The organism is Scytonema sp. NUACC21 (assembly GCF_054684315.1).
The window spans coordinates 57,672-115,342 of sequence record NZ_BAAFZH010000079.1; the positions used below are offsets into that span (position 1 = coordinate 57,672).

At 41.5% G+C, this 57,671-nt stretch carries 50 protein-coding genes and 6 pseudogenes (2 of these 56 cut by a window edge); 39 read left to right on the forward strand and 17 right to left on the reverse strand.

What is annotated here, in order from left to right; translation table 11 throughout:
- The 5 genes and pseudogenes from ACYRY3_RS17385 to ACYRY3_RS17405 all read left to right on the forward strand — a co-directional run.
- A protein-coding gene (locus tag ACYRY3_RS17385; RefSeq protein WP_460202873.1) for a bifunctional riboflavin kinase/FAD synthetase crosses the window boundary here: on the forward strand, positions 1-81 show its 3' portion. 936 nt of this gene lie to the left of the window's left edge; the window shows 81 of its 1,017 coding nt (coding positions 937-1,017); its start codon lies off the left edge, out of view; its stop codon occupies positions 79-81.
- A 115-nt stretch (positions 82-196) separates the two neighbouring features.
- Positions 197-1,105: an AAA family ATPase gene (locus tag ACYRY3_RS17390; protein ID WP_460202874.1), complete on the forward strand. Its 909-nt coding sequence runs from the start codon at positions 197-199 to the stop codon at positions 1,103-1,105.
- A 158-nt stretch (positions 1,106-1,263) separates the two neighbouring features.
- Positions 1,264-1,806 carry a cytochrome C gene (locus ACYRY3_RS17395; protein WP_460202875.1) on the forward strand — a complete coding sequence of 181 codons (543 nt, stop codon included), beginning with the start codon at positions 1,264-1,266 and terminating at the stop codon, positions 1,804-1,806.
- A 178-nt stretch (positions 1,807-1,984) separates the two neighbouring features.
- Positions 1,985-2,778, forward strand: a pseudogene (locus tag ACYRY3_RS17400) (IS5 family transposase).
- A 65-nt stretch (positions 2,779-2,843) separates the two neighbouring features.
- Entirely contained in the window at positions 2,844-3,152 is a 309-nt protein-coding gene (locus ACYRY3_RS17405) for a hypothetical protein (protein ID WP_460202876.1), read from the forward strand.
- Positions 3,153-3,375: 223 nt separating this feature from the next.
- On the opposite strand, the gene ACYRY3_RS17410 is transcribed toward ACYRY3_RS17405, so the two are convergent.
- The 5 genes from ACYRY3_RS17410 to hisG all read right to left on the reverse strand — a co-directional run bounded on the left by ACYRY3_RS17410 (position 3,376) and on the right by hisG (position 11,555).
- On the reverse strand, positions 3,376-5,625 hold the full coding sequence (locus tag ACYRY3_RS17410) for a PAS domain-containing hybrid sensor histidine kinase/response regulator (protein ID WP_460202877.1): 2,250 nt from the start codon (positions 5,623-5,625) through the stop codon (positions 3,376-3,378).
- Between the two features lie 101 nt (positions 5,626-5,726).
- A complete protein-coding gene (locus ACYRY3_RS17415) occupies positions 5,727-6,170 on the reverse strand; it encodes a response regulator (protein WP_460202878.1) in 444 nt (147 codons plus the stop codon).
- Positions 6,167-9,115 (reverse strand): PAS domain S-box protein, encoded by a 2,949-nt coding sequence (locus tag ACYRY3_RS17420; protein WP_460202879.1) that lies wholly within the window; start codon positions 9,113-9,115, stop codon positions 6,167-6,169. Before ACYRY3_RS17420 ends, ACYRY3_RS17415 begins: the two co-directional genes overlap by 4 nt.
- A gap of 430 nt (positions 9,116-9,545) precedes the next feature.
- A complete protein-coding gene (locus tag ACYRY3_RS17425) occupies positions 9,546-10,826 on the reverse strand; it encodes an FG-GAP repeat protein (protein ID WP_460202880.1) in 1,281 nt (426 codons plus the stop codon).
- Between the two features lie 78 nt (positions 10,827-10,904).
- Complete coding sequence (gene hisG, locus ACYRY3_RS17430) at positions 10,905-11,555, reverse strand: ATP phosphoribosyltransferase (protein WP_460202881.1); 651 nt, start codon at positions 11,553-11,555, stop codon at positions 10,905-10,907.
- 75 nt (positions 11,556-11,630) lie between these two features.
- On the opposite strand from hisG, the gene rppA reads away from it, so the two are divergent.
- Positions 11,631-12,332, forward strand: a complete 702-nt coding sequence (rppA, locus tag ACYRY3_RS17435; RefSeq protein WP_460202882.1) for a two-component system response regulator RppA — start codon at positions 11,631-11,633, stop codon at positions 12,330-12,332.
- A gap of 35 nt (positions 12,333-12,367) precedes the next feature.
- Positions 12,368-12,604, forward strand: coding sequence for a hypothetical protein (locus tag ACYRY3_RS17440; RefSeq protein WP_460202883.1), 237 nt, complete (start codon positions 12,368-12,370; stop codon positions 12,602-12,604).
- Between the two features lie 15 nt (positions 12,605-12,619).
- Here ACYRY3_RS17440 and ACYRY3_RS17445 read toward each other — a convergent pair whose 3' ends face one another.
- Both ACYRY3_RS17445 and ACYRY3_RS17450 read right to left on the reverse strand, forming a co-directional pair.
- Complete coding sequence (locus ACYRY3_RS17445; RefSeq protein ID WP_460202884.1) at positions 12,620-13,663, reverse strand: 1-acyl-sn-glycerol-3-phosphate acyltransferase; 1,044 nt, start codon at positions 13,661-13,663, stop codon at positions 12,620-12,622.
- A 179-nt stretch (positions 13,664-13,842) separates the two neighbouring features.
- Positions 13,843-13,983, reverse strand: a complete 141-nt coding sequence (locus tag ACYRY3_RS17450; protein WP_460202885.1) for a hypothetical protein — start codon at positions 13,981-13,983, stop codon at positions 13,843-13,845.
- A 2-nt stretch (positions 13,984-13,985) separates the two neighbouring features.
- Here ACYRY3_RS17450 and ACYRY3_RS17455 point away from each other — a divergent pair.
- The 3 genes and pseudogenes from ACYRY3_RS17455 to ACYRY3_RS17465 all read left to right on the forward strand — a co-directional run.
- Positions 13,986-14,810 (forward strand): annotated as a pseudogene (locus ACYRY3_RS17455) (sensor histidine kinase); the annotation flags it as partial.
- Between the two features lie 5 nt (positions 14,811-14,815).
- Positions 14,816-15,847: a diacylglycerol/lipid kinase family protein gene (locus ACYRY3_RS17460; protein ID WP_460202886.1), complete on the forward strand. Its 1,032-nt coding sequence runs from the start codon at positions 14,816-14,818 to the stop codon at positions 15,845-15,847.
- A gap of 366 nt (positions 15,848-16,213) precedes the next feature.
- On the forward strand, positions 16,214-16,486 hold the full coding sequence (locus tag ACYRY3_RS17465) for a GlsB/YeaQ/YmgE family stress response membrane protein (RefSeq protein WP_460202887.1): 273 nt from the start codon (positions 16,214-16,216) through the stop codon (positions 16,484-16,486).
- Positions 16,487-16,660: 174 nt separating this feature from the next.
- Here ACYRY3_RS17465 and ACYRY3_RS17470 read toward each other — a convergent pair whose 3' ends face one another.
- The gene (locus tag ACYRY3_RS17470; RefSeq protein WP_460202888.1) at positions 16,661-18,298 is read right to left on the reverse strand and encodes a peroxidase family protein; all 1,638 of its coding nucleotides are present in this window, start codon (positions 18,296-18,298) and stop codon (positions 16,661-16,663) included.
- Between the two features lie 612 nt (positions 18,299-18,910).
- Here ACYRY3_RS17470 and ACYRY3_RS17475 point away from each other — a divergent pair.
- Positions 18,911-19,744 (forward strand): CAP domain-containing protein, encoded by an 834-nt coding sequence (locus ACYRY3_RS17475; RefSeq protein ID WP_460202889.1) that lies wholly within the window; start codon positions 18,911-18,913, stop codon positions 19,742-19,744.
- 160 nt (positions 19,745-19,904) lie between these two features.
- Here the strand turns inward: ACYRY3_RS17475 and ACYRY3_RS17480 are convergent, their stop codons facing one another.
- Positions 19,905-20,078 (reverse strand): hypothetical protein, encoded by a 174-nt coding sequence (locus ACYRY3_RS17480; RefSeq protein WP_460202890.1) that lies wholly within the window; start codon positions 20,076-20,078, stop codon positions 19,905-19,907.
- A gap of 263 nt (positions 20,079-20,341) precedes the next feature.
- Between ACYRY3_RS17480 and ACYRY3_RS17485 the strand changes: the two are divergent.
- Together ACYRY3_RS17485 and ACYRY3_RS17490 are read left to right on the forward strand one after the other, a co-directional pair.
- Positions 20,342-20,566 (forward strand): annotated as a pseudogene (locus tag ACYRY3_RS17485) (serine hydrolase); the annotation flags it as partial.
- Between the two features lie 175 nt (positions 20,567-20,741).
- Entirely contained in the window at positions 20,742-21,383 is a 642-nt protein-coding gene (locus ACYRY3_RS17490) for a hypothetical protein (RefSeq protein ID WP_460202891.1), read from the forward strand.
- A gap of 247 nt (positions 21,384-21,630) precedes the next feature.
- Here ACYRY3_RS17490 and pyk read toward each other — a convergent pair whose 3' ends face one another.
- Positions 21,631-23,061, reverse strand: coding sequence for a pyruvate kinase (gene pyk, locus ACYRY3_RS17495; RefSeq protein WP_460202892.1), 1,431 nt, complete (start codon positions 23,059-23,061; stop codon positions 21,631-21,633).
- A gap of 91 nt (positions 23,062-23,152) precedes the next feature.
- Between pyk and ACYRY3_RS17500 the strand changes: the two genes are divergently transcribed.
- Both ACYRY3_RS17500 and ACYRY3_RS17505 read left to right on the forward strand, forming a co-directional pair.
- On the forward strand, positions 23,153-23,353 hold the full coding sequence (locus ACYRY3_RS17500) for a hypothetical protein (protein ID WP_460202893.1): 201 nt from the start codon (positions 23,153-23,155) through the stop codon (positions 23,351-23,353).
- A gap of 169 nt (positions 23,354-23,522) precedes the next feature.
- Positions 23,523-24,263 carry a DUF429 domain-containing protein gene (locus ACYRY3_RS17505; protein ID WP_460202894.1) on the forward strand — a complete coding sequence of 247 codons (741 nt, stop codon included), beginning with the start codon at positions 23,523-23,525 and terminating at the stop codon, positions 24,261-24,263.
- Positions 24,264-24,283: 20 nt separating this feature from the next.
- Here the strand turns inward: ACYRY3_RS17505 and glgP are convergent, their stop codons facing one another.
- Positions 24,284-26,488 (reverse strand): alpha-glucan family phosphorylase, encoded by a 2,205-nt coding sequence (glgP, locus tag ACYRY3_RS17510; protein WP_460202895.1) that lies wholly within the window; start codon positions 26,486-26,488, stop codon positions 24,284-24,286.
- Between the two features lie 371 nt (positions 26,489-26,859).
- Here glgP and ACYRY3_RS17515 point away from each other — a divergent pair, with 371 nt between their 5' ends.
- The 3 genes from ACYRY3_RS17515 to ACYRY3_RS17525 all read left to right on the forward strand — a co-directional run bounded on the left by ACYRY3_RS17515 (position 26,860) and on the right by ACYRY3_RS17525 (position 30,339).
- Positions 26,860-26,994: a hypothetical protein gene (locus ACYRY3_RS17515; protein WP_460202896.1), complete on the forward strand. Its 135-nt coding sequence runs from the start codon at positions 26,860-26,862 to the stop codon at positions 26,992-26,994.
- Positions 26,995-28,255: 1,261 nt separating this feature from the next.
- Positions 28,256-29,602, forward strand: a complete 1,347-nt coding sequence (mgtE, locus tag ACYRY3_RS17520) for a magnesium transporter (RefSeq protein ID WP_460202927.1) — start codon at positions 28,256-28,258, stop codon at positions 29,600-29,602.
- A 185-nt stretch (positions 29,603-29,787) separates the two neighbouring features.
- A complete protein-coding gene (locus ACYRY3_RS17525) occupies positions 29,788-30,339 on the forward strand; it encodes a restriction endonuclease subunit R (protein ID WP_460202897.1) in 552 nt (183 codons plus the stop codon).
- A gap of 160 nt (positions 30,340-30,499) precedes the next feature.
- Here the strand turns inward: ACYRY3_RS17525 and ACYRY3_RS17530 are convergent, their stop codons facing one another.
- A complete protein-coding gene (locus ACYRY3_RS17530; protein WP_460202898.1) occupies positions 30,500-31,252 on the reverse strand; it encodes a DUF4058 family protein in 753 nt (250 codons plus the stop codon).
- Positions 31,253-31,653: 401 nt separating this feature from the next.
- Between ACYRY3_RS17530 and ACYRY3_RS17535 the strand changes: the two are divergent.
- The 5 genes and pseudogenes from ACYRY3_RS17535 to ACYRY3_RS17555 all read left to right on the forward strand — a co-directional run.
- Positions 31,654-31,893, forward strand: a pseudogene (locus tag ACYRY3_RS17535) (carbohydrate porin); the annotation flags it as partial.
- Positions 31,894-32,316: 423 nt separating this feature from the next.
- Positions 32,317-35,148 carry a bifunctional serine/threonine-protein kinase/ABC transporter substrate-binding protein gene (locus tag ACYRY3_RS17540; protein WP_460202899.1) on the forward strand — a complete coding sequence of 944 codons (2,832 nt, stop codon included), beginning with the start codon at positions 32,317-32,319 and terminating at the stop codon, positions 35,146-35,148.
- 94 nt (positions 35,149-35,242) lie between these two features.
- Positions 35,243-36,850, forward strand: a complete 1,608-nt coding sequence (locus tag ACYRY3_RS17545) for an NB-ARC domain-containing protein (RefSeq protein ID WP_460202900.1) — start codon at positions 35,243-35,245, stop codon at positions 36,848-36,850.
- Between the two features lie 58 nt (positions 36,851-36,908).
- A pseudogene (locus tag ACYRY3_RS17550) lies at positions 36,909-36,980 on the forward strand (Uma2 family endonuclease); the annotation flags it as partial.
- Positions 36,981-36,985: 5 nt separating this feature from the next.
- The gene (locus ACYRY3_RS17555; protein WP_460202928.1) at positions 36,986-37,909 is read left to right on the forward strand and encodes an ATP-binding protein; all 924 of its coding nucleotides are present in this window, start codon (positions 36,986-36,988) and stop codon (positions 37,907-37,909) included.
- A 273-nt stretch (positions 37,910-38,182) separates the two neighbouring features.
- On the opposite strand, the pseudogene ACYRY3_RS17560 reads toward ACYRY3_RS17555, so the two are convergent.
- A pseudogene (locus ACYRY3_RS17560) lies at positions 38,183-38,602 on the reverse strand (carbohydrate ABC transporter permease); the annotation flags it as partial.
- A 236-nt stretch (positions 38,603-38,838) separates the two neighbouring features.
- Between ACYRY3_RS17560 and ACYRY3_RS17565 the strand changes: the two are divergent.
- From ACYRY3_RS17565 to ACYRY3_RS17600, 8 genes are all read left to right on the forward strand, one after another.
- Entirely contained in the window at positions 38,839-39,825 is a 987-nt protein-coding gene (locus tag ACYRY3_RS17565; protein WP_460202901.1) for a beta-ketoacyl-ACP synthase III, read from the forward strand.
- Positions 39,815-41,029 (forward strand): ATP-grasp domain-containing protein, encoded by a 1,215-nt coding sequence (locus ACYRY3_RS17570; protein ID WP_460202902.1) that lies wholly within the window; start codon positions 39,815-39,817, stop codon positions 41,027-41,029. Before ACYRY3_RS17565 ends, ACYRY3_RS17570 begins: the two co-directional genes overlap by 11 nt.
- The gene (locus ACYRY3_RS17575) at positions 41,010-42,032 is read left to right on the forward strand and encodes a Rieske 2Fe-2S domain-containing protein (protein ID WP_460202929.1); all 1,023 of its coding nucleotides are present in this window, start codon (positions 41,010-41,012) and stop codon (positions 42,030-42,032) included. Before ACYRY3_RS17570 ends, ACYRY3_RS17575 begins: the two co-directional genes overlap by 20 nt.
- 291 nt (positions 42,033-42,323) lie before the next feature.
- Positions 42,324-43,925 (forward strand): cyclic peptide export ABC transporter, encoded by a 1,602-nt coding sequence (locus ACYRY3_RS17580; RefSeq protein ID WP_460202903.1) that lies wholly within the window; start codon positions 42,324-42,326, stop codon positions 43,923-43,925.
- Positions 43,922-44,920 (forward strand): NAD-dependent epimerase/dehydratase family protein, encoded by a 999-nt coding sequence (locus tag ACYRY3_RS17585; RefSeq protein ID WP_460202904.1) that lies wholly within the window; start codon positions 43,922-43,924, stop codon positions 44,918-44,920. Before ACYRY3_RS17580 ends, ACYRY3_RS17585 begins: the two co-directional genes overlap by 4 nt.
- Positions 44,921-45,015: 95 nt before the next feature.
- Complete coding sequence (locus ACYRY3_RS17590; protein ID WP_460202905.1) at positions 45,016-45,900, forward strand: MBL fold metallo-hydrolase; 885 nt, start codon at positions 45,016-45,018, stop codon at positions 45,898-45,900.
- Between the two features lie 120 nt (positions 45,901-46,020).
- Positions 46,021-47,352, forward strand: coding sequence for a F390 synthetase-related protein (locus tag ACYRY3_RS17595; RefSeq protein ID WP_460202906.1), 1,332 nt, complete (start codon positions 46,021-46,023; stop codon positions 47,350-47,352).
- Positions 47,349-48,503, forward strand: coding sequence for a hypothetical protein (locus ACYRY3_RS17600; protein WP_460202907.1), 1,155 nt, complete (start codon positions 47,349-47,351; stop codon positions 48,501-48,503). The genes ACYRY3_RS17595 and ACYRY3_RS17600 overlap by 4 nt, the downstream gene beginning before the upstream one ends.
- 22 nt (positions 48,504-48,525) lie before the next feature.
- Here ACYRY3_RS17600 and ACYRY3_RS17605 read toward each other — a convergent pair whose 3' ends face one another.
- Positions 48,526-49,083, reverse strand: a complete 558-nt coding sequence (locus tag ACYRY3_RS17605; RefSeq protein WP_460202908.1) for a 5-formyltetrahydrofolate cyclo-ligase — start codon at positions 49,081-49,083, stop codon at positions 48,526-48,528.
- 95 nt (positions 49,084-49,178) lie between these two features.
- A complete protein-coding gene (locus tag ACYRY3_RS17610) occupies positions 49,179-49,814 on the reverse strand; it encodes a hypothetical protein (RefSeq protein ID WP_460202909.1) in 636 nt (211 codons plus the stop codon).
- Positions 49,815-49,944: 130 nt separating this feature from the next.
- Here ACYRY3_RS17610 and psbO point away from each other — a divergent pair, with 130 nt between their 5' ends.
- Positions 49,945-50,904, forward strand: a complete 960-nt coding sequence (gene psbO, locus ACYRY3_RS17615; protein WP_460202910.1) for a photosystem II manganese-stabilizing polypeptide — start codon at positions 49,945-49,947, stop codon at positions 50,902-50,904.
- A 623-nt stretch (positions 50,905-51,527) separates the two neighbouring features.
- On the opposite strand, the gene ACYRY3_RS17620 is transcribed toward psbO, so the two are convergent.
- Positions 51,528-51,692 carry a hypothetical protein gene (locus ACYRY3_RS17620; protein WP_460202911.1) on the reverse strand — a complete coding sequence of 55 codons (165 nt, stop codon included), beginning with the start codon at positions 51,690-51,692 and terminating at the stop codon, positions 51,528-51,530.
- 137 nt (positions 51,693-51,829) lie between these two features.
- Between ACYRY3_RS17620 and ACYRY3_RS17625 the strand changes: the two genes are divergently transcribed.
- The 5 genes from ACYRY3_RS17625 to ACYRY3_RS17645 all read left to right on the forward strand — a co-directional run bounded on the left by ACYRY3_RS17625 (position 51,830) and on the right by ACYRY3_RS17645 (position 54,672).
- A complete protein-coding gene (locus ACYRY3_RS17625) occupies positions 51,830-52,606 on the forward strand; it encodes an RNA polymerase sigma factor SigF (RefSeq protein ID WP_460202912.1) in 777 nt (258 codons plus the stop codon).
- A gap of 158 nt (positions 52,607-52,764) precedes the next feature.
- On the forward strand, positions 52,765-53,757 hold the full coding sequence (locus tag ACYRY3_RS17630; RefSeq protein WP_460202913.1) for a hypothetical protein: 993 nt from the start codon (positions 52,765-52,767) through the stop codon (positions 53,755-53,757).
- A 2-nt stretch (positions 53,758-53,759) separates the two neighbouring features.
- On the forward strand, positions 53,760-54,005 hold the full coding sequence (locus tag ACYRY3_RS17635; protein WP_460202914.1) for a hypothetical protein: 246 nt from the start codon (positions 53,760-53,762) through the stop codon (positions 54,003-54,005).
- Between the two features lie 153 nt (positions 54,006-54,158).
- Positions 54,159-54,320 carry a hypothetical protein gene (locus ACYRY3_RS17640; protein WP_460202915.1) on the forward strand — a complete coding sequence of 54 codons (162 nt, stop codon included), beginning with the start codon at positions 54,159-54,161 and terminating at the stop codon, positions 54,318-54,320.
- A 49-nt stretch (positions 54,321-54,369) separates the two neighbouring features.
- Positions 54,370-54,672, forward strand: coding sequence for a hypothetical protein (locus tag ACYRY3_RS17645; RefSeq protein ID WP_460202916.1), 303 nt, complete (start codon positions 54,370-54,372; stop codon positions 54,670-54,672).
- Positions 54,673-54,739: 67 nt separating this feature from the next.
- Here ACYRY3_RS17645 and ACYRY3_RS17650 read toward each other — a convergent pair whose 3' ends face one another.
- Positions 54,740-56,137, reverse strand: a complete 1,398-nt coding sequence (locus tag ACYRY3_RS17650) for a carotenoid oxygenase family protein (protein ID WP_460202917.1) — start codon at positions 56,135-56,137, stop codon at positions 54,740-54,742.
- Between the two features lie 35 nt (positions 56,138-56,172).
- Between ACYRY3_RS17650 and ACYRY3_RS17655 the strand changes: the two genes are divergently transcribed.
- The gene (locus ACYRY3_RS17655) at positions 56,173-56,811 is read left to right on the forward strand and encodes a histidine phosphatase family protein (protein ID WP_460202918.1); all 639 of its coding nucleotides are present in this window, start codon (positions 56,173-56,175) and stop codon (positions 56,809-56,811) included.
- A gap of 252 nt (positions 56,812-57,063) precedes the next feature.
- A protein-coding gene (locus ACYRY3_RS17660) for a succinylglutamate desuccinylase/aspartoacylase family protein (RefSeq protein WP_460202919.1) crosses the window boundary here: on the forward strand, positions 57,064-57,671 show its 5' portion. 538 nt of this gene lie beyond the right edge of the window; the window shows 608 of its 1,146 coding nt (coding positions 1-608); it begins with the start codon at positions 57,064-57,066; the stop codon falls past the right edge of the window.

Here is a 57,671-nt window from a genome sequence, read left to right on the forward strand (position 1 = left end):
GAAAAATTTCCTTCTTTAGAAGCCCTAAAGAAACAAATTCAACAAGACTGCATTGCTGCAAAAGCATTTTTAGCTGGTTAGTTCTCAGCAATGGGTGGGAATACTGTAATTGGTTATTGGTGAGTGGTTAATGGTTATTTGTTCCACTAACCACCAACGACTAACTACTAACCACTAACAATTCCCTATTCTCAGCATGCGACAAAAAGTTGAAACTCTAACACAAAACCTATCACTCGCCATTGTTGGTAAAACCGAGGCAATACGCTTGGTGCTAGTTGCTTTGCTAGCAGGTGGTCATGCTTTACTAGAAGACGTTCCTGGGGTGGGTAAAACCCTTCTTGCCAAATCTCTAGCACGCTCCATTGATGGTAAGTTCCAAAGGTTACAATGCACTCCCGATCTACTGCCAACAGATGTTACTGGCACCAATATATGGAACCCAAAAAGCGGTGAATTTGTTTTTCTCCCCGGTCCGGTATTTGCTAACATCCTACTTGCAGACGAAATCAATCGCGCTACACCTCGTACCCAATCAGCTTTGCTAGAAGTGATGGAAGAGCATCAAGTCACAGTGGATGGTATATCTCGTACCGTTCCTATGCCCTTTTTCGTCATTGCTACCCAAAACCCTATCGAATACCAAGGTACCTTTCCACTGCCAGAGGCGCAGATGGATCGATTTATGTTGTCGCTGAGCCTTGGCTATCCTACTGAAGCAGAAGAACTTCAAATGTTACAACGACATCAACAGGGAGCTAATTTTGCCGATTTGCAACCCTGCATTTCCTTAGAAGAAGTACAAGAGTTACAAAAAATCTGCTCCAAAGTCAAGGTAGACAATTCGTTGCAACAGTACATTCTTGAATTAGTGCGAGCAACACGTCATGATGAGGAAATCACCCTCGGTGTCAGCCCTCGGGGTACTGTTGCGTTACAACGAGCCACTCAAGCCCTAGCTTTTCTTTTAGGTAGAGATTATGCAATCCCCGATGATATCAAATTTTTAGCACCTTATGTTCTATGTCATCGACTTATACCCAATGGAGGTCGTAAGGCAAGAACTGTAATGGAAAGATTATTGCGGTCTGTACCCATTCCATAACAACAATGATAAAAGTTACAATATGAACTTTGTAGTAGTTAAGCGTAAGCAAAACTACTTAAATTGAAGCAACATTAACCAGAAACATCATTGGTGCTGTGCAGGTCTTATGTTTAGCAAGAAATGCCACATATGAAAGTGTGGGAGGGTGAGGTCCTATGTCAAAGATTGTTAAAGGTAAATTCCGCCATCGAAAATTAAAGGGAAAGCCACTCGGTTTACTCTTGGTTATCTTGACTTGGAGTTTGGCTATGGGTTGGCTTTTAGCTTTGGCAGCTAATGTCCAAGGCGCAACTCCCTCCTCAGAGGTAGGAACTGTTGACGTAGTACCTGCACAACACCAATTAGGACAAGAATTGTATTTGGAAAATTGCGCGACTTGTCACATTGCCATACCTCCTGCTGTCTTACCTACCCAAACTTGGAAAAATCTTTTGGAAGACTCGCAACATTATGGTGTACAACTCAAGCCATTGGTCGATCCACCGCGCATCCTAGTTTGGCGGTATCTTGCAGCTTTCTCTCGCTCTCAGTTGTTGGATGACGAACAAATACCCTATCGCGTCAGTAGTTCTCGATACTTCAAAGCGATGCATCCTAAAATCAAGCTACCAAATCCCGTGCAAATCGGCAGTTGTGTAACCTGTCATCCCAGTGCTGCCGACTTTAATTTCCGTAACCTAAGCGCCGAGTGGCAGTAATTTGGCACTTGGGGGACAAGGGAGACAAGGAGGACTTGGGGGACAAGGAGGACAAGGAAGCAATTTCTACCTTATCTACCCTCCCTCTCTCCCTCCCTCTCTCCCCCTCTCCCCCCTCTCCCCATCCCCACTTCCGTATACGCTGTGAATAGATAGTAAACAGCACCAAGAGAGCAACATGAGTAAAGCTTACCCCAGCAACCTGACCCGTGAGCAATATGAATTTCTTAGCGACCTGATTCCAGAAGCTAAACCAGGTGGACGCAAGCGTGAAGTCGATATGTGGGAAGTCCTCAATGGGATTTTCTACATTCTGGTAGAAGGAGTTAGATGGCGAGCGTTACCAGGGGATTTTCCTCCTTGGCAGACAGTGTACACATATTTTCGTAACTGGCGCAAAAACGGGACGTGGCTGAAAATTCACGATAATATGAGAGATTGGGTTCGGATGGAGCAGGAACATCATCCGAGTCCATCTGAGGCAATCATCGACAGTCAAAGCGTTAAAAGTGCCGCGATGGTGAGTCAATCGGTGGGCTTTGATGCAGGCAAGAAAATTAAAGGACGCAAACGATTTATGACGGTCGATACCTTGGGGTTAGTCTTGCGGGTATTGGTAAAGGCTGCCAATGTCGGTGAGCGTGAAGGGGGGCAAACAAGTTCTCAAACGAGTCAAACACTCTCAACAGCAAGTATCTCGTTTAACAACCCTCTGGGTAGATGGGGGCTTTGACGGTGAACCGTTCATGCAGTGGGTAATGGACGTTTGTCGTTGGATTGTGCAGGTGGTTCTGCGAAAAGCAGCAAACCAAGGGCTTTGTCTTGCTCAAAAAACGTTGGGTTGTAGAGCGAACTTTTGGTTGGCTGATGGGGTGTCGGCGCTTGGTCAGAGACTATGAGCTATTGCCCGAAACATCGGAAACGTTTATTTACCTTGCCATGATCCGTATTATGGTAAGGCGACTGGCTTAAAATTTGACTCCCTAAAACTTTTCAAACAACCTCTAAAACATATTGCCAATTTGGAAGACTCATCCTTGAACTATCAATTAGGATTATGCATTAGAAATTTACTACGAGCTACAGACATTAGAGAAGTTAATAGGGTATATGTTATAGGATTACTTGATAAGGTAGCCAAACTTGACTTAAACTTTTTATCTCAAATTGTTAGTGAAGATTTGATGACAGAAAACGGTACTTTACCACTTGCTAATCTTTATGCTATTGTTGTCGCAATTATTTACAATCAAGGAAAATATTCTCCTTTAATCGATAAAATATTAGCTGATGAACGATTGCCACTGGAGGTAAAAAATCGCATCATTCAAGAACGAGAAGGGTAACTGACATCTTGCACGCCCAGAAGTGGGAAGGGATGGTGGGCAGTGCCCACCCTACTTTGTGTCCTTTGTGTCTTTGCGGTTGATTGAAAAAGGTAATCTTTTGGTGGGAATGTTCCTCGCGATTGGATGTTGGGTTTCGTTCCTCAAACGCCACTTGCTTCAATGGGGGGAACCCCCACAACGCAGTGGCTCCCCAACCTACGGGGTTTACGGGTTTACGGAGTTACGGGGTTTTAAGAATTGTTTGCAAAGCTTGCAATAATTCCTTAACGGTGTAGGGCTTGGGCAAAAATGCGTTTACACCATTGCCAACAGCAGTTACTAACTTACTGTTAGACATCAGCCCGCTGCTAGCAATCACTTTCACATTTGGGTTAATTTTTTGAAGGGTACGGATGGCAGTTAAACCATCGAGGGAAGGTAACATCATGTCCATCAGCACTGCACTGATTGTATCCTTGTATTGGGCATACACAGCGATCGCTTCCACACCATCACCAGCAGTCAAAACTTTATAGTTGTGTGCTTCCAGCGAAGCTTTGGTGATTTCCTGAATCGAGGTTTCATCATCTACAACAAGAATAAGTTCTCCATTTCCCATTAACACATCAACGTCTGGTGTTAGCTCTGTTTCCGTATCTTGCACGGCTGGAAAGTAAACTTTAAAACAAGTGCCGGAACCCACTTCACTATATACATTCACAAACCCACCGTGGCTTTTAATGATGCCAATCACGGTAGATAATCCCAAACCCGTACCTTTGCCGTGTTCTTTAGTTGTAAAAAACGGCTCAAAAATTCTGTCTATAATTTCTGGAGGAATGCCAACACCAGTATCCGAAACAGTAATCACCGTATACGGACCAGTTTTTGCCTCTAAATGCATGCGGGCATAATTTTCATCAATAAACAGATTTTCAGCAGAGATACTTAAAGTTCCCCCATTAGGCATGGCATCACGAGCATTTACGCAAAGATTCATGAGTACCTGATGAAGTTGCGTACTATCTCCAGACACCATCCATAGGTCTTGCTGTATATCAGTACGGACTTCCAAAGATTTGGGAAATGTTTCTTTGAGAATAGATATCACTTCCTTTACAAGGTGTCTCAATTGCAAAGTAATGCGCTTTCCTTCGACACCCCGCGCAAAAGACAAAACTTGTTTAACTAAATCCGCTCCTCGTTTAGCGCTATCTTCTAATATCTCCAACAGGTGCATATCCTGGTCGCATATATCAGGATATTTCAATGGTAATAATTGTGCTACAGCAAGAATAGGTGTCAGGATATTATTCAGGTCGTGAGCGATACCACTTGCCAAGGTACCAATACTTTCCAAGCGTTGGGCGCGAAACAGTTGGGATTCTAAAAGTTTTTTCTCGGAAATATCTGTATCAACAGTCAGAATTGATGTGGGCTTCCCGTGTTCATCGCACACCAACGTCCAACGACTTTCAACAAGGATTTCTTTAGAATTCTTAGTTATTTTAGTAAATTCACCCTGCCACTGACCTTTGCGGGTCACACTTAAAAAAGCTCCTTCCTCTTCTGGCGGTGTTTCATCGTAAAAGAATTTGCTGGCATTTTGTCCGCAGGCTTCTTCTGAGAGCCAGCCATACAAATTTTCTGCTCCTTTGTTCCAAAATAGGATACGATGTTCTAAATCTCGCACATAAATTGCATCCGTTGTCACATCCAGTAAAGCAGCTTGTTGGCGAATTTGCTCTTCAGCCAATTTGTGCCTGGTAATGTCAATACAGGCGCAGGTGATACCTACAACTTCATGTGATTTATTGTGCAAGGGTTCTACGGTGAGATCGTAATACCGAGTTTCTTGGTCTGTGGTGATAGAAACTTCTTCTCTGGTTCCGATACCCGTAGCAAGTACGCCAAGTTTAATCTTTGTCAGATGTTCGGCATCTTCAGCCAAAATAAAATCTGAATCCCGTTTCCCCAAAATTTCTTCAGGGCTCAATCCAAAAATAGGATTATAAACCCAGGTGTAGCGCAACTCTTTGTCTTGATTAAACACAAAAATGGGAGAACTTTTCAGAGTGACCCGGAATCTTTCCTCACTCTGTCTCAGTGCTTCCTCTGTACGCTGACGCTCAATTGCATAGCGCATGGAACGGAACAGTAAGTCACCATTCACCTGTCCCTTAACCAAATAATCTTGTGCCCCTTGCTGCATTGCATTCAGAGCCACTGTTTCATCATCAAACCCTGTCAGTACAATTACGGGAATAGCTGGAGCTTGCCGATGAATTTTGACAAAAGTTTCCAGCCCTTCACTATCTGGCAGTAATAAGTCCAGCAGAATGACATCAAAACTTTCTTCTTCCAGATATTTCAGTGCTTCATCTAACTTTTGTGCTTGCTGCAGGAGGAATTCAACAGCGGGGACTTCCCATAAAAACTCCTGCAACAGCCGAACATCTCCAGGATTATCTTCTACTAATAAGACTTTCATTATATTTTTGTTATTAGTTATTGGTGAGTGATTAGTAGGGGTGGGTTTAACTATTTTCCTCCACTTCCCATGTCCCCGTGTCCTCTAATTCCCCTTTCTTTTTACTCCGGTGGCAGCTTGACAACAGTAAACCAAAAGCTTTCTATGGAATGTACTATTTTGACAAATTGGTCAAAATCAACTGGTTTGGTAATATAACAGTTGGCACAAAGGTTGTATGCTCTGAGAACATCTTCTTCAGCCCCTGATGTCGTCAGAACGACAACAGGAATTCGTCTGAGAATTTTATCTGCTTTGATTTCTGCAAGCACCTCTCGCCCATCTTTTCTGGGTAAATTTAAATCGAGCAAGATAATATCAGGGTTTGGCGTACCAGCATATTCTTCTTCCTTACGCAGGAATGCCATAGCTTCTACGCCATCGCGTGCTACATTGAGATTCACGGAGATTTTGCTATCTTCTAAGGCTATCCGGGTAAGCTGCACATCACCGGGGTTATCTTCTATCAGCAAAACCTCAATAGGTGTGATTGAGTCAATATTCACAATCGGTTTCCTGTGCTATCGGGAATAGTAAAGAAGAAAGTTGTACCTTGTTGCGGTTGTGATTTAACCCAGATGTTTCCACCGTGGCGTTCCACAATTTTCTTACATATGGCAAGCCCAATGCCAGTACCAGGATACTTATCTCTGGTATGCAAGCGCTGAAAAATAATAAAAATACGCTCGGCATACTGAGCTTCAATCCCAATTCCATTATCACTCACCGCAAATCGCCAGTTATCTTCCATATGTTCAACTTTTATATGGATTTGCGGTGGTTGTTCGCTGCGGAATTTGATGGCATTACCAATTAGGTTCTGAAATAACTGGGTGAGTTGTGTGGGGTCTCCCATAATTTCAGGTAAAGAATCTTGTGTCACCACTGCACCACTTTCTTCGATGGCAATTTTGAGATTGCTCAGAGCGCTCTTGACGACAGAGTTACAATTAACTAATTTGAAGGGCTGACCGCGAGTGCTGACACGGGAATAACTCAACAAATCATTAATAAGTTTTTGCATGCGCCGCGACCCATCTACAGCATAGGCAATAAATTCACGGGCTTGATCGTCCAGTTTATCTTTGTACCGTCGCTCCAAAAGCTGCATATAACTTGTGACCATTCGCAATGGCTCTTGTAAATCGTGAGAGGCTACGTAAGCAAATTGTTCTAATTCGGCATTGGAACGCGCTAGTTCTTGACGTTGGCGGGTTTCTTGTTCCAACAGTTGTGCTTGAGACAGAGCAATACCTATTTGGTTTGCCAATTGTTGCAACAGCTCTATCTCTAGATTGTTCCAATGTCGCGGGCGATCGCACTGATGGGCAATCAACAAACCCCAGAGGTTGTCTCGTTGCATAATCGGTACGACCAAGTTAGATTTTACACCAAATTGTGCCAAAAATTGTCTGTGGCAATCTTGGATGCCTGCTGTTTCAATATTGGCGATCGCACTCACTCTTCCCAGACGGTAGGGTTCTTGATAGTCTTTCCCAAAGCAGGGGTCATGAAGATTCTTGCCCAGCACTACAGGAAAACCGGGTAAAACCGCTTCCTCGACCACAGTCCCCGAACCCTCTGCCCAAAGACGGAAGACAAGGGCTCTGTCTGCGTGCAACAGCGTTTGCACTTCATTGACAGTGGTTTTCAAAATTTCCTCAATGTGCAAGGATTGGCGAATTTTCAGAGTGATTTCGGCAAAAAGTTGCGATCGCTGATTCTGACGCTTTAATTCTTCTTCTGCTAGCTTCCGTTCCGTGATATCAGTATGGGAACCTACCACACGCAGGACATTCCCACCCTCATCCCAAAGTGCCTGACCCCGATCCAAAATCCATTTGTAGGAGCCGTCTTTACACTGCAACCGATGCTCGCTGATGTAAAACGGTACTTTTTTGTCAAAGTGATCCGAAATCATTTTCATGACCCGTTCCAAATCATCAGGATGAATTCGTTTTGACCATTCATCCAAATGGTTGGCAATCTCGTGGTCTTTGTACCCCAGCATTTGCTTCCAACGGGGTGAGAAAAACACCTCATTCGTCCTGACGTTCCAATCCCAAATACCATCATTATTGCCACGTAGGGCTAACTGCCAGCGCTCTTCACTTTCTCGCAGAGCAATTTCAGCCCGCTTTCGCTGACTAATATCTTGAAAATAGACTGACAAACCCTCGGTAGTAGGATAAGCACGGACATCCAACCATGTATCTAATGGCGGATAAAATGCTTCAAAAGAAACGCTTACTTGCTGTGCAACTGCTGTGTGAAACTCGCGGTAGAAATCAGAACTCACAGCTTTGGAAAATTCATCCCAAATACACTGACCGAGTAACGCTTCCCGTTGTTTTTGTAACAGTCGTTCTGCTTGCTGATTCAGGTAAATGAAACGCCAATCTTGGTCTACAGCAAAGAATGCATCAGTAATACTTTCCAGTATTTTGATGCTTGTGTTGCGGGCTGCTTCTGCTTCACGTTGAGCCGCTTCACTTCTCTCCCGCGCCAGTTGTTCTCGTTCAAGGAGTTTTTGACGTTCTTCTTCCGCTTGTTTGCTTTGAGTGATGTCTCGTGTCACTGCTAACAGGGAAATAATATCTCCATCGGAATTGCGGAAGGGAACAGCATGAGTTTCCAACCAACAACGGTTACCTTTAAGCCCAATAATTTCAAATTTCAGTTTTCCTGATTCCCCTTGGAAAACCCTCTCGGTCAAGTCAATAAATGCTTGACGGTGCTCGGGGGCGACTAGAGGATAGATACACTTTCCCAGCATCTGGTTGAGGGAATCAGCTTCAATCATTGCTAATCCCGCTGGATTCATCTCTAGCAATGTCCCGTCTTGAGCAAGTAACTTGACACATTCTGGTTCTGATTGAATAATTGTACGGAGCAGGTTTTCACTGTATGCCAATCTTTCCTGTGTCAGCTTGAGTTCGTCTGCAAAACGGCACACCTTGGCTAAATTACGTCTGAGTTCCAGTTGACCGATGACTTGGCGGCTGAGGGCACAGAGGGCATCCACTTGTTGTTGGCTCAGTTGCCTGGGAACGCGATCGATAACGCAAAGAGTTCCCACCATATCTCCCTTAGGAGTCATTAAGGGAAATCCTGCATAAAACCGCACGTGAGGATAAGACGTGACTACAGGATTCTTTGCTAACTCCTCATCAGCAAGAGCATCGGGTACAATTACCACATCTCGTTTGTCTTGACACAGGTACGACAAACCTACGCTACGAGGCACTTCTGTTAAGTCGAAACCTATTTTTGCCTTGAACCATTGACGGTTTTCATCAATAAAATTTACCAATACAATGGGAGCGTTACAAATAAAGGCAGCCAGCTGAGCAATACTGTCGTAAGCTTCTTCAGGTTCAGTGTCTAGAATTTGATACTGGCGGAGGGCTTCGAGCCTCGCCATTTCGTCATAATTTGTTTGAACTGTCATAGAATTTTGAATAGATCTTTATAAATTCATTCAATGCTTGCTTTATCTATAACTTGCGAGAGAGGCTCCTCTTTATATTTTGAAATATCTTTTAAGTTTTAGCACTTTTAAAGGGTGTTCTTCACTATTTTTATTAACTTATATGAAGTAGTATTATGATTCTTAATATTAAAATATTTAGTTTAAGTTGTAAAACTTAAAAATTAATACCTAATTGTAGCTAACTACTCTCCTACTTGTTGCAACACATCATCTTACGAATTATCTTTTGTACTTAGAGGAGCTTGGAGAATGATACTAATGTAATAGATCGAGCTTCTTTTAAACTGGTTTAACTGTTGAAGATGGTCAGGATGCTTGGATAACGAAGTACCGTTTAAATAATAACAATCTTGCAAGTTTGAATGCTGCATTAGGTATTAGCAATAGCTCAGCTGGCGAGAAGGCACTCCCTGGTGCCTATGGTTCGCCCAAAGATATAAACAGTGTCGGTGGCGAAATTGCTGTTCCATGCCGGAGCCGTAACAATGACTTGGTCACCTGAGATGCTCATTATGCTGCTATAGCCGCGTGCGACTTGCTCGTAGTCCTGAGGTAAAAGTTTGACTGGCTGCAACCAGCGACCTGTCTGAGTGTTGCGTTCAATGACATAAGCAGCTGTTTTATTTTGAACAAACTGAAACCAATCGGGGCAGTAAAGATGTTTGAGAGATGAGCCAACAACGATCGTATCGCCATCAATGGCGACACTGCCGCCAAAGCCATAAGCCATAAACCAGGGTACATCATTTGGCACGAATCGAGTCCGTTGAAACCACTCGCCAGTATCGGGGTGGCGCTCGTACAGGTAAACGGCACCTCGATTGTTGTTTTCTCCGGGTAAGCCAACTACAACTGTATTGCCAGAGATGGCTACATTGGTTGTGTAGCCAAAATCTCTTTTGGAGTCAGGAGTTAATTCCGCCTCCTGAGACCAACCACCTGTATCTAAATTACGAACATACAGGTAAGCACTACCCGCTCCGCTAGTATTTACCCCGCCCACAACAATCGTATTGTTATGAATCACGATATCAGGACCAAATTTACGGAATTGTTTAGGTCTTTTTAGTTCGGCTTCATAAGACCAAATGCCTGTAGTATGGTGGCGGCGGAATATGTAAAATGTACCTCCTGCTCCCACCCCAGCAACAGCCGTATCTCCGTCAATTACTATAGCATGGATGTTTATATCGGTTTTAGGTGGTTGGGGTAGTGCCAACTGAATTGGTTCTGACCAAGTATTGCCGGAGCGAGTAAAGACGTAGATTGGGAGAATTCGCTCGTCTTTGACAAGTGACCTTTTTGCCGCCAAAATGGTATTGCCATCCAGGGCAACATTAAAGTCAAAGTTACTCAAATAGCCATTCCCGACCTCGGTTGCAGGAACAAACAGTTTGGCTTGCAGCTCCCAAGTGTTTCCAGTACGAGTGTAAACGCGGACAGCAGATTGACGCAGATGGCTTTGAGGCACGGGTTCGTTAGGAACTGCAATAACAGCAGTATCTCCATCAATCGCAACTGCTTGAGCGAAGCGGACTTTTGCGGCTTCGCTATCAGGGACAATCTTAGCTTGCTCCACCCATTTTGCTTGAGCTAGAGATGGGGCAATTAGGGCAATGACGGCTGCAACCGCAGCGATCGCTCCCAAGATATAGAATAATTTTGCCATAGCGGCACTTTTGTCAAGCCTACGCAGACATTTTTATTCGCCCTGATGTACGCAGTTGGTTCAGGGCTACTTAATCCCCTAGACGGAGATCGTAGATAAAACTGACAAGCGCAACTTTTCAACCAACTCAAGTAAATTGTCAGTATTCAGACGATAACTCAAAGGATGGGCAATCAACCTAGCCGTACTTTCATACAGAGTCGCAATCTCAACCAAACCATTCTCGCGCAAAGTCCGCCCCGTAGAAACTAAATCGACAATTGCCTCCGACATCCCCGTAATTGGGCCTAGTTCCACAGAACCGTATAACGGTACAATTTCCACAGGAAAATCCAAGCTGTGAAAGTACTCCCGAGCACAGTTGACATACTTAGAAGCAACGCGACCGTGAGGAGGTAACTCCAACGCTGAACGGTAGGGGCTTGACTGTTTCACTGCTACCGACATCCGACAATGTCCAAACTGCAAATCAACCAAGTGTGCCACTTGCGGCTTTTTCTCCCGCAGCACGTCGTAACCCACAATACCCAACTGTGCCTGACCGTATTCTACATAAACAGGCACATCTTGCGCCCGTACCAGTAACCCCTTCGCTTTTTCACTAGCGTCGAAAATCTGAAGTTGACGATTACCTGAATCTAAAAAAGCACTAAAGTCCAATCCCACATCCTGGAGCATGCGGATGCTATTTTTAAGAAGTTCACCTTTTTGCAGTGCAACAGTAAGCATAAGTAGCAATTAGCGGTCAGCTGTCAGCAAAATAATAATAGCTGAAAGCGGATAGCTGAATACTGATAGTCAAGCATGCGAATTTTGGTAGTTGATGATGAAATTGAATTAACTGACCCCCTGACTCGCGTGTTAACTCGTGAGGGATACAGTGTGGATGCGGTTTACGACGGAACCAGTGGTAGCCGATTAGCACAAGATGGCAGTTATGATTTGCTGATTTTGGATTGGATGCTACCAGGAAAAACAGGGTTGGAGATTTGTCAGGAATTGCGACTTCAAGGTAAAACTACACCGGTTTTGTTTCTGACAGCAAAGGATACTCTAGATGACCGAGTACAAGGTTTAGATGCTGGGGCGGACGATTATTTAGTCAAACCCTTTGAATTACGGGAGTTGCTAGCACGAGTCCGTGCTTTATTACGTCGTTCTGGTTCACAATCTTATAGTGCAACCACTCAAAAGTTAATAGTGGCTGATTTAGAACTGGATGGCGAAAATCAAGTTGCTTATCGCCAAGGACGAGTTATCGAACTGTCGGAAAAAGAAAGCCAACTTCTACAATACTTTATGGAAAACACCGGGCAACTGCTGACTCACGGGCAAATTCTGCAACATCTGTGGAAAGATAGCGAACCACCTAGCAGCAATGTGATTGCAGCTTTAATTCGTTTGTTACGGCGTAAAATCGAGCTACCTGGGGAAACTCCTCTCATTTACACGGTTTACGGCAAAGGATACCGTTTTGGAACTATTGCACCTGGAAGTGGAGAGTAGGGGCGAACGGTTGTTCGCCCTCAGGAAGGACACGAATGGTTGTTCGCCCTCAGGCACGAAACTTCAATGCTATATTTTATACAGGTGTGGATTGTTTTGGTTTGGCGATAGCTTCGCTACAGCATAGCGGCAGATGGCTGCTGCAAGCTTTATCCTTCATCCTTAATACTTCATACTTTAAATGTTGGGTTTCGTTCCCCAAACGCCACTTGCTTCAATGGGGGGAACCCCCACAACGCAGTGGCTCCCCAACCTACGTACATGACCTTTAAAGGAAAATTGATGAATTATTTTAGGGCAGTGCGATCGCGATTTGACAAGTTGTTAATTTGACCTTGTAGCATTTCCTTGAATTCTTGTGCTTTTTGATAAGCTAGCGATCGCTCTGTTTTATCGCCATCTCCATTTACCGTATACAAAGGTTGAATAAAATAATGCAATCGGCTTTTCATTGCCCAAACTCCCATTGATGGAAAGAGAATAAATATCGGCATCAAAGGTGATAGAGGCAAAAATGGCATATTTAACAATCTTTGCAACCTTCTAATATTAAATGTCCAAGGGTGTAGATTTTCATTCCCAATGCAAACGATAGGTAATATAGGAATTTGATAGCGCTGGCTCAACCGAATAAAACTTAAATCGAAGGTTTCCAATTGATAGCGTTTTGCCCAACCTTTCCTTGGTCCACGTAAACCTTCTGGTGCGTATAGGAGACTTTTACGCTCTTTTATTGCAGCTTCAAAATCATCTAACTCTGCTCTTACAGCACCTAAAATCTTTGACCATCCCGGCGGTAGCCACCAATTAACCCAAGTATGATCGAATAAAGATACACCTGCTAATGGTTGTACTACCCATCCTCGTGCTTCACTCAAAAGGTAACCTAAAGTGATAATATCCCACGGAAAACACATTCCTGCATGATTCATTGCCACAATCATTGGTCCTGTTTGGGGCAAATTTTCAATTTGTTTCAACTCTCCACGAAAATAGTACTTAGCAATGGGGGCAAGAATTTCATTTTGAAACGCTTGCTGGTAATTGGAATCGAATTCTCCTGTCTCTGGTTGGGGAGAACGACAGCCAAGACGCAACCAACGAATCAAAATTGCTATGTAGAATCCGCCAGGAATCAAAAACAAGATGTATTCCAGCCAATTCCAACCATCTGGATCTGCATGATAGTGTTGCCAGTGGCGGTTAAACAAGATTAACCAACCGGGAGGGTACCACAGGCAAAACCAATCAAACCAGCTAAATTGATAGCCCTCATCTAAGGTTGTTTCAAATTGACCGTTAAGGATAGTTTCCGAGTGTTGGTGAATCACAACAACTGAGCAAGTTCAAACAAGGACTGGATTGAGTTTCTATCCTAGCTTTATACTCTTGTGACTGGCATCCTACGCCAGAACTAAATTTTGCATTACCAAACTTCTCTAAGAGGTATTAGGGCATTAATGGCAGAGTTGTGTAAGAAGTACAAACCTCAGCTTAAACCTGAAAAAAGCTATGGCTGGGGAAGTAAGCTACTGCCTAAAGTGTTGAAGGGAAAGAACAAAAAGACATCGTCTGGGCAGATGCGATTATCTTGGGACAAGTGGGAACCTTTAACCACAGAAGTCCAAGCAGTTGCTGAAAAGTTTGTCATGGCAAACTGTTATGACGATTGCTCATGAAATTAATAACCCTGTTAACTTTGTACACGGAAATCTTATTCATGCTCAAGAATATACTCACAACTTATTGAATTTGGTGCAAATTTATCAGCAGTGCTTTCCCAATACTCCACAAGAAATCCAATCAGAAATTGAAGTAATGGATTTGGACTTCTTGAAACAAGATTTGCCTAAAGTCATCAAATCTATGATGATAGGAACAACAAGAATTCAGGCAATTGTTAAGTCTCTTCGTAGCTTTTCTCGCTTAGATGAGGCTGAAATCAAAGAAGTGGATATCCATGAAGGAATTGATAGTACATTGTTGATATTGTACCACCGATTAAAACCAACACACGAACGTCCAGAAATAAACGTTGTCAAAGAGTATAATCCACTGCCACCAGTTAAATGTTATCCCAGCCAACTCAATCAAGTTTTTATGAATATTCTAGCCAATGCAATTGATGCCCTGGAAGAGTCAATTGTTATGGGTCATTGGTCATTTGAAGAAAACAAAGAACAAAGGACAAAAGACAAAAGACAAAAGACAAACCCCCAAATTCTTATTTGTACTGAAGCGATCGCTGAAAACTGGGTTTCAATTCGCATTACCGACAATGGAACTGGTATTCCTGATGAGATTCATGCAAAGCTGTTTGACCCTTTTTTCACCACTAAACCAGTAGGTAAAGGTACAGGGCTTGGACTGTTTATCAGTTACAAAATTGTAGTAGACAAACATGGAGGAAAGCTATATTCTCGTTCAGTATTTGGAGAAGGTACAGAATTTGTGATTGAAATTCCAAACTGTGGTTAGCTAATATGAAACATGCACGTCTGATTATGAATCCGGTGTCTGGAACTGATGAACCCAATCCCCTAAAGTTGCCAGACATTTTTGCGGCATTGGAAGCAGAAGGCATTCGAGCTGACCTAGCATTTACCAAGCCGGATGAGTCTCCTGCCCTCATTGCCAAAAGAGTGGTTGAAGAAGGTTATTATGATATGGTCATTGTGGGCGGTGGTGATGGTACGGTCAGCGAAGTGGCTAAGGGATTGCTTCATGCTCCTATTCCCCTAGGAATTTTGCCAATTGGCACCTATAATAACATTGCTCGGACACTGAATTTACCAATGGATCTTACCCAAGCCTGTCAAGTCTTAGGCAAGGGGCAGATTAGAAGTATTGATGTTGGGCAGGCGAATGATGAGCACTATTTTTTTGAAGCAGCTGGGGTGGGACTTGATGCAACTCTATTTCCTCTCGGTGAAGAAATAAAAGGTGGAAGATGGGGACGGATGTTTCAAGCTTTTCGGTTAGCAATGGGTTACCAACCTCAACAACTTACGATTGAATTAGATCGTCCCATTGGAGAAGCACTAACTCACCCATTGCCAAGCCGACGCTTTTTGAAGCGAAAGATAGCGCAGCGCAATAAATTTCAGTTGAAAGCCCTGCTAGTAGTCATTGCAAATGCACCCTTTTATGGTGCTGGATTTATGATTGCGCCAAATGCAAGTGTTGAGGACAGTTTGCTGACAGTAACCATTTACCGACAGTTTAGTAAGTGGGAGCTGATGCGCCATTTTTGGTCAATTAGTCGAGGACAGTACCACTACAACCCTAGAATTGAGTCTTATCAGGTGGCAAGGGCTACCCTCACCTCAAAAGCCAAGTTACCCGTTCATATTGATGGGCATCCAATTGGTGAACTCCCAGTTACCTTCAAAGTCGTGAAACAGGCACTGAAAGTGTTTCTTCCAGATGCTGATACGCCTGCATATCAACTTCAAGATGACCCCAATCCGCCTATCGTGCTTCCAGTTGATTCACAGAAAAGGGTAGATGAATAGAAAATAGCAGCAAATTAAGTTCACTCCTTAACATTATTTTATCCTGAAAATTCTGTTACATTGTGTTAAGAAAATACGGAATTGTAAACTTAGTTTAACTCCTCAAGTAGAGGATAAAGGTCATGAAAAATGCATATACTGCAATTACCAAGCAATGAATTTGTAAGCCCCTAGTCTTAGACCTAACTAGGAGCTTTTTTTAATCTTTTCTTTGTATAAAGAAGGGCATATATCTTAAGAGAGAGTGTTATTAAAGTATTCCTAAAGACTCTCTCGTAATTAGTTCTGATGGCAGATTGGATATCGATATTGCAATTGTTATTCTGACATTATCAAAGAAAAAAAGAGTTTACCAATTTAAGAACCATGAATATTCTTGCTTGGGTTGTTTTAGGTCTTATTGCTGGCGCGATCGCTAAAGCTATCTATCCCGGCCATCAAGGCGGTGGAATTCTGGGAACAATTTTGTTAGGAATAATCGGTGCTCTCATAGGCGGTAGTTTGGGAATGTACTTTGCAACGGGAACTTTTGCCCTAGCGGCTCCCACTCTCAGTATTCCCGGTATTGCACTAGCAGTTGTTGGCGCAATTATTGCAGTTTTCGTGTGGAATTTGTTAACCCGTAGAAGCGCTGTGTAAGCAGTTAACTTACACTCAGTTAATTTTAGACAATTTATAATAAAGCTCAGGGAACAGTTTCATTTATTTATCCCTGAATTTATACAAAAAAGTAGGGGTGGTTGCTATTGTGCCACCCCTATGTATTTAACATTAATTCGCCGACTCGTTATTGGCGAGCGATATGATTGGTTACTAAGGCATCACCCCGGCAAATTTCAGCAAGTCGCCAATCTCGCGAATTTCTTTCCCATTGGGCAGCCTAACACCTAGGGAAGGGTCCCAATCCTGGTTGAGGTAGGAAAACTCGTCGTTTCTTATCAGACCAATGAAGGTTTCAGCAACGATACGGCTACCGACTTCACCTAGAGAGTCACCGTTGGCACGAATTTCAGATTCCTTAAGGATGTAATACCATGCTGGAGTTTTATCCAGGAAAGGTGCAAGGGCATTATTCAACTTTGCTGAATTGCGCCGTTGAAGCTCTTCGGCTGTCATTCTTTTGACACCCAACTTATCCGCTAGACTTTGTCCAGTTGGAATGCTTAGGAAATAACCGCGCAGTAAGTTCCGCTTGGCAAGGTGTCTGAGAAGGCTATTAACATCTGGAGATTCATTCGCCATATCCGACAAAGGAAAGGCAAGACGCGTGTCAATCCTTCGAGCAGCATTTAACCCTCTTATAGAAGCTCTACCTTTGTCAACAAAACGGTTCCACTCAATAACCCAGTTGAAAGGAAGGGTGTCATTTCCACCTAAACCGCCTTTGCCTGTAAACCGGAAGAGGAAATTAAATGTTGCATTCGCAAGTGGTATGCCTGGAATATTCGAGCTTCTAACTGTAAAATTGCGGTTGTGGTCATAAAAACCACGTACCATACTGTGTCCAAAACGGTAAGCTGCAACGGAGAATTCAAGAGGCATGAAGAGTTTTCCGTTCCGGAGTTTGTAAAATTTCAACCCATTAGTGAGGATGCTGTCTACTGTCCCCTTCACAGTTAATGTTTTGAGAAAATCGTTAATAACCAGCCATTGGTAGTGCCAACGAACTAACTGTTGCGCCCGATTAAACAGAGTTTGCTTATCTTGGGCGTTCTCAGGTTCGTTAGCCCGCACCCAATCCACAACTGCATTATGGAACCGCAAAAAGGCAAGGTGGAGCTGAGCTACAATCAAATTCTCGTCATTGCGACTGTCACCGATAAGAGCTATCTTGTTCCCATCACGCGGTAAATCGCGCATCAAATCGTTTTCTGGTGGGATTGGGGCTCCAGCTCTAGTATCAGTTACTTTACCAATTTTTAGTTTAACTGGGTCATTTTCCTGATACAGCCCCAATCCTCCTGCTTCAGTTGGATTGGAAGGGTCTAGGGTTGGTCCATCGCCATAAACACTATCAAGATCGAAGACAGGTCGGCGCAGGTTCTTAAGTTTATTGATGACTACATCGGGTGATACAGGTGTAAAATCATCTTTGGTAATGTCAGTGCTTAGGTCTGTTTCGGCAGAGCGATCGGTGTTGGCTGTAATGTCGTGGTCGATGAATTGTCCCCAGTAGGTGTACACGGGAGCAACCTTTGAGTTGATCGTTGCTTGTGCAGGAGACTCTTTGTCATCTGTAGCGTCGATCATTGCATCGCCCAAGGTTTTAAGTTTTGCAATCACATCTTTGGTGTTCTTTGCTGGGAGTAGGCTGTTTGGATCTCTCGCCAAATCTGAAAAGAGGTAATCAAAATCTGTCTCTACATCGATCGCTCGTGGGTTCCCGGATCTTGCTACAACATTTTCCTTTATATAACCGCCATGACTAAATTGAAAGGGAATACTTTGCATTCTCTTCTCCTTATTTATATCTCTAGTTTTTTCTTACAAAGCTTTGCAGATCGGATTCGTTATATTGCCTGAGTTTTACAAACTCCCGTGTTTTTTATAGTTGTCCGTCAATTCAACTCACGCACTCAGCTATCTTTGTCTGAAAATGCAGTGTCAAGACGATGTGCTGGCTCCCTCCCTTGTACTTTTGCTTTTGCACCTGTCAATTAGGCAGGAACACTACGGCGACTGCCTTTCTTTAAGGTGGCAGACGACACCCTTTTCTGGCATTACCTTTTAGGGTACTTTTCAACAATCTCTAATTGTCCGTTTTGCTTACTTATAGTAGTTCTGAGTGCTCGCCCCCATACAAAAGGAATGATGATACAGTTTAGCTGGATATCAAAAAAACTCACTAAGATTTAACAATTATGCATATTGATGCAGGAGGACTCAACGGGCAATAGAATAAGCTTTCTCTAATGAATTATGGTACACTGTCCAACGATGAGGGCGATGGTTCTTCAGTGAACTGTTGTCCCTCACCTCTTCAGGTTTGCTTCTACCAAAAGTTGCAGCAGAATTGTTATCCCTGCTGAATCCATGCGAACAAATCGTTGAGAGGACGGATTCATGGCATTAACAAACACGACCAGCTTGTCATTTGAACAAAAGGTCTTTCAACTGACCAACCAAGAACGAGCCAAAAAAGGTCTAAAACCTCTGAAAGCAAATGCCGAACTAAATTATGTTGCTGATACATACGCTCAAGAGATGGCAGAACGTGGTGTCCTAAGTCATACAGGACCAGATGGCTCTCAAGCGTGGGACCGAGCAAAGGAAGTTGGCTACGAAGCCTTCATGATGGCAGAGAACATAGCAGCAGGTCAAAGAACACCAGAACAAGTTGTTCAAGGCTGGATGAACAGTTCGGGACACCGAGCTAATATGCTCAACCCCAACTATACAGAGATTGGTGTTGGTTACCATAACAAATACTGGGTTCAGAATTTTGGCAGCGGTGATACGAACCCCATAAGCAAGATACAAAATACACCCAGTTCAGCAGTTGCATCCAACTTGAGGTTAGCCCCAGAATCTGACTCTCAGCCTGTACCTGTATCTGTTTTATCTGCGGCTCAACCATTACCTCAATCTACTTATGAAACTGATGAACCAATTGGTGATATCATAGCTAACCAAGATCGTGATTGGCAGCTAGAAGTTGGTATGGGCAATAACACGCCAAAGGATGCTCGCCAACTAGATACTTTCGCGATCGCTCAAGGTGGAAACACTGAATTAATTCAGCTGTCTCAACTCGATACCGACAAAGAGCTTATAGGTGCTACCACATCCCTGGAAGCATTACCACTGTTTCCTACAGACAAACCGGGCCTAATGGGAGATTGGAAAACGCAGATTTGGTTTGTACAAGTAGACCGGGCTAACCTACCATTGGCTTAATCGTTTTAAATTAGCAGTCCACTACACCTAAGTTTGTTTGGTTTGTAGTTGTGCTTCCGCGCTTTAAAACGAGGATAGCGCAACTACAAACCACAGGAACCTTGTGAGTGGCTCATTAGGTAGCTAATTCCCAGTCAAAAATCTTCAATTCTAGACAAACCTAGACACAGTTATCCTCATTATCTTCAATTAGTTGGTTCACATACTCCCTTAACCGTTCCTGCCAATTAGGGACGGCTCTTAACTTATCTCTGACTCCGGGCATTACCTTAAACTGTACAGGTACTTTGTCATATGCTACTTTGTTATCCGGCTTAAATTTAATTCTAGGCATGATGCATAATTCCTAAAACATCGGATATACTAGATAGTATAGACAACATTGAGAGTCAATAGTAAATTTCTCTAATTCTCGTCTTTGTAACAAAATGTCAGCTTCATGTAGTGTAGGAAAATGTCAACACCTTAAATACGCGGGAGACGAATTCTACCGCTTTGTTACAAGAAATAGTGGGAAGTTTGAAAGCCCACCAGTAGTATCTTGAAAATCCAAAAAATTTTCAAGATACTACTTCATGCACGGGGTGGGATGAAAAACGACTCAAGCGGCTGCCTCAGAATTGGTCAATTGCACATAAAACTGGTAGCGGTCCTGATGTTCTTGGGATAGGTACTGCTACAAATGACGTTGGCATAGTGAGTTCGCCAAACGGGAAGCGCTTTGCGATCGCTGTCTTCATAGCTGGTTCAAAAGCTTCTGTAGAAGAGCGCGAAAAAGTGATGTCTGAAATTGCCTCAGCCGTGGTAAGGGCAGTGCCTTAGGGGCTTGATTACCAATTAAACAATGGTGGGCAGTGCCCACCCTACAGTAATTCTTCTGACAAAATATAGAATTGCTTAACCAGTCATAATAAATAAAATTTTTCAGTAGCTTTACTGTTTTGAAAAATATGGCTTTCTATTAATAGTGGTGAATAGAAAAGTTATTTGATGAGGTATGAATAAGTTCCCCCAAATTCATTTCGGATTAATAGCAACCGCTATACTGGGTACGTTGTTAATTCCTATGAATGCTTTTGCTATTCCTTATGGAAGCAATAAAGTCTATAAAGCAACTGAAAAGAGCAAGACAATAGTTGTTTTTAGTGCAACACCAGGAAGCAAAATTGAAGTCAATTTAGGTAACGTACCAAAAGTCAGAGCACGTATAGTTGGAGCTTGCGGAGAGGTAAAAATCCGCCCACTATCAAGTAACAACTTCATGGGACTAAAAGTTGACGGGAAACCAATTCATGTTGCAACTCTGACTCAACAAACATTTCCTGCTTGTAGAAATGGCTCTTTTGCAGAGGCAAGAAGGACAAACTTTAAAACTCCTAATAATGAAGTTATCATTGTTGGAAAGACTCCAAATGCTGCAGTTGCAGTTGAGTTACTCCAACCTACAAAAAAAACAATTACTGTAAACGCCTGTGGTTTTGGGATTTTGCGCCCTGCTAAAGACCGAGTTTTACCTGCAAGTTTTACCGTTAATTCGACAAGTTATACAGTTGCTTCACTTCCAGATGCAACTAAGCCACCTCTTTGCCGTACTAAAAATGGTGTGAGCACGAGTTACGTACCTTCATCTTGGCCATAACTTTTAATCTGGACTGCTTTGACCATCTCTGAGTTTGGAATTACCAGTGGATAACCTGAACGAGAAGGAAGTAAGCAATGCCAAAAAAAATCATAAGGTTGCATAAAATTGTATTTCTCAGACCGATAAATAATTGTAGATACCTTGGTTCCCCCGCTATCAAATTCTGAAGCGGGGTTTTTCTAGGTCTTACAACTGTCGGTGAAAAATTTAAAAGCTTGCCAATTATAACGAGCCATAACAGGGGTCACTGCTCACTGGTCGTTGTAATTGTGTGAATTTTAAGAAAATTTGTTCCTTGTGTATGCTTGGTAGGAATACCTGCCATAATGAGAATTTTATCATCTGTTTCAGCCCAACTGCGTTTGAGCAAAATTTCCTCAACTTGTGTTGTCAATTCTTCAAAAGTCTCAACTTCGCGGTCTAGCAAAACTGGTCGAACTCCCCAAATGAGGTTTAAACTGCGGTAAACTTTGGGGTTGGGTGTAAGGGCAATAATGGGTACTTTTGGACGCTCTCCAGCTGCTAACCGGGCTGTGTAACCGCTACTTGTAAATGTAACAATGTAGCGGGGGGGTAGAACTTTACAAATCGCATTGAGACCCACACTTAACGCATGGGTGACATCAGTTTTTGCAGGTGGATTGTTAAGAAACTCTATTTCTGATTCTGTTTCTGTTGCAATTTTTACAAGCATTTGTACGCCTTCGACAGAAACCTCCCCTACCGCTGATTCACTTGAAAGCATGACTGCATCAGTACCATCCGTAATGGCGTTGGCAATATCACTAGTTTCTGCAACAGTCGAGTGAGCATTATGGATCGTGCTTTCTGGCATTTGTATTGTACTAATGACCGGGATTCCCTTATGGTTACACAGTCCAATAATGCGTTTTTGTAGTAGAGGAAGTTTTTCTTGAGACACCCCTACACCTAAATTGCTCGGTGCTATCATCACTGCATCGCATTCATCCAGTATCTCTTCTAGGTTGGCGATCGCGTAGGGTTTTTCAATTTTGGCAACTACAGGTGTATTGGCTGCACCTTTTTGCTGTAGTAAATTTTTTAAAGCCCGAACATCTTCAGCGCGAACAAAACTCACAGCAATGTAATCAACCTCCTGAGATAAACCAAAGTCTAAATCTTGACTCTTTTTATTGCTCAGAAAAGGTAACTGCAGATCTATATTAGGAAGATTTGCGTCTTTAGGAATTTTAAGAATTCCTCCCCGAATGATTTTACACCGCACAGCATCTAATTGTATCTCCTCTACCTTAAGTTCCAAAAGCCCATCATCAAGAATAACTGGGTTTCCGAGTTGTACTTCTTTTGCAAGGTAGGGATAGTCAACAGCTACAGTATCAGGTTGATTCACGAACTTGGTAATAGGTACTAGGGTAAGAAATTCCCCTTCTGTGAAAAGAATGCCATTCTCTGGAACTTGACTAATCTGAATCTTTTGTCTTTGCAGATCTTGCAGTAAAGTTATTGGAGTGTCCAGTTCCTCTGCAATTGAGCGGATATGAGCAATTGTTTGAGCACACTCGTCATAACTTCCATGAGAAAAATTTAGGCGGGCTACGTTCATCCCAGCTTTTATCATGCCCGCGATTGTCTCTCGTGAACTAGCAGGATTTACGGTTGCAACAACCTTAGTTTGACGTGTTAATGGCTGCATATATTTAGTAGCAATTTGTAAAGAACTGTGATGAAACGCTAAAACGCAGTTTTAAACGCTGGTTTACATCAGTCTCAACAGAACTCAAGCGATGCCCAAACTATTTTTACAAGTGTACTTTACTTTACACCAGGGTCGATGCTACTTTAAGGTAGAGTTGAGACCAAAGGGCGATCGCTCCTCCTCTACAATAAGAGCGCAGCTAAGTTGCGGTGATTCGGCTCTTTTGACTCATGTGGCACCGAACCGCATCCTACGTTTTGGCTCTGGGAATATCCAAGCTCTCCTATAGCCTAGCATCTTTGAACATGAAATTGACACACATCTCAGCCGCCGCGATCGATGTTATTATCTTGTGGTTACAGCTTTAAGAGCGCTCACCTGTAAACCATTGGTTTACAAATTATCTCCGAAAGCATCAACCCCCAGACACACAATTTCCACGCTCCCGGAGATGTCACATGAAATTTCTCGGAATCGACTTAGGTTGGAAATCTCAACCCAGTGGCTTATGTTACTTAGAACTCATAGATGGAAAACTGCAAATAATAGATTTAGACCGCAAAGAACCTATTATAGATATTCTCCATTGGATTGATACCTGTGTAAAACCGCATGAACCCGCTATCATCGCCGTAGATGCACCCACCCTGATCCCCAACACCACAGGAAGCCGTTTACCCGATAAACTGACTCACAAATACTTTGGTAAATATCATGCAGGATGCTATCCAGCCAATCTCGGCTTACCTTTTGCAGAACGTACAGTAAAATTTGGCTTGGAACTAGAATCTCGTGGTTTTGCCCACGCCCCAACCATAGAACCCCAACACCCAGGGAAATATCAAATAGAAGTCTTTCCCCATCCAGCAATAGTTCACCTCTTTAATTTAGAACGCATACTTAAGTATAAAAAAGGACGCCTCAACGAGCGTCGCTTAGAACTTATCAAACTCTACAACTATATTACAGATCTTCTACCCTCTTTTCATCCTCCTCTGTGCCCTCAACACCTGGTGCGTTTTGTTCTTCCCGAAATTCCTACCACAGGTACAGTTCTCAAAGAAGCAGAAGACAAATTGGATAGTCTCATCTGTGCTTATGTCGCTGCTTACTGGTGGTATTGGGGTGAACAACGCAACCTAGTACTTGGCGATTGCACGACTGGCTACATTGTCATCCCGTCAAAAAGTCAAGAGTAAAAAGTTAACTTTTTACTGGTTTACTGTGCCCAAAGAATCAACCTTGGTTCATAAGGTCCAGAAAGGTATTTGTGATATGGCAACACTCGCAAAGACAAGCCTTGCAAACCAGAGGTTGTATAGATAATATCAGCCGTGTAAATACTTAGCCCGTCCTGATTTTCCCCTTGATAATCCATCACCACAGGCACACCGTTGACAATCTCGCCGTTGGCGTCAATAGCTCCTTGGTAAAGTTCCAACCGCACATCTTTGTCGGTCAAAGTTGCTAAATCAACGACCGCTTTGACGCTAACAGTCTGGTTAACCTCAATATCTGAATCAGAAGATATGTTAATATCCTTGATTTTTATATCGTTCCAGTGTGCTGTCAGATTTTCTTTCCAAGTAGCTAATTCTTTCGCTGGGGCGTATTCATTGGCAGTCAGAGTATGGTAGCGATCGCTTGCGGGAAAATAAGCCCGTTCTGCATATTCGCGCACCATCCGTGCCGTGTTAAAGAATGGGCAGTTCAACCGAATTGCATCTTTCATTTTAGCAATCCAGTGACGGGGCAAGCCATCCACATCTCTGTCATAGAACAGAGGCACGACTTCCTTCTCCAGAATGTCGTACAACGCGTTTGCTTCTATCTGGTCTTGGTAAGTGGGATCGTCATACATTTCCCCGTGTCCGATCGCCCAACCTGTTCGGACATAATTAGCTTCATCCCACCAACCATCTAGTACGCTCAAGTTCGGCAAACCGTTCATTGCTGCCTTCATACCGCTTGTACCAGAAGCTTCTCGAGGACGACGTGGTGTATTTAACCATATATCGCAACCCGCAACCATCAATCTAGAGATATAGATATCGTAGTTGGGAACAAATACGATTTGCTTTTCCAAGCCTTGTTCGCGGATGAAGCGATTGATTTCGCGGATAAGTTCTTTACCTGGAATATCTTTGGGGTGTGCCTTACCAGAAATCACGAATTGAACTTTGCGGTTTTTATTGCCCAACAAAATTTGCTTAATCCGCTCAACATCCCGCATCCAGAGGGTGGCGCGTTTGTAGGTGGCAAAGCGACGGGCAAAGCCAATGGTAAGTACTTTCGGGTCAAGAACTTCTTGTGCTTGGGCAATTTCTACAGGAGAAGCACCGCGATCTTGCAAATGCTTCACCAAACGGTCCCTGACGTACATAACCATGTCCAAGCGACAGCGTTCGTGATTGCGCCACAACTCCTCCTCGGGGATCGCGTCCATTCTTTCCCATAGAGGGTGATCGCTTGGTACGGATGACCAGCTTGGACCTAAGTAGCGATCGTACAGTTCTTGAGTTGATTTAGCCACACAACTACGGGCATGGACACCATTTGTAATGGCAGAGATTGGGACTTCCTCAACGGGGACGTTTTGCCACAACCCTTTGAACATTTGCCTTGAAACCACACCATGCAGTTGTGCCACACCGTTTGAAAATGTTGCCATTTTCAATGCCAGCACTGCCATACTAAAAGGTGTAGATAAATCACCGGGATTTTCTCGTCCCAAGGCTAAAAATTGCTCTTTATTTAAACCAAAAATATCTGCGTAGTATCCCAGATAGTACAAAACTTTATCTGGAGAAAACAAGTCAATTCCCGCAGGTACTGGTGTGTGGGTAGTAAAGATATTACTAGAAGCTACTACTTGTTTTGCTTCGACATAACTCAATCCTTCTTCCTGAATCAGGATGCGGATACGTTCCAAAGCAGAGAAAGCCGCATGACCTTCATTCATATGGTAAGCAGTGACATTATACCCAAGCGCTTTGAGCATTCGGACACCACCGATCAAATGCCCCCATTCATCGTCACCTACAACAATGTCACCAGTAGCAGTGTTGTATTTGGCGTGTAAAGCGTCTAACGGCGATTGAGTGTGCTTGAATTTCTCTACTTTAGCACTTTGACGCATCATTGCAAACAGCAATCCCCGCATTAGCTTGACGACACTGTGCTCTAACTCGTAAGTTCTTCCGTTGTTATCATCAACCTTTCGGTAGGCTAGCGCTAACCCCCAGACAGCCAGAATACTGTAAACGTTATCACGTACCCAGGCATCAGTATAATCACCGTGGGCAGTTATCGCTGTACTCGCTGGTAGCAAACCAGTAATTGGGTTCTGACGACCAAGGATAATTGTCTTGATTTGTTGATAATAACAATCAAGGCGAGTTTGCAGTTGAGCAGCTGTTTTCATACGTGGTTCTTATCCAGGATTTGCGGAACAGCACCATTAGGCTGTGAAGTTAATCATGTTCAGCCAAGACCAAACAGGAGATCTAAAAGATATGTTTGACCGGGCAGTTTTTAGTCAGGGCTAATTTACTAATCTCCTACTAGCAGGCGTTCGCTTTTCTGTGATTGAGAAGAATATACTCTAAATTCAAGTTTTTTTCAAATCTTAATCAGCAAGCCGCCTACTTTATCTTTATCTTTATACTGAGTCTGTTATCTATATATCAGGACAAAATTATTAAGTAAGTAGCCCCTGTTCTTAGGAACAAGCCAAATTGATTCCCAGTCGAAAAGAGCTAATAATCAACCAAATACATATAAAGGAAGTGTAGTATGTCTCTCCGCTATAATCAAAATCAATCTCCACTGGTTAAAGTCGTTTATACCCAAGTGAAAGTCAATGGCAAAACCGAACTGGTTCCACTAGAGTTATATGCTGATGGCTCTCTCAAGAGAAGTGTTGCATAAATTCAGTTGTAAATTGTAGAGAGTTGCATATAAAATTTTCACAGGATGGAAAAGCCATTATTCACTAACCACTGTACGGGCGGGTTGACTTAAGTGTATTCTGACTGCTATAAGCGAGAGATCTTACGTAAACTTGCCCACATTATCCACTAACCTATAAAATTAAATAAATATTCCTCCTCGCGCACCCCCCGAGAGCGAAAAGCTTAGGGGGTTTCTCTGTCTTATTAGTTAAACTCTCGAACGCAAAGGTTTATGTCATGTTTTGTGGTAACTAATATGGCAAAATGCATCATGTTTGGCGAACAGATAAAAATTTAGGTTTTGAATTGTCCGGAAAAGATTGAGCATTACCTGAAGGTGTTAAAAATGAGTTGGCTCCTACCCACAACCGAGTTAATTTAAATGGGAGTTGATAATTCAATTGTAGTTGTAAGACTTACATGGGTGAAAAAAATCACAATTGCACCTCAACTAGGGTAATATTATAATTGATTTTAATTGGTAGTGAGGTCTTTCCAAAAGCTTTAATTCTAAGATTAGCAGCTGTAGTATTGAAGGATTCACATCAACAAAAAACCTTCAAAGCTGCTGGTAAAAACTACAGCAGATTGACAAAATCGGCGAACAATGAACAGTCAATAGCACCTGCTGTACTCACTTAAGGCGTAGGCAAAAACCTTACCCAAATCAGATGCCTGTTGATGGGGATCGCGATTGAATGCTTTTAGCGGGCTTGGTCTTTGCTGACGACGTGCTTCCTTCAGGCTAGCTCTCTCATGCGGCTTTACAATACAAATCGTCGTTTTAAGCCAGTTTGTAGGGCTGATATATGTCAGGCATTTTCCCTATTTTCTCAACGAACGTCATGGAGTTCCGTATGATTACACAATCTTTATTTTTATTTCAAAACAAAGGCTACTTGAGGATTTGTAAGGATTTTAACATTAAACGTTTGCCAAAGAAATTCACGGATGGGCTTGACATAGATAGTGACAGTAGTAGAATCTACTCAAATCAACCGGCATCAGGGCGATAAGTTCAGTTGAGTGAAATATCACAAGTTCCCTATACTGACTTTAAGCATCTACCGGATTACACCATTCCGGGTTAGTATTATGACTTAGCGATGCCATTGATTGGTAATCGATGTTGATTTTCTAAGGATTTATGGACCAGAGTCCACAAGACGGCAGTACCAACCTCCTCTGAGCTGGCGAGATTGTCTCCCAGCGCGGGGGAGGCATTAGGAGGTTTTATGATGCTCACCGAGGATATTCGCAATTCAGTAATTGACATTGCAGACCTCAACCAGTTGAAGCTGGATTTGAACGGTCTGCAGCCTGTTGATGCGGGAGACTACATCGCACAATTGCCCAAGAAACAAAGGGCGATCGCGTTCCGCCTACTCAACAAACGCCAAGCGATCGACGTATTTGAATATTTACCGCCAGAGGTACAGGAAGACCTGATTAACTACCTGCATGACATTCAGGTCGCCCAGATTGTAGAGGCAATGAGCCCTGATGAACGGGCGGAATTGTTTGATGAACTGCCAGCCGGAGTTGTCAAACGGCTGTTGCAAACACTTAGCCCAGAACAGCGTCAGGCAACGGCAACAATTTTGGGTTACCCCGAAGGCACCGCAGGAAGGGTGATGACCACGGAATACGTGCGCTTGCGAGAAGGATTGACTGTCGGGGAAGCCCTAAGCAAAATCCGCCTTCAAGACAAAGACAAAGAGACAATCTACTACGCTTATGTGACAGACGATAACCGCAAGCTGGTGAGTGTGGTCTCGCTGCGACAATTGCTGTTTACCTTCCCCGATGTCTTGATACGCGATATTGCTAGCGATCGCGTTGTCAGAGTCAAAACGGAAATGTCTCAGGGACAAGTCGCTCGAATCATGAAGCGGTATGACCTGATTGCCATACCCGTGGTAGACCGAGAAGAACGACTCGTCGGAATTGTCACGATTGATGATGTCATAGACATTTTGGAGGAAGAAGCCACAGAAGACATTCAAAAATTGGCAGGTGTGAGTGGCGGTGATGAAGGTGCTTTGTCGCCACCCCACGTGACCATTCGCAAGCGCTTGCCTTGGCTATTGGCAAATATAATCTTGTACATTGGTGCCGCTAGTGCCATTTCGCCCTTTCAGGCAGTCATTTCTCAAGTGCCGGTGTTGGCAATTATCATGCCAATTTTGGCCAATAGTAGTGGCAACGTCGCTTTCCAAGTTGTATCCGTGACGGTTCGAGGTCTTGGTGTAGGTGAGGTGACACCAAAGGACACAATTCCACTTCTCCGCAAAGAGATTATGGCAGGTGCGGGTACAGCGATCGCATTAGGTCTAGCCCTTGGGACACTCTCCCTAATTTGGTCACCTCCCCAAGAACGTTGGGTATCGGTAGTCGCTGGAACGGTGATGATTGTGAACGTCTTGCTTGCTGCTACCTTAGGAACATTGTTACCAATGGGTTTGAAACGAATAAACCTAGATCCCGCCTTAATAAGTGGTCCGTTAATGACCACAACCTTAGATGCATTAGGGTTTTTTACGTTCCTATCGATGATTTCCTTCGCCCTCCATCTCTTCAAATAACTGTTGTAAATTGGGTTGTAGTTTGTAGGTAGGGCACTGCCCACCATCATTCAATTGCTAGGTTGTAGGGTGGGCACTGCCCACCTTTGTTCTTAGTAGTAGGGTGGGCACTGCCCACCATTATTCAATTGCTAGAGCATAGCCCTACCTACATGACTGAGAGATTTTTCAAGAATGATTGAATAGTGCTGTATGATACAAATCCATCAATTTTTAGCCAATTAGTTATAGTAGAAACAATACAAGCAAAAGATATTGATTTACGTTACTTAATTGATAACTTTGGAATTCAGTTAGTTTTAGACCATCGGTTCTTCCACAAATACCAAGAAGATTTACCAGAAATTACAAATTTAGACAAACAATTATTAGATAAGGTAAAAGTTGGTTATTTCAATCTTCTCAACTATCCTCCCTTACTGAAAGATGTTGTCATAATGGCAATTATCGATCCAATACTTTTTATTGGAGATTTTTACCTTAATGCTTTTTATGTAAGGTCAGAAGGGTCTGTAGATATTGTAGTATCAGATGGGGATGTAAATATCAAAGGTAGAATTGATACATTAGTTTTTAGAGACAAATTATGGGTAATGATTATTGAGTCGAAAAAAGCTTCGTTTTCCATTGAAGAAGGACTAGCACAAATTCTTGCTTATATGTTAGGTAGCTCTAATTCAGATAAACCTTGTCTTGGCACGATTGCTATCGGTAGCGAGTTTTTTTTGTTAAATTAGTTAAGAGAAATTCACCTCGTTACGCCTTATCAAGAGGATTTTTGATGCGTAATCTAGGTAACGAATTATATGAAGTACTTCATATACTTAAGCATCTCACTTAGCTAGTAAATGCTTAAATTTAAGCGTACACACGAGTAACGGTAATGTTGTTGCTGATTTAGACTCGATCCACTAGAATTCGCTGTTCGCGGCAAGTACGTTCGTAAGTTGCATTTAACTCCACGGGCAAACAAAGCCCTCCACGCAGGCAAAGCGGTAAGGTTGGCAGTGAATCACCGATGCTTAGGGGTTCTTGCCAAATATCCAAGCTCGATTTTCCAAAGCGTTCTACAACCCTATAGGCAACGGCATACAACCTTGTACCGAGTAAAAAACCTGTAATGCCTTCAGAAGGTTGCGGAGAATTTTTGGCTATTTGAGCTATCAGGGCATCGTGTAAATTTGCATTTCTGGTAGTAACAACATCGACTACCACAAGTCCAATTCCTTGCTGAAGGTAAGTTTGACACTTTGCTACAAACGCATTTTGGTGGCTTGGTCGATCCTTATTAGCAGGGCTCACAAGTTCAATCGCTCCTGCCAAAATCGGTCCTGCCTCACTGTTAAAAATACTAATTTCAACTGATTCACCCGCAGGCTGAAAAGACAAGGTTTGCGATGGTGTTGGTGGTTTCCATTGAACTGGGGTGTCAAGGGAATCAACTTCAGTCTTTTCCGTTTCCTCAAACGCAGCAACATCGATTTCAATGCCAAACTGTACATTTGGTTCTGCAAAATATCCCTGTGGAAGCCGCAGGTTCAAATCTGAGGAAATGTAGGTTGCCCAAGCATTGTGAAAAGCGTGCCAATGCCGACGCATACTGAGTGGAGGATGAAAGTGATCCAATAAAACCATGTCACGCGATCGCACTTTTTACTCTTTAGTATAGAAAATTTTTGTAATCAATGTAAATTTATAAGGCTTGTTCAATCTGATAATGGGCAAAAAATGAGTTTCCTACAAGCTTTATCTGCAATATAAGGACAAACTACTAGGAGCAATTCTGCAGCAGCTTATTGTGAAATTCTCCTGAATTTTACAAGAATCTGTCGGGTCTTAGAAAGAAGAAATCCCAGAAGTAAGTAAGTCGGTGTAAATATTTGTTACTGCTTAGTAGTTACGATGCATGCGTTCGCTGCTCTTGCGTGCCGCAGGCTAGACAGCGCTACTACGAGCCAAATTTAAAGATTTTACTTTTCGTTACATAGTTTAGTTTTTCTCACTGACTTACTTAATTTTGGGAATCCCACGCGCTTTTAGCCTTAACCTTCGCGGATTCGGGCAAACAGGGGAATTTGGGAGGGGTTATCATCGGGATGCAGCCTAAACTGACTGGTACTTCAGCACCCTTATCAGACTTACCCCGTCGCTATCCAGATACTGGATTTTACAATAAAATCAACGGCAACATGAGCATTACGCCTGGTTTGATTTGGCTGACCGCACCAAATCACAACAATCAGAATGGTGACATTTTTTTTGGAGTAGTGAGGACTACCTTCCATATCTGAAGAAAGGCTCAGGTATAAGTCATTAATTCGCCTTTATGCAAGTACATAATATTACTTATTGTATAAAGTTTGCTTTAAGGATATTGCAAAAATAATGACTTTATCTGAGAATACTTACGTAGATAATATTTCTCAGTAAAAAATGTAAATTGACAAACAATTCAAGTATTGAGTAATTAACTTTTGACATTGCAACAGCACATAGGGCTGAAACGAGATAGTTTGCAGTCTATGTTTTTGTATAATTATTTCAGCTTATGGAGTGAGAGAGAAATGTAGGAAAGTGCAACACAGGTAGGAGAAAACCCAGCCCCTCCTTTGAGTTATATGTGGTGAAAAGAAATATCTATAGAAAAAGTATAAACCGACTTTCAATTTTTTGTTATCCAGTGTGTAGCTACAAGTAATGTGAAAGGTTAATAAATGGTTAACAGTTCCCCTCAAACCCAAGTTTACTGCACTCGTCCAAGCTGCGACAACCCTACAAATATTATTTCTGAAGAATTCCTTGCTCCTGGTTCTCAGAGATTTTGCTCTTGCTGCGGAATGCCTTTGATTTTGGGAAACCGTTTTCTACCATTACGGCTATTGGTTCCACATGAATATCAAGGCGGATTTGGTAAAACTTTTTTAGCACAGGATTTGAATTTTCCCCATCGTCCACTGCGTGTAATCAAACAGCTGTATCCTCAAATTCCTCCTGGACGCTTAAATCTAACACCATCGGAGTTGGAGCATATTCAAGAATTATTTAAGCGCGAGGCTAGGATTCTATCAGAATTTAGGCATTCACAAATTCCTAGAGCTTGGGCATATTTTGTGGCAGAAGTTCCACCCGATTTACGGTATCTATCTGTTTACGAAACAGGTCATCGCCAAAGTTTTTTTTACTTAGTGCAAGACTACATCGAAGGTCAGAATTTAGCTCAGGAGCTACGACAGGATGGGCGATTTTCTGGTAGAGATGTTATTAATCTGCTGCAACAAATTTTACCTGTACTGGATTACATTCATAATTTCCGAACTAAAGACTTTGAGGGAGTTTTACATAGAGATATCAAGCCTTCCAATATCATGCGATCTCATCACAATAACAGCGATGGGAAGAACCTATACTTGATAGATTTTGGTGCAGTTAAGCAAGTAGTCGTTAAAGGAATACCTGTCGATTCATCATGTGTACTCGGAACCCCTACCTTTGCATCACCTGAGCAAATTGCTGGTAGAGAAATATCTGCTGCATCTGATTTGTATTCTCTAGCTGCAACTTGTGTTTGTTTACTCACAGGTGAAGAGCCATCTGAGCTTCGTAGTGGAGATAGCTGGAATTGGAAACCATATGCCAATGTAAATGAAAATCTTGCACGCATTTTAGACAAGATGCTGTCGTGTAAGCAAGAAGAACGGTATCAATCAGCAAGAGAGGTTCTTGAGGCTTTGTCTGCAATATCAGCATCACGATTTCCAGATCCCGTTGCGCCTTTTACAAACCCTTCATCAACACCACCAATACCTCCGAAACCTTTGCTAACTCCACAACTAGCAAATACAATAGCCCCACATTTTTTGGAAAGGCTTAGACGAAGGTACATACAATGTCTTAGACAAATGCCTAGATTACCGTATTGGATAAGTTTAGGCTTTCTAGCTTTGTTAGCGGTTGCAATTACTGTTATATTACATCCATTGATAAAAGATCGTCAACCATCATCAACTTCAAATCCAAAACAAGTACCAACATCTGAAAACGAACGATCGCTTACAGCCGAATACTTTAGCAGGGGAGAAAATGCTCTAATTGCTGATGCACAAGAATTTTCCACCATTCCAGAATGCCAAAAAGCTTATGATTTCAAGAAACAAGGAATGGAAGCTTTTGCAAAGGCCACTTCTGCCATAGCTTTCAAAAAAGCTGAAGAGTCTTTTAAAGAAGCTATAAATCAATTTAGAAAAGTTCCTGTTAGGAATATGTGTAAAGTCGATCCAGAAACATGGATTTACTATTACAATTCCAAAATTGCTCAAACTACATCTGGCAGTGCAATCCCAACAATAGCAGTTGTTATTCCAGGGAGTTCTGAGTCTGTTAGGAGCGCTCAAGAAATACTGCGTGGTATTGCCCAAGTTCAACACGAGCAAAATCAAACTCAAGGTAGACCAATATTGCAAATTCTAATTGTAAAAGAAAATACTAACACGGAAAATATCAACACAAAAAATACCAAGATAATAAGCGAAATTCAACAAGTTGCTGAGCAGATCTCTGAGAATAAAATTCCAGGCGAGCTCCAGTACTTTAGTGGTAGTAATATATTAGGGGTCATTGGTCGTCATACAAGCAAATATATTTGGGAAGTAGGAGATATTTATGGAAAACATCGACTTGTTCTGATTTCACCCACAAGTACCGCTATCAGGACACCTAATCCTTACTCCAACAGACCAAATTTGAATCCATACGTTTTCCGCACAGCCTCTAATGATTCTATTGCAGCTGGAGATTTAGCTGACTATATGTGGGATGGTCTTAGAAAGAGGAAAGTATTGATTGCTTTTGAATCTGGCGAGCCTTATAGCGAGTCTTTAAAAGGAGAATTTGAAAAGAATCTGATAAATGATAAAGAAGCAAATAACCAAAATATTCTAGATTGTGATTTAAAACGATACGATCCAAAAACTTGTGTCAGTAAGGCACGAAACGAAAACGTAGAGGCGTTGATGTTGTTTCCTAGCAGTACAACTTTAGAAGCAGCACTAGAAATTGCTCGACTAAATTCTCAATCGGGAAATTCAAAGTTACCAATTCTAGCAGGAGATGTTTTGTATGACAAAAAGACTTTAGATGACCTTGGGGATGCTGCTAAAGACATGGTGGTTGCTGTGCCTTTTCATGTAAGCCTTAGTAACACTAATTTCCAGAAAAAAGCCCTAGAGCTATGGGGAACAAAAAATGTGAGTTGGAGAACGCTTACTGCGTATGACGCAGCACAAGCATTGGTTGCAGCTTTGACTGAGCTTGCACAACAAGGAAACAGTAATCCAAGCCCTCAAGATGTATACGAAATATTAAAAGCTCAAACTTTTTCAGCACCAAGTGCTACTGCAGCGAAAGTAGAATTTGATGATGAACACGATCGCGAAATAGTCAAAAATGTTGGTGTTTTAGTACGAGTTAATGTTAATCAGAATACTGGGGATAGTAGTAAAGATGAATATGGCTTTACCCTCCAGGAAATACCAAGACGAAAGAATTAATAGGACAAAGTTGTATAAATCACATTTCCGGTCAAAAGTGTACAGACTATTGTTGTAACAGTAGGATTTTTTATCAACAATTAATATCTGATTTATGCATAAAAGACAGCGTTTAACTCTCAAAGTTTCCGAAAGAGGAAAAATTTTAATCAAGGAAGCTAGGATTCAAAAAATTGAACAAGCCAGAAAGGAAAGAATTGAGGCGCAAGGAAAGATTGAAAAGGCTTGGAATATGGATGAAATCTTTCTTAAAGAAGCAAGTCAGATTTTAGAACCAGATAAAAATTGGGATAATATTCCAGAAGACCAATATGCTGTATCCTTTGCAACTTGGAGACGCTTTCGGGAAGCAAAACAACCCATTAATAGTGTTACTTTCATGGCTTTTTGCAAAGTTTTGAACTTAAACTGGGAAGATGTAGCAGAAAATGACGCAGATCGTTGTAGAAATCTGAGCGAAGCACCTCCCCTTTCTAATTTTTATGGTCGCGAACGAGCGTTAGCTAAACTTAAGAAATGGCTCATTCAAGAACGCTGCCGATTAGTTCTTGTTTACGGAATGGGGGGAATTGGAAAAAGCGCTTTAGCTCGTCAGTTAGTACACAAAATTGCCGATAAATATGATTACTTAATCTGGCTTTCTTTAGAATCAGCGCCTCCATTTCAACAACTTCTGAAAAAACTGGTGCAATTCTTATCTAAGGGTGAAAAAGAAGAAGGCGACCTAGTCCAAGTTATGCAGTATTTGCATTATCAAAAATGTTTAATAGTGCTGGATGATTGGGAAGAAATAACAGGAGATGATAATGAAGATTATACAAGCTATAGCGTATTTGTAGAGAGAGTTGCTAAAGAAGCCCACAAAAGCAGTTTGTTATTACTTAGTAAAAGACGAACTCATAATATTGAAATATTAGAAGGAGAATTAGTCCGTTTAAAAGGATTGGGAGCTTTAAGTTATGAAGAAGCAAAAGAACTTTTAATAGCAGAAGGTCTTTCTGGCACAGATAGGGAACTAGAGGTATTTAGCAGGCGTTATAGCAACCCGTGGATACTTAAGAGAATTGCACAAAGTGTTCATACTGTATTTCAGGGTAGCCTATCAGAATTTATAGATTTATCGATTTTTATTGATGATGTAATAATTGAATTCTTAGATAAGCAATTTCAAAAACTTTTAAAAGATGAAACAAATATCATTTATTGGGTAGCTCTCAGACGCAATTCAGCTTTATGGAATCAATTACTAAAAGATAGCCATCAATTTTTATCCGATTATCAGTTAATGCAAATTCTAAATGATTTAATAGGAAGGCATTCCCTACTTGCTAAAAATACAGAATATCTTCCAATAATCTACACATTAGATCCAGTCATTTTAAAGTATACTACCAACCGCTTTGTTCAAGAAAATTATCAAGAAATTATTCAAGCTGTTAAAAGTAAAAATATTAAGGGTTCTGAACTGTTTATTACTCATAGTTTCATTACAGAATATCCAAAAGATGAGGAACTTAACCAGGAGCAAATGAGACGGATTGTGAAACCCATTCACAAAATGCTGTTAGCTGAGTTGCGTAGTCAACAGCAACTGGAAAATGAACTGAGGAAAGTTCTGTCTCTATTAAAAGATAAAGGTTTTTCCCAAGGGTACGCACACCAAAATATCTCACACCTGATTTTGGCTTGTGAACAAATCTAATTTGGGTTCGTTTAGACTGACCTTCGAGCCCCTTTTGCTACAATAGAGACTATATCGGAAATATGGCAGTCGCCTTGGATGGTTTATTGACCCTGATGACCTCAGTATCCTAGTATTTTTGCCAGAGCAATAGCCATTGCTTCTCCAGGGAGAAGATTCTTTACCTGTGTTACCAAAAAATGTCCTGATGTTTTTTCATTTTCTAATCCCGGTCGTTTAAGAATTTCTATTCAGCAACTTTATGAAGGAGGTGTGAGCGACCCACGGAACCCTTATCTACAAAAAATGTTTCAAATATTAGGCTTAGGAGAGAAAGCTGGTTCCGGTTTTGGCAGAATTATTCGCGCTTGGAAAGAACAGCAATGGTTAATTCCGTTAGTATCAGAAAAATTAGACTTAGAATTGACATCCATTACCTTACCAATGGTGAGTTTAATTCCTGAAGAAGTTGAGCGAGAACTAAAGGAGATTGTTGGGCATAATTATTGTGAGCTAACAGAGTTAGAACGGATTATTCTAGTACTGGCACATAAATTTGGTAGTATTTGTAACAAAGATATACAGTGCTATCGTAGAGAACATCCCAGAGATATAGGCGAATGCCTTAAGCATTTAGTCAACAAAGGTTGGCTTGAAAGTTCTGGTCGTGGTCGTGGCACATACTATACCCTATTAAACAAAGAAACATCTAATTTGCGTTCACTCCTACCGAACTCCGAGCATAACGAGTCGAACTCCGAGCATAACGAGTCGAACTCCGAGCATAACCAGGAAAGCTCTGAGCGTAATCACGCTTTATCCTGGCTAGAATTAGTTGCACCTATCAGAGATAAAAAACGGGTTAGTCCAGAGTTGATGCAGGATACCATTCTCAAGCTTTGTTCAAAAGAGTATCTACTCCTCAAAACACTAGCCGAATTGCTAAACCGTAGTCCAGATACACTTCGGACTCATTACATCAACCCGATGTTAGAGTCAGGGCGACTAGAACTCAAATATCCCGAGCAACCAAATCACCCACAGCAAGCATATAAAACGGTAACTTTACCAAAAACCTAAATCTTACCTGTACTCTTAAAATTTAAATGTGAGATTAGCAGCTTCAACGCTCCGATGGTATTTGTCTGAGCGATCGCGTGTTTCAGAAAAAAGGTTTCTAGTTAGTTTTAAGAACTAACTGTAACTTTCTCAACAATTCATCTGATGTGTAAGGCTTTGATAAAAAGCTTGTGATGTTCTGACCAAATATCTGAGCCATCTGAGAAATCCACACCAGACCGCTGATACCAATAATCTTAACATGGGGATTGATTTTTTTTAACACCCCAATGGATAAGAATTTCTTAAACCCAACTGAACAGTCAAAATATACAGGGGAATCATCACGATTTGGAAAGGAATCATAATCGTGGAAACAACCGCAACAAAAATCCAGTCTCTTCCAGGAAATGACAGTCTTGCGAGTGGGTAAGCAGCTAAAGCACAAAAAACTAAATTTAAGCTTACAGTTAGCACCGCCACCAAAGTACTGTTAAACAGGTACTGTCCAAAAGGGTTGGTTTGCCAAACAGTGACAAAGTTATCAATAGTTGCTTGGCTTGGCAGCAACTGCGGTGGCGACTGAAAGATATTTTCCGTTGGGGATTTTAACGCCGTGCTTATTAGCCAAAATAGGGGGAACAACGTTGCCAGTGCTATGATTGCCAATAGCCCATATGTTCCTAACTGATTTTGAATTTTAGCATTTGTCATATGTTTGGGGTTATAACCAACAATGGGTGGAATTTATTTAGAGAATTAGTGCGATCGCTGCAACAAAAATATACAAACAAACTATTAACCATTTATTTTGCATCCAATTTTTCTTAGGTTATATTAAAACCTCCACAGCTTTAAAAAATTATAGCCTTGGTCTTCGACTTCTAGGTTCCCGGCTTCTCCAAGAAATAGGGGATCTAATCGGATGAAGAAACAGGACAAGTATGAATATGAGAAAAATTAAAATTCTTTCTACAGGAAAATATCTGCCTAAAAAGCAAGTGACAGCCAAAGAACTGGAAATCAGCCTGGGTTTAGAGGAGGGATGGATTGGGAAAAAATCGGGAGTTCTAGTCCGACATTTTGTGGAAGATGAAACAGCATCAGTGATGGGGGCTTATGCTGCTAAAAATGCCTTGGAAGCAGCTGGTTTATCTTTAAGTGATATTGATTGTTTGATTTGTACCAGTGGTAGCCCGGAACAAGCAATTCCCTGTACGGCAGCACTGATTCAAGAACAGCTAGGTGCCCTTGATTCTGGAATTCCTGCTTTTGATATTAACTCTACCTGTCTCAGTTTCATCGTTGGCTTAGATATGGTGTCTTATCTTGTGGAAGCAGAAAGATACCAGCGAGTGTTGATAGTAGCCACGGAAGTCGCAGCAGGTTTGAACTGGCAAGATAAAGAAAGCTGTACGTTATTTGGTGATGGTGCAGCAGCAGCAGTGATTGAGAAATCTCAAACACAAGAGACTTCCCATATACTATCTGCCCGCATAGAAACTTACAGCCGGGGCGCACACTTAACCGAGTGCAGGGGCGGAGGTAGCAAGCATCATCCCAAAGACTATGCTGATAATCCAGAATATTTTCTTTTTAAGATGGATGGCAAAGCTGTTTATCGGCTGGCTTCTGAGATAATGCCAGATTTCGTCCAGCGCCTGCTTCAGGATGCAGGGTTAAAAATGGCGGATTTAAAAATGGTAATTCCCCATCAAGCTAGCTTAATGGCAATGCGGCTTATGCGTAAGCAATTGGATCTTCCAGAAGAAAAAGTTATGGTTATTGCCCACAATCACGGTAATACCATAGCCGCATCTGTTCCGATGGCACTGCATGAAGCCATTACTCAAGGCAAAATCCAACGGGGCGATCGCATTATGCTTTTAGGTACATCAGCAGGATTTTCCATTGGAGGCATAATCCTTGAATACTAATATCTTGCTAACGGGAGGACGTGCCCCAATAACATTAGATTTAGCCAGACTTTTATCAGCAGCAGGTTGCAAAGTTTTTGTTGCAGACAGTATAAAACATCATCTTTGTACTGCTTCGCGTGCTGTGGTCAAAAATTTCTTGGTTCCTCCGCCAAAGTTTAACCCGACTGGCTACATCAAAACTTTGGTAGAGATTATCAAAGAAGAAAAAATTAGCTTACTGATACCTACCTGCGAAGAAATTTTTTATATTGCCAACGGGCTTGCTCAACTGACTCCTTATTGCCAAGTTTTTGCTGAACCACTGGAAAAACTGAATAGATTGCATAACAAATGGCAGTTTATTTGTCGCGTACAACAGATAGGCTTGGTAGCACCACAAACTTGGTTAGTCAACTCTCATCAAGACTTACTGGATGTTTTCAATTTGCCCAGTCCAAAAAAGATAGTCTTAAAGCCCGTTTATTCTCGATTTGCCAGTCATGTTCGTATATTATCGAAACCTATTAGTGAAATACCCTACTTAGAAATTAATTCAAATAAAGCTTGGGTTGCCCAAGAATTTATTTCTGGAAAGCATTATTGTACTTATAGTATTGCCCATCAAGGAAAGGTACTTGCTCACGCCGTTTATCCTACAGTATTTACTGCTGGAAAAGGTTCTTGTATTTATTTTGAGTCTATAGCTCATCCCGGACTTTTGGAATGGGTGAAAACTTTTGTTGAAGCTGAAGAATTTACGGGGCAAATTGCTTTTGACTTTATAGAAGCAGAAGATGGAACCTTATATCCTTTAGAATGCAACCCCAGGGCTATTAGTGCCATTCATTTATTTAACAGTTCGGACAGATTAGAGAGAGCCTTTTTCAACAAGACAAATATTATTATTCAACCTCAAGTTGAGCAAAGAGCCATGATAGCTATGGCAATGATTGTCTATGGTTTGGCTTCGGCTATAAGTTCGAGAAGATTGGGTAGTTGGTTAAAAATATTTACGAGTACCAAAGATGTTGTTTTCCGTTTATCCGATCCTTTGCCATTTTTTCATCTGTGGATAGTGCTTTTGCAATTTATACAAATGAGTCGAAAAAGTCAACAAACACTTCAGCAAGTATCGACACGGGATATTGAATGGGATGGTGAGGATCTCCCTATTCTAAAACAAGAGAAAAGCGAAGAGGGTGATGGAGAAATTTCTGTTTAAAAATTGGTATATAGCCTGTACTTCTCGTGAGTTAGGTCGAAAACCCATAGCAAGAACTGTACTGGGTATTCCGTTAGCTATTTTTCGAGGAAGCAATGGTAAACCCTCGGCTTTGTTGGATAAATGTCCCCATCGCAATGTTCCTCTTTCAAAAGGCTGGGTGAAAAACAACTATCTTATTTGTAAATATCACGGTTGGTGCTTTGATGAACAAGGTGTTTGTCGGGAAATACCGGGGCTTTGCCATCAAAATGAAGACCGACACAGAAATGCTGTTGCTTATCCTGTTATTGAGCAAGATGGTTTTATTTGGGTTTATTGCAAAGCTGACGAACTACCCAAATCTCAGCCTTACGAATTTCCTTGTTTGCGGCAAAAAGGGTTTTCCACATTTAGCAATCAGATGGAATGTGAAACAACCCTAGAAAACGCAGCCGAAAATTTTCTCGATGCAACCCATACTCACTTTGTTCACTCTGGCTTAATTAGGACAGACAAGCAACGCAAAGAAATTACTGTCAAAATCACTCGCTTTGAGAACATGGTAGAGGCAGTTTACCTAAATGAAGAAACCATTTCTGGGTTAATTTACAAATTATTAGCACCGGGATGCAACACAGTAATTTCTATTGGTCGCTTTATTTTGCCCAGTATTACCCAGTTAGAATATCGTACCGACAATGATAACTATAAACTATTTATTTCTCTTGTCTTAACTCCTGTCAAAGAAAACTTAACAAAAGCATATTGTATTGTTACTTTTCGCTGGGGGTTACCAAACTGGCTGGGAAAATTGATTGCCCAACCACTTTTTTATCAAGCAACAGGACAAGATAAGGCAATTTTGCAATTACAGACTTGGAATACCAATCGGTTTAAAGGAGAAGATTTTGTCTTGACAGAAATTGATGTTCTTAGACCCCACATTTTGTATTTATTGAAGCAAGCAGCAAATCAAAAAGACCCATCACTATTTGAAAAAACAATTAAGATGAAAATTTAAATATGTAGAGACGCGCCATGGCGCGTCTTCACAAAGAGTGGACACTACCAAATAAAAAATATCGCTAAATTTTTTGTGTTGCTTGTGTTGCTTGTGGTTCTTGTGTTGCTTGTGGTTCTTGTGTTTCTTGTGGTGCGGGCGTCCCCGCCCGCCACTCATATCGCCCATCCCACAATATGGAATAATTTACTTCTTAAAAATCCCTTAGCCCATACCTCTCAACTGCCAACCTAAATATTATTTCCCTTTCTTAGCGCCTTTGCATGAGCTTATCAACTTATAACCCTAAAAATGAACGTTATTCATCTTCTTTTAAAATCATCTAAAATAATTGTTGCGATCGCAATATTTGCAGGTTTAGTCAGTGGTGCTTGTAGTGCCAGACTTATTGCTTTAATTAACAGCGCTATTAACAGCAAAACAGCATTTTCATCCGTGCTCATCTGGAGTTTTATCGGGCTTGTCACGATTACAGTCACAAGCCGATTTATCTCCGAATTATTTTTGATTCATCTTTCCCAGAAAGTCATATTCGACACTCGATTGCTTCTGTGTCGTCGGATTGTAGAATCACCTTTACGTTTTATAGAAGAGTTAGGAATCCCCCGTTTGCTTGCTACCTTAACAGACGACATACAAGCAGTCTCGGATGCGGTAGCATTTATTCCCAGCCTCTGTATTGCTGGTGCTGTTGTCATTGGGTGTTTAGTTTATCTGATATATCTTTCTTGGATAGTCTTCTTAGGGTTTGTTGCTTTTTTAGTTATAGCAATATTAAGCTATGAGAAAATCACTCAAAAAGCCAAACAATCTTTAGAACTTGCGCGTGCGGAACAGGATAAACTTTTTACTCACTTTCGCGCCATAACTGAAGGAACAAAAGAACTTAAGCTGAATCAAAGAAGACGGGAAACTTTCTTTACTGAAGAATTGGAATGCACTATTACTCGTTCTCGTCATTATAACATTGATGGGATGACTGCCTTCACAATTGGTTTAACCTTGAGTCAACTTTTGTTGTTCCTTGTTATTGGGTTGGTTGATTTTGGATTACCAAGCGTGATGCAAATTGACCAAAGCATTTTGTCTGGCTATGCTTTAACGATCGTTTTTTTGGTAGTTCCCTTAGATGCCATCACAAGCATACTTCCTCGTTTAAGCAAAGCTAGTATTGCTTTACAAAAAATTGAATCCATTAGCCTAGCATTGGCAAGCCGTTGTGAGGAAAGCAAAACCTCTCCATCTCCTGTTAAATTTGAGCAGTTAAAACTTGAGGGTATTTCCCATGCTTACTTGGGAGAAGAACAAGAAAACAATTTTACTCTGGGTTCAATTGATTTAACATTTTTCCCTAAAGAATTAATATTTTTGGTTGGAGGAAATGGTAGTGGCAAATCCACTTTTGCCAAACTGATAACCGGGCTATATATTCCAGAGACAGGAAAAATTCTTGTTGATGGTAAGCTTGTGGACGACCAAAATAGAGACTGGTATCGCCAACACTTTTCCGCAGTTTTTTCCGACTTTTATCTTTTTGACAAACTGCTAGGTTTAGACTGCGACGAACTAGATAACCAGATACAGGATTATCTTGTTAAACTCCAGCTTGACAGCAAGGTAAAGGTCAAGGAAGGAAAGTTTTCTACAACAGCTTTGTCCCAAGGACAGCGCAAGCGCCTTGCTTTGCTGACTGCTTACTTAGAAGACCGTCCTTTCTATGTATTTGACGAATGGGCATCAGATCAAGACCCTGTATTTAAAGAAATCTTTTACACAAAGTTGTTACCAGAACTGAAAAGTAAAGGTAAAACAGTACTGGCAATTACCCATGATGACCGCTATTTTCATCTGGCAGATAGAATTCTCAAGCTAGACTACGGAAAACTAATATGAATGTTCTTGTGACTGGTGGTACGGGCTTTTTAGGAAAACATCTGGCGCTGAGGCTGCAATCCCTCTCTTATAACGTCAGCATATTAGGGCGCAACCAAAACATTGGTAAACAATTGGAAACAGAAGGATTCAAATTTTTGCCAGTTGATTTGCGAGACAAAGAAGCAACAGTTGCAGCGTGTCAGGGACAGGATTATGTATTTCATTGTGCTGCCCTATCTTCACCCTGGGGAAAATATCGGGATTTCTACGATGCTAATGTTTTAGCAACGCGGCACATCATCCAAGGTTGTCAGCAGTGGGGAGTGAAAAGACTGATTCACGTTTCAACTCCCAGTATTTATTTTAATTTTTGCGATCGCTTTAACATTTTTGAAACCGACCCATTACCCAAAATAGCAGCTAACGCCTACGCGGAAACAAAACTTTTAGCAGAACAAGAAATTGACCGCGCCCACCAGCAAGGTTTGCCAGTCATCACCATCCGACCTCGCAGCATTGTTGGTCCTGGCGACACAGCTATCTTTCCCAGATTACTTCAAGCCAGTTCCCGTACTGGTATTCCTCTGATTAATCAAGGTAAAGCTTGCGTTGATGTGACCTATGTTGACAACGTCGTTGATGCCTTATTGCTTTGTCAAAATGCCCCAGATACGGCATTGGGTAAAAAATTTAACATTACCAACGGGCAACCAATGGAGTTGAGAAATTTACTAGAAACCCTGTCCCATCAACTTGGTTATCCCCTGAAATTCAAACCCTACCCCTATAAAGCTGCTTACCTAGCAGCCACAGCAATGGAATTTTTATCAAAAACCATTTTCTTTGGAAAAGAACCCGTACTCACACGCTATAAAGTTGGGGTGTTAGCTTTTAGCCAAACTTTGGATATTACAGCAGCAAGAACAGAATTAGGCTATCAACCAAGAGTCAGCATAGAAGAGGGATTAAACATCTTTGCCCAATGGTGGAAGGAAAAAAAGGATGAAGGATAAAGGATAAAGGGTAAAGGATAAAGGGTAAAGGATAAAGGGTAAAGGATAAAGGGTAAAATTTCATACTTCATACTTTATACTTTATACTTCAGACGATGTCTATTAAAGTTAAATTTTTTCAAGCAGGGTATTGTATCCATCCTGAAGCCATTGTTATACGGGGTGGACGTTGGAAAACTGCCAATTTTCCCTCAATTTTTGCCCTCATATCACACCCTAAACTTGGTGCTATTTTGTTTGACACTGGCTATTCAAACCGATTCTTCCAAGAAACTCGCTCTTTTCCCTTTAATCTTTACGCCCTAACAACGCCAGTCTATTTACAGCCAGAGGATAGCGCCGTCCATCAAGTGACAAAATATGGTATTTCTCCAGAGGCTGTTCGATATATCATTATTTCTCACTTTCACGCAGATCATATCGGTGGCTTGCGAGACTTTCCAAATGCTCAATTTATCTGTTTTAAATCCGCTTATGACGCTGTCAAGTCCCTTCGGAATACAGTAGCCCTCAAAGCAGGTTTTTTACCGGGTTTGCTACCGCCAGATTTTGAGGAACGGGTTTTATTTGTTGAGGAGAAAGAAACCATATCGTTGTCGTCAGAGTATGGCAGTTTCAACACTGGTTTTGATTTATTCGGCGATAGTACCCTCATAGGCGTTGAATTACCCGGACATGCAATCGGTCAACTTGGATTATTTTTTACCGATGCTGACCATCAAGATTATTTTCTCATTGCTGATGCCTGTTGGTTAAGCCGTGCATATCAAGAGTTCGTTCAACCCCATCCCATTGCCAATGTCATCTTTTCTAATAGACGACAGTATGTAGATACATTGCAAAGAATTCACCAATTGCATAAGTTAAACCCAAATCTCAGGATTATTCCCACCCATTGTGCTGATACTTGGCAGATGTTACTTCTTTCCCCTCCCAATTGTACTTATTTGAATGAACCGCGAAGGCGCAAAGGACACTAAGAAAGAGAAAAAAAGAGAGGTAATCTTAAAAATTTTCTTCTCTTTGCGCTCTTGGCGTCTATGCGCTAGCACGCACGCTTCGCTATGGCGGTTTAATAAAATTTATAGAATTCAAATACAATGAATGGTCTTCTCAGAATCCTTTGGTATTACCTACAAACAAAATACAGGCAACCCTTCCGCAGCCGTGAATCACTGGTAGCATGGCAAGACAAAAAAGTCCGGCAATTCCTCCAAGAAATTATACCAAAATCACCGTTTTACCGCAATTACTATCAAGGGCTTGACATTCATAAATGGCAAGAATTTCCCATCATTGATAAATCAATAATGATGGCTAATTTTGACCAACTGAATACGGTAGGTATCAAAAAAGCAGAAGCCCTGACACTGGCATTAGAAGCCGAGAAAACACGAAAATTTAACTCAACACTTCAAGGCTTCACTGTTGGTCTTTCTTCTGGAACCAGTGGTAATAGAGGTTTATTTATAGTCAGTCAGAAAGAACAGCAAGCTTGGGCTGGTACGATTTTAGCAAAAGCATTACCCCAATCAATTTTGACTCCCCAACGTATTGCATTTTTTCTCCGAGCAAATAGTAATCTTTATGAAACTGTTAACCGACAACGCATCCAGTTTGAGTATTTTGATTTATTCAATTCTGTAGAAAGTCATATTGAACGCTTAAATCAATATGCGCCAAGTATTCTAGTAGCACCACCATCAATGCTACGTCTATTAACAGATGCTCAAGTTCAAGGTGATTTAAAGATAGCGCCCATTAGGGTTGTTTCAGTTGCAGAAGTTTTAGACCCTTTAGATGAAGCTTATATTCGTCATTGTTTTCAGCAAACAGTTCATCAACTCTACCAATGTACTGAAGGATTTTTGGGAAGAACTTGCGAATATGGCACTTTACATCTTAATGAAGATATTTTAGCGATTCAGAAGGAGTATATCGATCGCAATGCGGGTAAGTTCATGCCAATTATTACTGATTTTAACCGCAAAACCCAACCGATTGTTCGTTATCGGCTGGATGATATTTTAACTGAGTGTCCAACACCTTGTCCCTGTGGTTCAGTTTTAACAGCTATCCACAGTGTTGAAGGGCGTCGGGATGATATTTTTTATTTACACCACAAAAATGAAGAAAAATTAGTCCCCTTATTTCCAGATTTTATTCGCAGGGCGATTATTATTTCTTCAGAAAAAATTAAAGAATACGCAGTGGTTCAGAAAAGCCCTTACCTTATAGAAATTTATTTAAAAGTGCCGTTAGAATTTCTAGAGGAAAGCCAAGCAATAGTTTATAAAAATTTACTAGAGTTATTTGAACAAAAACACTGCCAAATTCCAGAGATTTGTTATAAAGAATACGAAACAAGAACGGTACATCATAAAAAGCTAAGACGCGTTCAACGAGAATTTTCTTTAGATGCCAAATTATGAATGCTGAAATTCATCTTTACGATAAAGATACAATAGATAACTTACCTGATTCACAATCAGAGGTAGCCATCCTAGCAAAAAACTACTGGTTACCTATGATGAAAGCTGGTTCATCCTACTTTATTAACAATGTCAACAGCCAACTTTTTGCACTGGCGATCGATGACCTAGTTTTACCTGTTACCGTTAATTCCAAAGAATTAGAAAATTGCTATGTCTGTTCTCCTTACAATCATTATATAACCTATTCTAAAGAAGAACTGAAAACCTTAGAAAATCCTCTTTTAGAAAAAATCTTAGAAATTATCATAAATATATTCGGTTTATTTTTAAATTTGGGTAAAATCAATCGAGTTGTTATTGTTCATAATTTACTACTCTCAACAAATTTATATCCGAATTTATCTTCAGAACAAATTGCTGAAATTACCCAGTATTTAAAGAAACATTTTCGCGATCGCGCTATAATCTTTCGTTCGATTAATACTTTTGTCAGCGATGACTTATTCAATACCTTTAAAAACAACGGCTATCACATGATAGGTAGCAGGCAAATTTACCTTTTTAATCCCAAAGACCAATCGGCAATGCGGACAAAAATGAGGTGGCGTTTAAAGCAAGATTTAAACCTCATTCAGCAGCAAGGCTATGAATTGATTGATAGCAGTCAAATTAAGACAGAAGATATTCCCCGATTGGTAGAATTGTATAATGCTTTGTATTTAGAAAAATACTCGTATCACAACCCTCAGTTTAACGATCGCTTCTTAGCACTTGCTCTTGAAAATAAAGCTTTACAAATCAAAGCCTTGAGAAAAACGGGAAAAATTGATGGAGTGATTGGGTTCTATGAAGTCAATGGTGTGATGACTACACCAATTTTAGGATACGACACGACCTTACCCCAAGAAGTTGGGCTATATCGAATGTTATCGGCTCAATTAACAGTAGAAGCCATAGAAAAAGGTATCATCTTACATCAAAGTTCTGGTGCAGCGTCTTTTAAAAGATTTAGAGGATTTATGAGCAATATCGAGTACAGCGCTGTTTTTTATCACCATTTACCTTGGTGGCGACAACTGGTATGGCGATTTTTGGGCGTGTTGGTCAATAGAATGGCTGTACCATTAATGAAGAAATATAAGTTATAGCAGCCTTCAATCGCGGCGGTTGCTAAAGATTTTGCATTGTAAAAATAGTTTCTGTACAAACTCCTTGCAAAGGCTTATCCCAAGGGTCTACAGGTAATTGGGGCATATAAGCAAATTCAAATACAATACCTATGGTTGGTTTTTTTTCCCACTCAGCAGAACTCAACAATCGGTCATAATATCCACCGCCATAACCCAAGCGGTAACCTTGGTAGTCACAAGCAACACAGGGTACAAGAATTAAATCCACTTCCATAGGGTTTATGGTAGAAGCGTTGGGTGATGGTTCAATAATTCCATAATTACCAGTTGTTACAGGATCGTTAGGCATCCAACAATGCCAGATAAGTGCATTATCACAGCACCGAGGGAATCCCCAACAGCGAGAAGTGTCTGTAAATAGAAAGCTTAAATCTGGTTCTTGGCGAAAGCTGAAATAAGCCAGTATTGTTTTTGACTGAGCAAAAATAGATGACTGTAGAAGGTTTTGGCAAATGCGATCGCTCTTTTGTTTCCACTCTACTACAGACATTGACTGACGTTTTTTAAGTAGCGATCGTCTTAATTCCGTTTTTTCCATGTAACGATTGATTTAATGAAGTTCAACCTATTAATAACAAGAAAAAAACAGCGGATGCCAAGATGCTACCCGTCGTGTCTTTAGTAAACAACCTTTTAACTTTGCGGTAATAGCTGCTGAAATTCCTCTAGGCAACCAACAGTGATTGCTTGTCTATGGAGTTGCTTGAGAACAGACATATCGTACAAATTCTCAATTTTTGCAATGATCTCTGGTGGCACTTCTCCAAACCTGGTTGCTAAGTTATCAATTACATCCTCTCGCTTCATTTTCAGCATTCCTACGCGCTCAACACTCGTGATGTATGGCATTTTCTTTTCTTCCTCGTAACGATTAATTTCAGTATCAAACATTAGCTCCAGCTCCTTTGGCAAAGCCATCATCCAGTCAATCAATCGAAAAAGCTGAAGAATTTTGTTTCTATTGTATCCCGACTCATACAACTGCCTAATCAAACTCAACTTCCATTGCAATCGCCCTTGGGAATCTTGAGTGGTGGCTTGGGTTCTCAGGTGCGCCATGACTAAGATGGCGAAGGGGTTCGTATTTTGTTCTAAATCTGTCAATTGTGTTTCGTAATCCAGCAGTTTCACGATTGGAAACTTCAGGCTCATCTGACAACCCCACAGCTCGTAGCTGTACTGTTGCGATCGCCAAGAAGCTTGAGGATCTCCCAATACTGCTAGAATCACCACTTGTTGGTCATAGCGAGCGTAAAATGGCGATCGCATTCAATGTCCTTGGTTGGCAATGCCCACCCAACAGTGCTGAAATTTTTTATAAATCATTTATGATTTCTATAGTTGACTATATCACTAATGTTTTCACTGTGATAGAGTTTTCAATGTAAGGTAAATTACAATGGCGTTTAGCAATTACAAAAGTATTAGTACGGTTGTTAAAAAATTTCAAATTAAGTACATCCAATCTAATTTTATAATGGAAGTTGATTTTCCCGTACAAAAGTCTTTCCAAGAAGAACTAGATTTGTTATTTACGGATGGAGTAGTTGATAATTCCGAAGATGCTATTTGTGAGAATCTTATTTATCCAGTCTTGAAAGAGGTCTGGAAGCCTTATCGCAGTCAATTAACACTTTGGAGTCATGAAACATTAGTTTATGATGAAGACTTATCAGGCGTTCCGGATTACACGGTGACGCGGCGAAGTCCTTTAGCAACGATTGTTTTTGATAAACCTTATTGCTTAGAACCAACCCAATTCTTTGTGAAAGAAGAGCCCGTTAATAAACGGCAACAAGCAGAATATGTTGCTGGTAAATTGTTAACTCGCCGCACTTACTCTCTTGACCAAATCACAGGCGATCTGAAAGTCAATCCGGATAACAGCCTCACTTTTATAGAACAAGATGGCTTTGACTTCCAAGCCGCTACTGTCAAACTCGCTGGCGGTGAGAGTGTACCCTTCTTGTTCACCGTTAAAGGTTTGGTTGCTCAAACACAACCTGGCTTAACTAGCATTAACACGTCTACTGACTTTGAAGGCACTTTCAGAGTCCCCTCTTATCGTGGTGCTACCTTCCTCGACCCGAAAGGTCGCGGTGTAGCGAGTGGCTATGATAACGCAGTGGCTCTCCCTGCTCAATCAGATGATGAAGAGCTGATTAATGCCAATGTTAAGCGAGCTGAAATTTTAAAAGGCAAAATCTCTTTGCAAGTAGCAAAAGTAGATAGCGTTACCGGTGAAATTGGGGGTACCTTCGAGAGCGAACAGCCTTCAGATACAGACTTAGGTGCTAAAGAGCCTGAAGAGGTGAAGATTCGCGGTCTGTTCTATGCTCGGGTTGAACCTCGTGCCTAGATTTTCCCAATCGCTGTTTAGTGGTTGATAAATAGGTTGGCACAAACATAAGTTAACAGGTTTTGGTTATTATTGGTCATTGGTTAAAACTGAAATCGTTTTTACGTTCCAAAACACCTAGTTGCTTTGATGTCCGCCCACCTATTTAAGAGGTAATTCCTGGCTTCCTTTCAGGCAAGAAATGTTTGGAAGGGAGTTTGGGAGTTACCTCTGTTTTTTTGGCGTTGCATAATTAAAGTATGCATTTTTCATCCTTTAGCCTTCTTACTTCTCCAGAGGAGACGCTGCGCGAACAGCCTTTTTTTACTAGTTGTGTTGCCCAGAAAAGTCTAGCTTTGCATAAGTTTCATATAATGGTAACCTATGCTTTACAGGAATTATAAATAGAATTTTGGATGTTAAGTGGTTTTAGCGAAGCCATCGATTTCTTATTGACGTAAAAAGTATAGATATACTGTTGTTTTCTCCACACAGTCCTTATTATTAATTACAGTAAATCAGTAGAATTTCGGTTGGTATTTTAGTAGCAAATTTTATATTTTATTTTCTATGTAGTTTAGAAGAAACTACAAATCATACCAAAACTAACTAAAAAACCAAGAATGCATCGTATTTAGACTAAGCTACATTGTTTGATTCACTTTAGTAGGTGTTGCTCCTGCCCTTTGGGCAGGAGCAAAGCTATCGACAAAGCTTTTACTTACTACAAGTAATTCTGGGTTGTATAAAGCAATGTGTAAATATTGCGCTGTTTGCCGACTGGCTGCTACCTTCACCAGACGCCACACCCGCTCGTCTATTTGTTAGTAGCTGTAAGAGTACTGTACTAATACTTCCAAGTAACCAACAGCCTCATCCAGAAACAATTGCAGCTTAATTTAACAGCGAGTACCCAACTATTTATTAAACGAATTAATGCGGTGCTATGCCAACTACAGTCACCAACGAACTGAAGCATGAGATTTGGCAGTTGTTGCGAGAATATCAGCAGTCTGGAAGCGCCAATGTTCGCAACAAACTGGTGCAACTTAATTTTGGGCTTGTGAGAAAAGAAGCTCATTATTGGATGAATCAATGTCATGAAAGCTACGAAGATTTACTCCAAGTAGGTTGCTTAGGCTTGATTCGGGCAATTGAAAGATTTGAAATTTCAAAGGGGCACGCTTTCAGTTCCTTTGCTATTCCCTATATTCGTGGTGAAATTCAACACTACCTTCGAGATAAAGGTGTGACTGTACGAATTCCCCGGCGATGGTTAGCACTCCAACAGCAAGCAATAGGCGTTTCGCGTTCTTGGCGAGAAAAATACAATCGCCAACCCACGGATGCTGAATTGGCAATAGCACTGGAAATTTCTTTAGAAGAGTGGCAGGAAATCAAATTAGCTTGGGCTAACCGGGCTCCACTCAGCTTAGATGTGCCAGTGCAGGATGGCGAAGAAGGTGCCACTTCCTTGGGAGAACTGGTTCCAGATAATCGCTACCGCAGCTTTCAACTGGCGCAAGAAGACCAAATTCGCTTGCAACAAGCACTGGTACAGTTGGAAAACCGCACTCGGGAAGTTTTGGAATTTGTATTTTTACAAGACTTAACACAGAAACAAGTTGCAGAACGTCTCGGTATCAGTGTAGTTACTGTGTCCCGTAGGGTTAAGAAAGGGCTAGATGTGTTGAAAAATTTAATGGCTATGGCAGAAGATTAAAATTTCACAGGGCAGTCTTTCTCAAGGCTAAAGTATTTAAAAAAACTCTTGCATTGCGGAAAGTTAGGTTATAACGGTATCACACTTTGCCTCAGATATAAATTTCAGGCGTGTTGATTTCGATAAGCAAATTTTTCTATAGCTTTTGAGAACGGCTCATGGGCAGAAATTTAACAATTGCAATAGCAACTATTCTGGCTTTGGCGATCGCCTCCTGTTCATCAGAAGGCACTCAGGAATCTACCAATCCTACGCCACCTGATGCATCAGCATCTCCTCCACCAGGAGCTAATCAAGCCGCAGCTCCACCAGGAGCTAATCAAGCAGCGATTCCACCAGGAGCACCTAAAAAAGTAGCGTCTCAACCCTTTGTTGACCCGGTGGTGCCTGCAAAGCAAACTCAACCTCCTTCAGGAGCAGCTAACCTAATTCGACCGACAAATGGTTCAGAACGGCAACGCTATGTAACCAAAGGACGGCAAGATCCGTTTGCAGAAATTGTGGGATATCCGATGGTAACGCCAAATAGGGGTGTAGGAGGAGGTATAGGTGTAACGCCAAGACCTATTCCTAAGTTGCCTCCTCTACCTTATGCTAAAACACCTCGACCGAGGTTGATAGTAAGACCGAAAGTACAAAAAGTACGGGTCATTGCTATTAATAGAAACCAGCTGAAGAATCAGCAAAAGAAGAAGGCAATTGCGATCGCAAATGCTCATTTTGGCAAAAAAGTTAAACCCAAACCCCCTCTCACTCGGGTACTGCCTAAAGTACTACCCCAAGTTGTGCCTAACCCTGGCTTAACAGCTATGGCACCACCCCCGCCACAACCAGAGTTAGCTCAAGCAGTTGTTGTTTCGGGTGTCGTTCTGATTGGCAGAGAACCTCAAGCTATTATCAAGGTACCGAACGAGCCAACAAGCAGATACGTGGAAGCAGGACAGCGATTGGCAAATGGAGTGCTTATTAAACGGATTGAAATGAATGAAGGCTCCGAACCGATTGTCATTCTGGAACAATATGGTATAGAAGTTGCCAAAATGGTAGGGGAAGGAGTTGATAAGGAGCAAAAATCACCTACAGCATCTGCTGGAAGTCCTGTATCCATAGCAGCACCATCCCTTAACCCTGTTCCAGGCGGAGCCACTTGAAGATGGAGACAAAAGAAAAAATCGAATTTGCTGGTTTACCTTTAGCAGTTTACCGAGAGATAGCAGCTCATTTGCGTCAGGTGGATGGGGTAGAAGTTAGTTTGATTCCCCAGACATCCCAAGAGTTTGATTACAATCAAAGCCAAGTTAGTGGTTTGTGCATTGAGTACATCCCAAGCTCTAATTTGCAAAGCCGACAACGAGTGCAGCAAATTTTGACTTACTATCAAAGTCGTTATCTTGTTTGACGACATGAGAAATATCAAGTTCCATGAACTTGAACAAGACCTGAGTGTAGGGATGAACAACTGTTTGCCCCTACAAGCTTGTTGCGTTTCCTTAAATCTCGGCCTCAGACAATTTTTTCAGGTAAATTTTTCCATGATGCAGGGGGTAGGGAAATGTTTTTTGGTTTAGCACCAGCTTGGAAACCCGGTTTCTTAATGAGAAAGAGCAGGGTTTCTTTCTTTAGGCAAATGCTCAAGCTATTGGGAGAAAGCCAATTTGAGATTATTTGGCCCAAGGTGACAGGTGAAAATTGTGCTGGAGATTTGCGCGAATAAATTTGGGCTGCACGGAATACTCTAGAAACAGAATCCTAAGAAAAATATTTTGTACGCTTATAAAGTCAAGGAGAAAATTGAGCTTGTAGGTAGTTCAAACCCGCAATTAATAGGAGCAACAATAGTTCCCAATCCTAAAGAATTGATTAACTCAGAAGAAATTGCTTGTATTTCAGATCCAGAGGAGCGGTTTACGACCAGTGGTGTTAGTTGGGAAATTTATGAGGCACTGCTAGTCAAACTGTCAGAAAATGTTCATTACCACATTAATTACTTAGATGGGATATTAGAAATTGCGTCACCCTCTTTCAGTCATGAAAAACTCAAAAAACACACGGTTCAGATAAGATGAGAACCTTTATCAAAAACAAGGTGTAGAGACGCGCTGTTTGAAGCGTCTCTACAAAAAACGTAATTTTCTACATAGAATTGCTCAATTGTTCCTCAGAAACCCAAGCCCCATGAAATCCATAAGGCACTCGCTGGGGAATAACCACTCGTGCGACTGGTTCACCTGTCATGTCTTGAGCATTTACCACAACTAATTCAGAAGCATCTTCAGTGGTATCGCGGACAAAAGCCACAAGCCAGCCATCATCTTCAGCAGTTGCGCTGGGACGGGGAACAAAAACAGCTTCACCACTATAACGCCCCGGTCCAAATTCATGAACTTGGGACATTGCAGTGTTAAAGTCGTACTTAATAATACCTTCAAACAAAGGTAGGGAACTCTTGGCGGATTTGCTAGTGTACCCGTATCGCGTTTTTTGCCCTAACAAATTCTCATTTATGCGGGGGAATTCTGAAGCAACATCATCTAAACTCTCTTCCCTTGCTTTACCAGTGCTCAGGTTAAAACGCCACCGATGCAGGCGGGGAATATCGGCTTCCGGATCGGGTTGTGTATTATCAGAACCCAAGACAGTCGTAGAATTCATGCGACACGCGATGAGCACAACTTCATCTTCCTCCTCGTAGGCATTGAGGGTATGGAAAATATAGCAAGGAGGACATTCAAACCAACGAATATTGCTGTTGTCACCATGACGGGGAACAATACCAAAGCGACTTGGTCTGTCCCGTTCAAACATCATCATAGGTTCTCCGCGCTTCGCCCGCTCTACACTAAAGGTCAGTGGCAAATCCATAAAAATTGTGTAATTTGCCGCGATCGCAAAATCATGCATCATGACTGCCATTGGTATGTCAATGGGGACTGTCCGCAACAATTCACCTTGTTTTGAAACGACACTGTACTGTAGGTACGGTGGTGCAAACGAGTAGCCAAAGAACATCATTTCCCCCGTTTCTGGATCTACTTTAGGATGTGCAGTAAAAGGAGACACTAACTTGCCATTGTAGGTATGTTCGCCAATAGTTTCTAACTCAGGCACTCTAATGGCATGAGGTGCGCCTCCTTCCCATAGTGCCAGTAGTTGACCGCCATGCCAGACCAGAGCAGTGTTGGCAGTATTCTTGTAACCACTGTAAGCATTATCCTTTTGTAATGGTTCTGCAAACCCAGTCCAGAGAGCTTTACCCGCCTCATGCTCTATTTTCCATCCCTTGGTTCGCACGTAACGGTTGCGGTAACTTGCTTTGCCGTTGCTAATCCTTACCCCATGCAACATTCCATCACCATCCAACCAGTGGTACTGTCCAATGGGTGCCCACTGAGGATTGGGTCCATTTCGTAGGAACATTCCTGAAATATCCTCTGGTAGCTTACCTTTGACTTGCAGGTTGTTCGCAGTGATTTCTTCTTTCACTGGAGCAAAGTTATCGCTGAGAAAAGGGTTAACTCTTGTTGTTACCATTATGTCTGTCCCTAGCTGAAGTAAATGCGTTCACTATGAGCCTAACTCTTTATTTCCTCCGTCACGGACAGACTGATTGCAGCCGTAATAACATGTTTTGTGGTTCTATCGATCCAGATCTCACCCCTGATGGATTGGAAATGGCAAAGGCTTTTGCTGTTGCGTACAAATCCACTCCCTGGACAGCGATTTTTAGCAGTCCAATGAAACGTACCGTAGCAACTGCAAAACCTCTGTGTGATGCGATAGGGATGAACCCAGAACTGCGAGATGGCTTAAAAGAAATTAATTATGGCAAGTGGGAAGGAAAATCGCCAGAAACTGTTAGCACGGAATTCCATGATGATTATATTCGCTGGTTAGCAGATCCTGCTTGGTATGCGCCTACAGGAGGAGAGATGGCAGTTGCCATAGCATCCCGTTCGACACAGGTCATTGAAGAAATCAAACAGTGTTACAGTGATGGCAATGTTTTAATTGTTTCTCACAAGGCAACTATCAGAATTATATTATGCGGTCTTTTAGGAATTGATGTGGGTCGCTTTCGGTTCCGTTTAGGTTGCCCGGTGGGTTCGGTAAGTATTGTACAATTTGGTTCGCATGGTCCGTTGTTGAAAGCTTTGGCAGATCGCACTCATTTGGATGAGCGATTGCGCCATTTACCAGGCACTTGAGAGGGATGAAGGATAAAGGATAAAGGATGAAAAATAGGTTGATAGATTGAGAGAAGTTGTTCAATTTATTGATGGAGTTTACGGTGTACTAAATGCTTCATCCTCCAGTGGGCACTGCCCATCCTACAAAAATTGGTAATTTTAGAGCCGAAAAGGACTAATATCTTGTGGGGTGGGCGTCTCGCCTGCCCAATTTATATCCATGCCTGCTCAATAGACCTTCTAAAATTATTAAATTGAACGGATACTGCTATGCTGCCAAATATTGAAAACATTCCCCTGCGTCACATGGCTTCAGGTGATGTCCTATCCCTTCAAGTCTACAAATTTATTGGTGCTCATCCCGGTAAAAAAGTTTATATTCAATCTAATTTGCATGGTGCTGAAATCGTAGGTAATGCTGTTATTTACGAATTGATTGAGTTTTTTTTATCTGTAAATGATACAGATTTAACTGGGGAAATTTGGCTGGTTCCTGTTTGTAATCCCATGAGTACAAATCAGCGATCGCACGTTTTTTCTTCAGGTCGTTACTGTGTTTATGAAGCCAAAGATTGGAACCGTATATTTTGGGACTATGAAAAGGTTTCCGATAATTTGATGGAATTTGCCCAATCTCAAATTGAGGTAGACACAGAATTTATAAAGCAGAAATATCGAAATGCTATCGGGCAAAATTTTACCAATCTTTTAGAAAAAATTAGTTCTTTTAGCAGTGTATCTTATACAAAAAAGTTTCGTTACCAATTGCAGTATCTTAGCATTGATAGCGATTACTTGATTGACTTACACAGTCACACAAATCAAGGATTAAACTACCTTTATTACTTCCGCCACCGAGAAGAAAGCGCAAAATATTT

Excerpts from the sequence above, each read along its gene's own strand:
- ACYRY3_RS17390 (WP_460202874.1), top strand. The coding sequence starts at position 197 with ATGCGACAAAAAGTTGAAACTCTAACACAAAACCTATCACTCGCCATT.
- ACYRY3_RS17600 (WP_460202907.1), top strand. The coding sequence starts at position 47,349 with ATGAATGCTGAAATTCATCTTTACGATAAAGATACAATAGATAACTTA.
- ACYRY3_RS17640 (WP_460202915.1), top strand. The coding sequence starts at position 54,159 with ATGTTTTTTGGTTTAGCACCAGCTTGGAAACCCGGTTTCTTAATGAGA.
- ACYRY3_RS17595 (WP_460202906.1), top strand. The coding sequence starts at position 46,021 with ATGAATGGTCTTCTCAGAATCCTTTGGTATTACCTACAAACAAAATAC.
- ACYRY3_RS17650 (WP_460202917.1), bottom strand. The coding sequence starts at position 56,137 with ATGGTAACAACAAGAGTTAACCCTTTTCTCAGCGATAACTTTGCTCCA.
- ACYRY3_RS17565 (WP_460202901.1), top strand. The coding sequence starts at position 38,839 with ATGAGAAAAATTAAAATTCTTTCTACAGGAAAATATCTGCCTAAAAAG.
- psbO (WP_460202910.1), top strand. The coding sequence starts at position 49,945 with ATGGCGTTTAGCAATTACAAAAGTATTAGTACGGTTGTTAAAAAATTT.
- ACYRY3_RS17440 (WP_460202883.1), top strand. The coding sequence starts at position 12,368 with ATGGTTGTTCGCCCTCAGGCACGAAACTTCAATGCTATATTTTATACA.
- ACYRY3_RS17590 (WP_460202905.1), top strand. The coding sequence starts at position 45,016 with ATGTCTATTAAAGTTAAATTTTTTCAAGCAGGGTATTGTATCCATCCT.
- ACYRY3_RS17630 (WP_460202913.1), top strand. The coding sequence starts at position 52,765 with ATGGGCAGAAATTTAACAATTGCAATAGCAACTATTCTGGCTTTGGCG.
- ACYRY3_RS17610 (WP_460202909.1), bottom strand. The coding sequence starts at position 49,814 with ATGCGATCGCCATTTTACGCTCGCTATGACCAACAAGTGGTGATTCTA.
- pyk (WP_460202892.1), bottom strand. The coding sequence starts at position 23,061 with ATGCAGCCATTAACACGTCAAACTAAGGTTGTTGCAACCGTAAATCCT.
- ACYRY3_RS17605 (WP_460202908.1), bottom strand. The coding sequence starts at position 49,083 with ATGGAAAAAACGGAATTAAGACGATCGCTACTTAAAAAACGTCAGTCA.
- ACYRY3_RS17410 (WP_460202877.1), bottom strand. The coding sequence starts at position 5,625 with ATGAAAGTCTTATTAGTAGAAGATAATCCTGGAGATGTTCGGCTGTTG.
- ACYRY3_RS17580 (WP_460202903.1), top strand. The coding sequence starts at position 42,324 with ATGAACGTTATTCATCTTCTTTTAAAATCATCTAAAATAATTGTTGCG.
- glgP (WP_460202895.1), bottom strand. The coding sequence starts at position 26,488 with ATGAAAACAGCTGCTCAACTGCAAACTCGCCTTGATTGTTATTATCAA.
- ACYRY3_RS17505 (WP_460202894.1), top strand. The coding sequence starts at position 23,523 with ATGAAATTTCTCGGAATCGACTTAGGTTGGAAATCTCAACCCAGTGGC.
- rppA (WP_460202882.1), top strand. The coding sequence starts at position 11,631 with ATGCGAATTTTGGTAGTTGATGATGAAATTGAATTAACTGACCCCCTG.
- ACYRY3_RS17625 (WP_460202912.1), top strand. The coding sequence starts at position 51,830 with ATGCCAACTACAGTCACCAACGAACTGAAGCATGAGATTTGGCAGTTG.
- ACYRY3_RS17465 (WP_460202887.1), top strand. The coding sequence starts at position 16,214 with ATGAATATTCTTGCTTGGGTTGTTTTAGGTCTTATTGCTGGCGCGATC.
- ACYRY3_RS17460 (WP_460202886.1), top strand. The coding sequence starts at position 14,816 with ATGAAACATGCACGTCTGATTATGAATCCGGTGTCTGGAACTGATGAA.
- ACYRY3_RS17500 (WP_460202893.1), top strand. The coding sequence starts at position 23,153 with ATGCCCAAACTATTTTTACAAGTGTACTTTACTTTACACCAGGGTCGA.
- ACYRY3_RS17545 (WP_460202900.1), top strand. The coding sequence starts at position 35,243 with ATGCATAAAAGACAGCGTTTAACTCTCAAAGTTTCCGAAAGAGGAAAA.
- hisG (WP_460202881.1), bottom strand. The coding sequence starts at position 11,555 with ATGCTTACTGTTGCACTGCAAAAAGGTGAACTTCTTAAAAATAGCATC.
- ACYRY3_RS17655 (WP_460202918.1), top strand. The coding sequence starts at position 56,173 with ATGAGCCTAACTCTTTATTTCCTCCGTCACGGACAGACTGATTGCAGC.
- ACYRY3_RS17515 (WP_460202896.1), top strand. The coding sequence starts at position 26,860 with ATGTCTCTCCGCTATAATCAAAATCAATCTCCACTGGTTAAAGTCGTT.
- mgtE (WP_460202927.1), top strand. The coding sequence starts at position 28,256 with ATGCTCACCGAGGATATTCGCAATTCAGTAATTGACATTGCAGACCTC.
- ACYRY3_RS17475 (WP_460202889.1), top strand. The coding sequence starts at position 18,911 with ATGGCATTAACAAACACGACCAGCTTGTCATTTGAACAAAAGGTCTTT.
- ACYRY3_RS17420 (WP_460202879.1), bottom strand. The coding sequence starts at position 9,115 with ATGACAGTTCAAACAAATTATGACGAAATGGCGAGGCTCGAAGCCCTC.
- ACYRY3_RS17635 (WP_460202914.1), top strand. The coding sequence starts at position 53,760 with ATGGAGACAAAAGAAAAAATCGAATTTGCTGGTTTACCTTTAGCAGTT.
- ACYRY3_RS17395 (WP_460202875.1), top strand. The coding sequence starts at position 1,264 with ATGTCAAAGATTGTTAAAGGTAAATTCCGCCATCGAAAATTAAAGGGA.
- ACYRY3_RS17450 (WP_460202885.1), bottom strand. The coding sequence starts at position 13,983 with ATGACAAACTTTTCAGCAACTGCTTGGACTTCTGTGGTTAAAGGTTCC.
- ACYRY3_RS17585 (WP_460202904.1), top strand. The coding sequence starts at position 43,922 with ATGAATGTTCTTGTGACTGGTGGTACGGGCTTTTTAGGAAAACATCTG.
- ACYRY3_RS17425 (WP_460202880.1), bottom strand. The coding sequence starts at position 10,826 with ATGGCAAAATTATTCTATATCTTGGGAGCGATCGCTGCGGTTGCAGCC.
- ACYRY3_RS17540 (WP_460202899.1), top strand. The coding sequence starts at position 32,317 with ATGGTTAACAGTTCCCCTCAAACCCAAGTTTACTGCACTCGTCCAAGC.
- ACYRY3_RS17490 (WP_460202891.1), top strand. The coding sequence starts at position 20,742 with ATGAATAAGTTCCCCCAAATTCATTTCGGATTAATAGCAACCGCTATA.
- ACYRY3_RS17575 (WP_460202929.1), top strand. The coding sequence starts at position 41,010 with ATGGAGAAATTTCTGTTTAAAAATTGGTATATAGCCTGTACTTCTCGT.
- ACYRY3_RS17480 (WP_460202890.1), bottom strand. The coding sequence starts at position 20,078 with ATGCCTAGAATTAAATTTAAGCCGGATAACAAAGTAGCATATGACAAA.
- ACYRY3_RS17470 (WP_460202888.1), bottom strand. The coding sequence starts at position 18,298 with ATGCAAAGTATTCCCTTTCAATTTAGTCATGGCGGTTATATAAAGGAA.